Source organism: Porphyromonas levii, assembly GCF_018206105.1.
GTDB lineage: Bacteria > Bacteroidota > Bacteroidia > Bacteroidales > Porphyromonadaceae > Porphyromonas_A > Porphyromonas_A levii.
Genome location: NZ_JADRGN010000019.1, coordinates 1 through 42495, shown reverse-complemented (window position 1 = coordinate 42495; position 42495 = coordinate 1). Strand labels below are relative to the sequence as shown.

The 42495-nt window shown below is 44.3% G+C and carries 36 protein-coding genes, 2 tRNA genes and 1 pseudogene; 31 read left to right on the top strand and 8 right to left on the bottom strand.

What is annotated here, in order from left to right:
* Positions 1 to 28: 28 nt before the first annotated feature.
* A complete protein-coding gene (locus tag IX315_RS05490; protein ID WP_211638054.1) occupies positions 29 to 619 on the bottom strand; it encodes an integrase core domain-containing protein in 591 nt (196 codons plus the stop codon).
* 177 nt (positions 620 to 796) lie between these two features.
* On the opposite strand from IX315_RS05490, the gene IX315_RS05485 reads away from it, so the two are divergent.
* The 8 genes from IX315_RS05485 (at position 797) to IX315_RS05455 (ending at position 9853) form a co-directional block, all read left to right on the top strand.
* Complete coding sequence (locus IX315_RS05485; RefSeq protein WP_134849366.1) at positions 797 to 1216, top strand: hypothetical protein; 420 nt, start codon at positions 797 to 799, stop codon at positions 1214 to 1216.
* Positions 1217 to 1433: 217 nt separating this feature from the next.
* On the top strand, positions 1434 to 3410 hold the full coding sequence (gene gyrB, locus IX315_RS05480; protein ID WP_211635225.1) for a DNA topoisomerase (ATP-hydrolyzing) subunit B: 1977 nt from the start codon (positions 1434 to 1436) through the stop codon (positions 3408 to 3410).
* Between the two features lie 83 nt (positions 3411 to 3493).
* A complete protein-coding gene (locus IX315_RS05475; RefSeq protein WP_156808657.1) occupies positions 3494 to 5212 on the top strand; it encodes a membrane dipeptidase in 1719 nt (572 codons plus the stop codon).
* A gap of 54 nt (positions 5213 to 5266) precedes the next feature.
* Entirely contained in the window at positions 5267 to 6064 is a 798-nt protein-coding gene (locus tag IX315_RS09745) for a sulfide/dihydroorotate dehydrogenase-like FAD/NAD-binding protein (protein WP_018357894.1), read from the top strand.
* Between the two features lie 6 nt (positions 6065 to 6070).
* Positions 6071 to 7549, top strand: coding sequence for an NADPH-dependent glutamate synthase (gene gltA, locus IX315_RS09740; RefSeq protein ID WP_018357895.1), 1479 nt, complete (start codon positions 6071 to 6073; stop codon positions 7547 to 7549).
* Between the two features lie 171 nt (positions 7550 to 7720).
* A complete protein-coding gene (locus IX315_RS05465; RefSeq protein ID WP_018357896.1) occupies positions 7721 to 8554 on the top strand; it encodes an enoyl-ACP reductase FabI in 834 nt (277 codons plus the stop codon).
* 2 nt (positions 8555 to 8556) lie between these two features.
* Positions 8557 to 9210: a DedA family protein gene (locus IX315_RS05460; RefSeq protein WP_018357897.1), complete on the top strand. Its 654-nt coding sequence runs from the start codon at positions 8557 to 8559 to the stop codon at positions 9208 to 9210.
* Positions 9203 to 9853: a DsbA family oxidoreductase gene (locus IX315_RS05455; protein WP_018357898.1), complete on the top strand. Its 651-nt coding sequence runs from the start codon at positions 9203 to 9205 to the stop codon at positions 9851 to 9853. Before IX315_RS05460 ends, IX315_RS05455 begins: the two co-directional genes overlap by 8 nt.
* Here the strand turns inward: IX315_RS05455 and menA are convergent.
* Genes menA through IX315_RS05430 form a run of 5 tightly spaced genes read right to left on the bottom strand, consistent with a single transcriptional unit; the run spans position 9850 to position 16032 of the window.
* Positions 9850 to 10734, bottom strand: a complete 885-nt coding sequence (gene menA / locus IX315_RS05450; RefSeq protein WP_018357899.1) for a 1,4-dihydroxy-2-naphthoate octaprenyltransferase — start codon at positions 10732 to 10734, stop codon at positions 9850 to 9852. The genes IX315_RS05455 and menA overlap by 4 nt on opposite strands.
* A complete protein-coding gene (locus IX315_RS05445) occupies positions 10731 to 12080 on the bottom strand; it encodes an aspartate kinase (protein WP_018357900.1) in 1350 nt (449 codons plus the stop codon). The genes menA and IX315_RS05445 overlap by 4 nt, the downstream gene beginning before the upstream one ends.
* Before the next feature lie 8 nt (positions 12081 to 12088).
* Positions 12089 to 12778 (bottom strand): cell division ATP-binding protein FtsE, encoded by a 690-nt coding sequence (locus IX315_RS05440; RefSeq protein ID WP_211642545.1) that lies wholly within the window; start codon positions 12776 to 12778, stop codon positions 12089 to 12091.
* A gap of 53 nt (positions 12779 to 12831) precedes the next feature.
* Entirely contained in the window at positions 12832 to 14172 is a 1341-nt protein-coding gene (tilS, locus tag IX315_RS05435; protein ID WP_211837254.1) for a tRNA lysidine(34) synthetase TilS, read from the bottom strand.
* A gap of 3 nt (positions 14173 to 14175) precedes the next feature.
* On the bottom strand, positions 14176 to 16032 hold the full coding sequence (locus IX315_RS05430) for an SLC13 family permease (protein ID WP_244973100.1): 1857 nt from the start codon (positions 16030 to 16032) through the stop codon (positions 14176 to 14178).
* A gap of 362 nt (positions 16033 to 16394) precedes the next feature.
* On the opposite strand from IX315_RS05430, the gene cls reads away from it, so the two are divergent.
* From cls to IX315_RS05330, 20 genes are all read left to right on the top strand, one after another.
* Positions 16395 to 17834, top strand: coding sequence for a cardiolipin synthase (gene cls / locus IX315_RS05425; protein ID WP_244973099.1), 1440 nt, complete (start codon positions 16395 to 16397; stop codon positions 17832 to 17834).
* Positions 17835 to 17988: 154 nt separating this feature from the next.
* Positions 17989 to 19053, top strand: a complete 1065-nt coding sequence (gene pstS / locus IX315_RS05420; protein ID WP_342356943.1) for a phosphate ABC transporter substrate-binding protein PstS — start codon at positions 17989 to 17991, stop codon at positions 19051 to 19053.
* A gap of 100 nt (positions 19054 to 19153) precedes the next feature.
* The gene (gene pstC / locus IX315_RS05415; protein ID WP_026215584.1) at positions 19154 to 20005 is read left to right on the top strand and encodes a phosphate ABC transporter permease subunit PstC; all 852 of its coding nucleotides are present in this window, start codon (positions 19154 to 19156) and stop codon (positions 20003 to 20005) included.
* Between the two features lie 4 nt (positions 20006 to 20009).
* On the top strand, positions 20010 to 20906 hold the full coding sequence (gene pstA, locus IX315_RS05410; RefSeq protein WP_018357908.1) for a phosphate ABC transporter permease PstA: 897 nt from the start codon (positions 20010 to 20012) through the stop codon (positions 20904 to 20906).
* Positions 20907 to 20922: 16 nt separating this feature from the next.
* Complete coding sequence (pstB, locus tag IX315_RS05405) at positions 20923 to 21768, top strand: phosphate ABC transporter ATP-binding protein PstB (RefSeq protein WP_018357909.1); 846 nt, start codon at positions 20923 to 20925, stop codon at positions 21766 to 21768.
* A 26-nt stretch (positions 21769 to 21794) separates the two neighbouring features.
* Positions 21795 to 22514, top strand: a complete 720-nt coding sequence (locus IX315_RS05400; RefSeq protein ID WP_134849357.1) for a phosphate signaling complex PhoU family protein — start codon at positions 21795 to 21797, stop codon at positions 22512 to 22514.
* A complete protein-coding gene (locus tag IX315_RS05395; protein ID WP_018357911.1) occupies positions 22474 to 23181 on the top strand; it encodes a two-component system response regulator PhoB in 708 nt (235 codons plus the stop codon). Before IX315_RS05400 ends, IX315_RS05395 begins: the two co-directional genes overlap by 41 nt.
* Positions 23182 to 23197: 16 nt before the next feature.
* Positions 23198 to 24901 (top strand): sensor histidine kinase, encoded by a 1704-nt coding sequence (locus tag IX315_RS05390; protein ID WP_211837252.1) that lies wholly within the window; start codon positions 23198 to 23200, stop codon positions 24899 to 24901.
* Between the two features lie 157 nt (positions 24902 to 25058).
* The gene (locus tag IX315_RS05385) at positions 25059 to 25841 is read left to right on the top strand and encodes a patatin-like phospholipase family protein (protein ID WP_134849355.1); all 783 of its coding nucleotides are present in this window, start codon (positions 25059 to 25061) and stop codon (positions 25839 to 25841) included.
* A 287-nt stretch (positions 25842 to 26128) separates the two neighbouring features.
* Entirely contained in the window at positions 26129 to 26512 is a 384-nt protein-coding gene (gene rpsF / locus IX315_RS05380) for a 30S ribosomal protein S6 (protein ID WP_033408292.1), read from the top strand.
* Between the two features lie 21 nt (positions 26513 to 26533).
* Positions 26534 to 26818: a 30S ribosomal protein S18 gene (rpsR, locus tag IX315_RS05375; protein WP_018357915.1), complete on the top strand. Its 285-nt coding sequence runs from the start codon at positions 26534 to 26536 to the stop codon at positions 26816 to 26818.
* A gap of 24 nt (positions 26819 to 26842) precedes the next feature.
* A complete protein-coding gene (gene rplI, locus IX315_RS05370; RefSeq protein ID WP_018357916.1) occupies positions 26843 to 27376 on the top strand; it encodes a 50S ribosomal protein L9 in 534 nt (177 codons plus the stop codon).
* Positions 27377 to 27724: 348 nt separating this feature from the next.
* Positions 27725 to 28597: a sigma-70 family RNA polymerase sigma factor gene (locus IX315_RS05365; protein WP_026215587.1), complete on the top strand. Its 873-nt coding sequence runs from the start codon at positions 27725 to 27727 to the stop codon at positions 28595 to 28597.
* Positions 28598 to 28697: 100 nt separating this feature from the next.
* Entirely contained in the window at positions 28698 to 30299 is a 1602-nt protein-coding gene (nadB, locus tag IX315_RS05360) for an L-aspartate oxidase (protein WP_018357918.1), read from the top strand.
* A complete protein-coding gene (gene nadC, locus IX315_RS05355) occupies positions 30289 to 31140 on the top strand; it encodes a carboxylating nicotinate-nucleotide diphosphorylase (protein WP_018357919.1) in 852 nt (283 codons plus the stop codon). Before nadB ends, nadC begins: the two co-directional genes overlap by 11 nt.
* Positions 31137 to 32069, top strand: a complete 933-nt coding sequence (gene nadA, locus IX315_RS05350) for a quinolinate synthase NadA (protein ID WP_211635230.1) — start codon at positions 31137 to 31139, stop codon at positions 32067 to 32069. Before nadC ends, nadA begins: the two co-directional genes overlap by 4 nt.
* A 128-nt stretch (positions 32070 to 32197) precedes the next feature.
* A complete protein-coding gene (locus IX315_RS05345; protein WP_018357921.1) occupies positions 32198 to 34228 on the top strand; it encodes a glycogen debranching enzyme N-terminal domain-containing protein in 2031 nt (676 codons plus the stop codon).
* Between the two features lie 34 nt (positions 34229 to 34262).
* The gene (locus tag IX315_RS05340) at positions 34263 to 35528 is read left to right on the top strand and encodes a glycosyltransferase (protein WP_211642607.1); all 1266 of its coding nucleotides are present in this window, start codon (positions 34263 to 34265) and stop codon (positions 35526 to 35528) included.
* A 31-nt stretch (positions 35529 to 35559) separates the two neighbouring features.
* Positions 35560 to 36843, top strand: a complete 1284-nt coding sequence (locus IX315_RS05335) for a glycoside hydrolase family 57 protein (RefSeq protein WP_211642604.1) — start codon at positions 35560 to 35562, stop codon at positions 36841 to 36843.
* Positions 36844 to 36913: 70 nt separating this feature from the next.
* Entirely contained in the window at positions 36914 to 37933 is a 1020-nt protein-coding gene (locus tag IX315_RS05330; RefSeq protein WP_018357924.1) for a branched-chain amino acid aminotransferase, read from the top strand.
* Between the two features lie 189 nt (positions 37934 to 38122).
* Here IX315_RS05330 and purB read toward each other — a convergent pair whose 3' ends face one another.
* Together purB and IX315_RS05320 are read right to left on the bottom strand one after the other, a co-directional pair.
* Complete coding sequence (gene purB, locus IX315_RS05325) at positions 38123 to 39472, bottom strand: adenylosuccinate lyase (RefSeq protein WP_026215588.1); 1350 nt, start codon at positions 39470 to 39472, stop codon at positions 38123 to 38125.
* A gap of 16 nt (positions 39473 to 39488) precedes the next feature.
* Positions 39489 to 40664 carry a MalY/PatB family protein gene (locus IX315_RS05320; protein WP_134849349.1) on the bottom strand — a complete coding sequence of 392 codons (1176 nt, stop codon included), beginning with the start codon at positions 40662 to 40664 and terminating at the stop codon, positions 39489 to 39491.
* A gap of 261 nt (positions 40665 to 40925) precedes the next feature.
* On the opposite strand from IX315_RS05320, the gene IX315_RS05315 reads away from it, so the two are divergent.
* From IX315_RS05315 to IX315_RS05305, 3 genes and pseudogenes are all read left to right on the top strand, one after another.
* Positions 40926 to 40999: transfer RNA gene (locus tag IX315_RS05315), tRNA-Ile, on the top strand.
* 63 nt (positions 41000 to 41062) lie between these two features.
* Positions 41063 to 41147: transfer RNA gene (locus tag IX315_RS05310), tRNA-Ser, on the top strand.
* 311 nt (positions 41148 to 41458) lie between these two features.
* Positions 41459 to 42373, top strand: a pseudogene (locus IX315_RS05305) (phage integrase SAM-like domain-containing protein); the annotation flags it as partial.
* Between the last annotated feature and the right edge of the window lie 122 nt (positions 42374 to 42495).

Genomic DNA, 42495 nt, shown 5'->3' with positions numbered 1-42495 from the left:
GGGGCGGGCGAGCTCGTGCGTCATATAATCAAGCGATATTAGTCCGCTTCGTGAGCGGGTTTTGGTGCTGTGGTAGTAGCATCTGCATGGGTGGTATCATGCCGATGGCGCGGTGGGGGCGAGCTGTATTATAGAGTTTTATTGACTCAGATATCCTTTTCTGTGTCTCCTCAAAGCTTAGGCTCTCGTAGTTGTACAGCCAGTCGTTCTTTATGGTGCCGTTAAGTCGCTCTGCCATAGCGTTGTGGAGTGGGTCTCCTGTTTGGGTAACACTCGTAATCATCCCTAACTCTGCTTCATAATTGGTCATCATGCTTGATACATACTGGCTACCTCGGTCGCTGTGGAAGATAGCTCCTGAGAGATCTATCTTGTGTTGTCTACAGAAAGCTACTGTCTGATCTAAAGCTTCGAGGGGACCGTCTGTGAAGAGGCTGCGCTGTAGGCTAAAGCCAGTGATAATACGACTATAAGCATCCATAGTAAGGGATAGATAAAGAAAGCCTTCCTTCGTTTTGAGGTAAGTAATATCTGAGACAAAGAGCATACCATGTCCTGTTGGGATGTACTTAGGTGTGGTATTAAGGTGATCATAGAAGCCGTGATTAACTACTCCCATAGTAGTGCGGGGAGGGCGATAGGTCTTTTTGTTCTCAAGAGCATATCATTGGCTCCAATCTATAAAACAGTTGATGTAGAAGTATTTATTTTGTGGTATAATAAATAATCTATATCTTTGGAAATGAGAATTTTGTCTTGAGTACTAAGAGATGATTGTATAACTAATATCAAATGTATGATGATGAAAAAGAAGTTCGCATTTCTATTTGTAGCAATGGGGCTATTTATGTTTGCCTCATGTTCTTCAGAGGATAGCTCTAACACACAAGAGGCTACTCAGATAGAGACTGAGGCAGAAGTGCCCCCAATGAATTATGGAGATGAGGGTCCCGTTTATTGCAATGACTCAGGCGAGGCCGTGGTTCAAGTCCTTTCAATGGATGAGAAAGAATTGAGCATTCGTTTGCTTGATAGAGATATGATTCTCGAGCTCCAGCGTGTAGAAGGCGAGGGGATTGTCTATAAAGACATGAACCAGAATATGATAACCTTTGAAAGTGAGGAGTACCAGACCATGACAGTTCTGTATGCAGATGCTGCTGAGCAACCTATTGAGCTACAATTGCGTAATGGTAATGCTGTAGTAGCAGAATAACCTTCTGTCGTATTTTGGGAGGAGAAGTCGGTAGTTCCAATTGTCTGTCTGTGGCGTAAACGCAGGTAGAGTATTGCGATTCACTCTATAGGAGACCTTAGCCTCTGTAGAGTGAATCGAGTATTTTAGAAACGAGTGGGGGTGGGATATATGGGGGATTTTTGGTATCTTTGTGAAGATATGGGGGAAAGATATTGAGCGTAATAAGGAAGATAGTATGAGTGAAGATTTGAAGGATGTAGTAAATGGTGCTCCTGTGCAAAAGGAGCATTATGATTCGTCCAATATTCAAGTATTAGAGGGACTAGAGGCTGTGCGTAAGCGCCCAGCTATGTATATAGGCGATATTAGTAGTAAGGGTTTGCATCATCTTGTGAATGAGGTGGTGGACAACTCTATAGATGAGGCTATGGCTGGTCATGCTACTCATATCGAGGTGGAGATAAATGAGGATAACTCTATTTCGGTACATGATGATGGTCGTGGTATTCCCGTGGATATGCATAAGAAGCTCGGAAAGTCGGCGCTTGAAGTGGTGATGACGGTGCTACATGCTGGAGGTAAGTTCGATAAAGGGTCTTATAAGGTATCTGGTGGTCTCCATGGTGTGGGCGTTTCCTGTGTTAATGCGCTATCTACTAAGCTAGTCGCTGAGGTTTATCGTGATGGTAAGATTTATAAGCAAGAATACTCAAAGGGTATTCCTCAGACCGAAGTAGAGGTGATTGGGGAGACGGATAGGACCGGTACTTCTGTTACTTTTCTCCCAGATGACTCCATCTTTATGGTCACGGTATATGAGTATAATATCCTTGCCAATAGGCTTCGTGAACTGGCGTATCTCAATGCTGGAGTTAAGATTAGTCTAACCGATTTCCGTGATAGGGATGAGGAAGGCAATCCTCGGAGCCAGACTTTCTACTCTCAAGAGGGGCTAAAGGAGTTTGTTCATTATCTTGATAGTAGTAAGGAACATCTGATGGAGGAGGTGATACACATGGTCAATGACAAAGGCGATATGCCTGTGGAAGTGGCTATGACCTACAATACGACATTCAATGAGAATGTATACTCTTATGTCAATAATATCAATACAATAGAGGGTGGTACGCACCTCACTGGTTTCCGTCGTGCGCTTACCCGCACGCTTAAGAAGTATGCCGATGACTCGGGTATTCTGGAGAAAGAAAAGGTAGAGGTGCTTGGAGATGACTTCCGTGAGGGACTTACCGCAGTCGTTTCTATCAAGGTGGCTGAACCGCAGTTTGAGGGACAGACCAAGACTAAGCTCGGTAATAGTGAAGCTGTTGGAGCTGTAGATGCGGCGGTGTCAGAGGCTCTTACCGTCTTCCTAGAGGAGCATCCTAAGGAGGCTCGTCTTATTGTGGATAAAGTTGTACTTGCTGCTAAGGCTCGTATGGCAGCTAAACGCGCAAGGGAGATGGTACAGAGGAAGGGTCCGATGTTCTCGGGTGGGCTTCCTGGTAAGCTGGCTGACTGCCGTAGTCGTGACCCTGAAATATGCGAGCTATTCCTTGTGGAGGGTGACTCGGCAGGTGGTACAGCTAAGCAGGGTAGGGACTCGATGTTCCAAGCAATCCTTCCTCTTAGAGGTAAGATTCTGAATGTGGAAAAGGCAATGGTACACCGTGTCCTAGAGAATCAGGAAATTCAAGCGATGTACACTGCACTAGGTGTCTCAATTGGAACGGAAGAAGATCCTAAGGCACTCAATATAGATAAGCTGCGCTACCATAAGGTGATTATCATGACCGATGCCGATGTGGATGGTAGCCATATCGCTACACTATTGCTGACCTTCTTCTTTAGGCAGATGAGGGTGCTCATAGAACGTGGATACGTATATATAGCTACACCTCCACTGTACCAATGTAAGAAAGGCGATGTTATTCGCTATTGCTGGAACGATGAGGAGCGTCAGGCATTTATTGAGAAGTATGGTGATGGCGACGAGAATAAGATTATCACCCAGCGCTACAAGGGTCTTGGAGAGATGAATCACGACCAGCTATGGGATACTACTATGGATCCTGAGCAGAGGTATCTGAAGCAGGTATCTATGGAGAGTGCAGCTGAGGCAGATGTGGTATTCTCTACGCTGATGGGCGAGGATGTGGAACCACGTCGAGAGTTTATTGAGTCCAATGCTACCTACGCTAATGTGGACGCTTGATACAAAATAATCATGAGAGGAGGAGGGGATAGAAGAGCTTAGGAATGTTCTTGTATCCCCTCTTCGTTCGTTATCAATGAGCAATGGAAGGAATGAGTTTTTCGCTAAAGGAACTACAGTTGGAGATATCAAGATGTAGTAGGTTCCTTAAGGGGGACAAACCAGTGATAGGTATCTCTACTAACCACAATCATGTGGATGAAAATACGCTCACTGATACTTATTGTGATAGTATCAGGCATGCGGGGGGTATTCCTATGATTATCCCTAAGACGGATGATAAAGAGCTATTGCTGGAGACTCTAGGACGGTGTGATGCGCTGATTATCAGTGGGGGTGGAGATCCTCATGCTCTGTGGTGGGGCGAGATGCCACACCACAAGATAGGGAAAGTGGTGTATGAGAAAGATGTCTTCGACCTTGCACTCATACAGAGTGCATTTAGGCTCAATGTACCTATCTTAGGGATTTGCCGTGGTCTCCAGTTGCTCAATGTGGCACTAGGTGGATCGCTGATTCAGGATATTCCGAGTACCATTGAGGGTGCTTTTAACCATTCGCAGACGGCGACACGATATGAGGAGTGGCACTCAGTAGAGATACTACCAGGGGGTAGGCTTCAGACGATAGTGGGGGAAGAGATGCTGATGGTCAATTCCTTCCACCATCAGGCAGTTGGTACGATTGCAGATTGTGGCGTGGTGTGTGCTCGGTCTAGCGATGGGGTAGTAGAGGCAGTGGATTATTATCCAGAGTATAATGCCCTTGGGGTACAATGGCATCCCGAGGCACTTGCCTGTGGAGGGAAGTCGAGACACCTAGAGCTATTTAAGTGGTTAGTAGGCGAGGCGAGGTTGTTCCAAGAGGCTCGCCGTATTCATCAGCATGTTGTTACGCTTGATTCGCATGTAGATACACCATCATTATTGGTTGGGAACCCTTGTGGAGATAGCGATACGGCTCGGGTAGATTATCCTGGAATGGTGATTGGTGGGCTGGATGTGGTCTTTATGGCGGCTTATGTAGCGCAGGGGAGCGACGATGCCTATAATCATGTGATAGAGATGCTTGACGCTACTGATAGGTATGCCGAACAATCGGAGGGTAAGATAGTGGTATTGGGAGAGACCACTAAGGCTTGGGAGAATAAGGTAAGTCGTCGGAAGATGCTCTGCAAGGCGGTAGAGAATGGGTATGCCATAGGCGATGATCTTACGAAGCTAGAGGTGTTGGCTCATCGTGGTGTAAAGTATATGACCCTTTGTCACAACGGTGATAATCTCATCTGTGATTCTGGAGCAAGGAGTCTGCAAACACATGGTGGGTTAAGTGACTTTGGAAAGAAGGTCGTAAGAGAAATGAATCGGCTAGGTATTATAGTAGATGTATCGCATGCCTCTGATTCTACTGTGCGTGATGTATTGGCGGAGAGTGATCAACCGATTATTGCTAGTCATAGTTCTTGTAGAGCACTCTATGACCACTCGCGTAACCTACCCGATGAACTACTGAAGGCAATAGCCGAGAAGGGTGGAGTGGTTCAGCTCTGTATGTACTATGGATTCTTGGGGGGCAAGCATGCAACACTATTGGACTTTGTAGATCATATACTACACGCAATGGAGGTGATGGGAGAAAAGCACGTGGGTATTGGTACAGACTTTGATGGCGGGGGAGAAGTTATTGGTTGCCGAAATACCGCTGCTTTGCCACGCATTACGGTGGAACTTCTGCGCCGAGGAGTTGCAATAAAGCAACTAAAGGCGCTTTGGGGAGAGAATTTATTAAATGTGATTAAGTAATTGTTTATCTTTGTGGCTGATTGTCAGAATTAACCTACTACGTATATTAGTTGTATGAATAAGATTGTCTCCAAGGAGTTCCTCTCCGAAAGGGTAGTTAAGTTTGTAATCGAGGCTCCTCGTATTGCGAAGTCACGCAAGGCAGGGCATTTTGTGATTGTGCGTGTCGGTGCGATGGGCGAGCGTATTCCGCTTACTATTGCCGACTCAGATCCTGTAGAGGGTACCATTACAATGGTGGTACAGAATGTCGGTAGAAGCTCTCAGAAACTCTGTGCTCTGAATGAGGGTGAGTATGTCACCGATGTGGTGGGGCCTCTCGGTCAGGCTACTAAAATAAAGAAATATGGTACTGTAGTCTGTGCTGGAGGTGGCGTAGGTGTTGCTCCGCTTTTCCCTATAGTACAGGCGATGCATGAGGCTGGTAACCGTGTGATTGTGGTACTGGCAGCACGTAATAAAGATCTCATAATACTAGAAAAGGAGATGCGTGCTAATTCGGATGAAGTAGTCATCATGACCGACGACGGTTCGTCGGGAAAGCAAGGACTAGTGACCGCAGGTATCGAAGAGGTATTGCAGCGGGAGAAGGTAGATCTTTGTGTTACTATTGGTCCTGCTATCATGATGAAGTTTGTGGCAGAGCTTACTAAGAAGTATGAGGTACCTACCTATGCTAGTCTCAATACGATTATGGTGGATGGTACTGGTATGTGTGGCGCTTGTCGAATCACGGTGGATGGCCAGACTAAGTTTGTGTGTGTCGATGGTCCTGAGTTTGATGCACACAAGGTGGACTTCGATGAGATGCTTAAGAGGATGAACGCATTTAGAGATCAAGAGAAGGCATAATAAGACATGGATCTAATCAAAGAAAGACGTGCCCAAGAGTGGCGTGAAGAGCTCCGTAAGGCTACTAGCCCTAAGGAGCGTATGGCGATGACTAGGGTAGAGATGCCTGCCTTAGACGGTAAATACAGGGCTACGAACCATGAGGAGGTAAGCCAAGGTCTTACTGATGAGATGGCAAGAAGCGAGGCCAAGCGTTGTCTCGACTGTGTCAATCCATCATGTATGGAGGGTTGCCCTGTAAGTATTCATATACCTAGCTTTATCAAGAATGTAGAGGCGGGTAATATAATGGATGCAGCTAAAGTTATTCGCGAGACTAGCTCATTGCCTGGTGTGTGCGGTCGTGTTTGTCCTCAGGAGAAACAGTGTGAGAGCAAGTGTATCTACACCCAGAAGATGAATAAGCCAGCGGTGGCTATCGGTTTCCTAGAGCGTTATGTTTCGGACTATGAGCGTAAGGCTATCCTTAGTGGCGCAGTCAAGGAGGATACTGAAGAGATTGTCCCTAATGGAATTAAGGTGGCGATAGCAGGTGCTGGTCCAGCTGGTCTCTCTTGCGCTGGTGACTTGGCAAAGTGGGGCTATGATGTGACGGTATTTGATGCACTGCACGAATTGGGAGGCGTACTCAGGTATGGTATCCCAGAGTTTAGGTTGCCTAATGATATCGTAGACTTTGAGATTGATAGGCTAAAGGCGCTTGGTATTAAGTTCGAGACCAATGTAATTGTGGGTAAGACTATCTCCTATGAAGATCTACATGAGGAAGGCTTCAAGGCTATTTTTGTAGCAAGTGGTGCGGGACTTCCACGCTTCATGCATATCCCTGGTGAAAACCTAGTTGGTGTGATGTCTAGTAATGAGTACCTCACCCGTGTCAATCTGATGAAGGCTGGTCAGCCAGGTGCAGATACTCCTGTTTCTCATGGTAAGAATGTCGCCGTTATTGGTGGAGGCAATACAGCTATGGACTCTGTGCGTACCGCACTTCGCTTGGGAGCAAAGCGCGCTATCATTGTTTATCGTCGTAGCGAAGATGAGATGCCTGCTCGTTTGGAGGAGGTACACCATGCCAAGGAGGAGGGTGTTGAGTTTATGACGCTCCATAATCCTATTGAGTACGTGGATGATGGGACAGGCAAAGTACGTGCTATGCGTGTGCAAAAGATGGAGTTAGGCGAACCAGATGCATCAGGACGCCGTAGCCCAGTACCTGTAGAGGGTGCTATCGAGGAGATTGAGGTAGACCAGGTAGTAGTGAGTGTTGGTGTTTCTCCAAACCCTATTATTCCTACTAACTTCAAGGGGCTAAAGATTACTAAGAAAGGAACTATTGAAGTGAAAGCTGAGACCAATCAGAGTGATCTTGAGGATGTATTTGCTGGAGGCGATATTGTACGTGGTGGTGCTACTGTAATCCTCGCTATGGGCGATGGTCGTAAGGCTGCTGCTGGTATCCATGAGTATCTCCAGTCTAATAAGTAATATAAATCCTTTACTATAATCTACACACACTAGGGGTTGGCTATTCGGTAGCCGACCCCTTTTTACATAATGGACAGTGGAGGATCAGGTCTTATATTTGGCATAACGTAGCGGTATTTGTGCCAAAAATAAGTATCTTTGTCGCGGTAATAATTTTTGAAAGATAACGTTATGGCTTACGGTTTATTAAAGGGGAAGAGGGGAATAGTATTTGGTGCACTTAACGAGCAGTCTATTGCTTGGAAGGTAGCGGAGCGAGTAGTAGAGGAGGGAGCAACAATCACCTTGACCAATACTGCTATTGCGCTTCGTATGGGTACGCTCAATGACCTTGCGGCTAAGACAGGCGCCAAGGTTATTGCATGTGATGCTACTAGTATTGAGGATCTTGAGAATGTGTTTATCGAGAGCCAAAAGGAGCTTGGTGGTAAGATAGACTTTGTTCTACACTCTATAGGCATGAGTCCTAATGTGCGTAAAGGTATTCCTTATGATGATATCAACTACGCTAATATGACCAAGACACTGGATATCTCGGCAATCTCATTGCATAAGATGCTATCGGTGGCTAAGAAACTTGATGCTATCTCTGAGGGTGGTTCGGTAGTCGCACTCACCTATATTGCAGCACAGCGTAGCTTTGTGGGCTATAGTGATATGGCAGATGCCAAGTCACTTCTTGAGTCTATCACTCGTAATTTTGGCATGATCTATGGTAAGGAGAAGGGCGTTCGAATCAATACTGTGAGCCAGTCGCCTACTGTGACTACGGCGGGTAGTGGAGTAGAGGGTATGAATCTGCTTCGTCACTTTGCTGAGAAGGTAGCCCCTCTGGGCAATGCTGATGCAGATGATTGTGCAGACTACTGTGTAACTCTCTTTAGTGACCTTACTCGTAAGGTGACCATGCAAAACCTCTTCCATGATGGTGGTTTCTCTACCACAGGTATGAGCGCAGATGCTCTTGAGCAATACACTAAGGGTGGTCTTGATAATATAGACTAAGGATGGAGGATGTAGGATTTATCCAATGGGCGCTAGAGCACCTAAATTATTGGACAGTGACCTTATTGATGGCCATTGAGAGTTCTTTTATTCCATTTCCTAGCGAGATTGTTGTTCCACCTGCAGCATATATGGCTGCTTCAGGCGAGAGCGATATGACCTTCGTGGGTATTATCTTTTTCTCTACTCTAGGCGCAATGATAGGAGCTTTTATCAATTATTCATTAGCGCTTTGGTTGGGACGGCCGATAGTGCATCGCTTTGCAAGAAGTAGAATAGGGGGCTTTTTCCTACTTTCCGAAGAGGCTGTAGTGAAAGCAGAGCAGTACTTTAATGAGCATGGCAAGATATCGACGTTTATCGGGAGATTAGTTCCGGGTATTCGTCAGTTAATCTCAGTCCCTGCGGGGTTGGCTAATATGCGTATAGCTAAGTTTGCCCTTTTTACAGCATTAGGTGCGGGTGTGTGGAATATGCTACTCGCTACAATAGGGTGGTATCTACAGGATGTAGTGCCTTATGATCAGCTTCGTACTAGTGTGGAGCACTACAGTAAGCCTATTGGTTACGCGATCTTGGCCATTGTCCTCTTGGTACTCAGCTACATGCTCTTTAAGGCTTTATCAAGACCGAAGGTTAATATAACAAATGACTAAGAAGATAATTGTAGAGATTTGGGCTGATATTACTTGCCCCTTCTGTTATATCGGGGAGACCTTACTACAGCGAGAGCTTGAGCAATGGGTACATGCCGATATGGTGGATGTGAGGTGGAGGAGTTCGCTCCTTTCGCCACAACTTCCTCTTGAGAAGTCTTTTACTTGGACTGAGACTGTGGCTAGGATAAAGGCTCCAGAGCAACTAGCTCTTTTCCAAAAGAAGACTGAGGTATTGAAGCGCCTATCCGAGAAGTATGGCTTGGCATACAACCTAGAAACAGCTTACTCACACAATGCCCAGCGTGCAGCTAGGCTATTAAAGGCCGCAGGAGAGTTCGGGCTTACACTACGGCTTGCAAACCTATTTGGTCGGGGGTATTTTTCTGAAGGGAAGGACTATAGTAAGCCTGAAGAGCTAAGAAACACTGCACTTGAGGCTGGACTTCCTAAGGAGGTTATCGACAATGTGCTTCATGGAGATCTCTATCTAGCAGAGGTGGAGGCAGACCAAGTGCTGGCGGAAAAGTATACCCCTAACTACGTCCCAACGATCTACTTTAATGGCAGTGAGATGATAGAAGGTATCCTCAAACCGGAGCAGTTAAGGCGAAGTCTTGAGATGGCTTGGGAGAAGCTTTAAGAGAGTAGTGAACACATAACGACTACGCCGATTATCAGAGTCGTCATATTAGTATAGCGGAGGAGCTTGTTTAGGCTCCTCCCTTTTAGTCTACGAATGGCAAGATAACCATTGCCGAATAGTAATAACCCTACAATCCCAACAACGATGGCACCTACCCAGCTCCCTTCATTCCCCAATCCTATAATTAAGAATACGAGTGTCAATAGGGCGTTGATTAGGTAGAGCATCGGCCCCGACCTTCTACCCATTCTCACGATAAGCGTTCGCTTGCCGCTCTCCATATCTTCGGTGTAATCTCGGTAGTTGTTACACACAAGAATATTTGCCTCCCAAAGCCCAATCCCAAGGGCGAGGAGGATAAGATAGAACGGAGGCCTACAAGCTGCGATAGCATAATAGGCAGCCAGAATAGGCACCAGACCATAGAATAGCACTACAGCAAAATCTCCTAAGGCAGTCCTAGATAGAGAGTAGGGAGTCGCAGAGTAGGCAATCACACCGATAACCACTATTGCTCCAATCGCTATTAACCACCAATTGGTTAGAGCCACAAGAGAAATGCCTGCGATAGCGCACACAGAAAGTGAGAGACCAAGAGCCATCAACATCTGCTTTGGTGTTACTTCCCCAGTAGTCAGCAACCTCGAAAAGCCTATCCGCTGATCCGTATCTTCCCCACTCTTATAGCCGAAGTAGTCGTTAGCGAAGTTGCTAGAAATCTGAGCCGTAACGGCGACAATGAAAGCAAGTAGATACAATCCCCAATGCATATTATCTTCGGCAAGCAAAGCACCGAGCAGTATCAGCATTGGCGCAATGGAAGCACCTAGAGTGTGCGGACGGGTCGCATATATCCAAGTACGGATGCGGTCTTTCATACCCCCTCGTGAAAGAGGTGATAGCTCAGTAGGCGAAGAGATTCTATCTTATCCTCATTCCTAACGAGGATAGATACGCCATAGTTAGACCCTCCATAGGAAATCATTCGTACCGGTATATCTTGTAGCGCCTCTATTACTTTGCTCTCAAAGCCAACATTTTTCCAGTTGAGGTCACCCACCACACTAATGATAGACATATTCTCGTCTACTGATACATGTGCAATCTTATTCAGTTCAGATAGAATCTCCTCTAGTCTATTCGGATTGTCAATGGTTAGCGACACAGCTACTTCACTAGTTGTCACCATATCTACTGGAGTCTGATGACGTTCAAATATTTCAAATACCTTCCTCAGAAAACCTTGAGCCAGTAGCATGCGCGTACTCAGTATGCGGAGTACCGTAATACCGTCTTTAGCGGCTACAGCCTTAAGCTCACCTTCAATGATTCTATTAGAGATAAATGTGCCCTCTGCCGATGGCTCCATGGAGTTGAGCAAACGGACAGGGATATTAGCCATCTTAGCCGGATGAATACATGTTGGATGCAATATCTTCGCACCGAAGTAAGCAAGCTCAGCTGCCTCATCAAAGTGGAGATGACGCACCGCAGTTGTATGGCTTACCATACGAGGGTCATTATTGTGTAGCCCATCTATATCCGTCCAAATCTGAATTTCCTTAGCATCCACGGCAGCACCGACCAGCGATGCAGTATAGTCACTACCGCCACGCTTTAGATTGTCTACCTCGAGGTAAGCATTCCGGCAGATGTACCCTTCTGTAATAAATATTTGTTGCTGTGGGTAGTGGCTAAGGAGTTCAAGTAGTTGTTCCTTGATGAGCTTTTGATTGGGCTCACCCTGCTTATTGGTAATCATATAGTCCAGGGCAGAGATCTTGATAGCCTTCAAACCCTCTTCTACTAGGTGAAGGCGCATCATCTCCACCGATATTATCTCTCCTTGGGCTAGCACCTGACGCTCCTCAAAGTCGGTAAAATACTCCCCTTTGAAGCCGCGAAGGAAATCCATAATCTCAGCTACAAAAGCTCTGGAGGATGCTCTATTTTTCTCATCCTTATACAGGTCATGTATTACGGCATGGTACAAGCTTTCTAGCTCATTGATTTTATTGAGTGCTCCCTGAGCATTGTTGCTATAATAGAGTTGACTAATCTCTACCAGCCTATTGGTAACCCCCGACATGGCACTGAGGACAACTATCTTCCTCCCTTCGGTGCTGACTAATTGGGCTACATTTCTAATACGCTCAGCGTTACCTACAGAGGTGCCGCCGAACTTCATGACCACTAGATCTGAATAATTATTGCTTTGAATCATCGTGCCGATTAAATCTCTTCCCTTAATTGCATCTCTTTCAGTTTACCCTCTATCACTTGGACTATACGAGCTGGGTGCTTCTTCACAAGCGCATAGTTGTGCGTACTCATCAATACGGCTGTACCTGCATTGCTAATTTCTCTAAGTAGCGTAACAATCTGCTCTCCTGTGAGAGGGTCAAGATTTCCTGTCGGCTCGTCTGCAAGAATCATCTTAGGCTTGTTAAGTAGGGCACGCGAGATTACCACACGTTGCTGCTCACCACCCGAGAGTTCATGTGGCAACTTGTAACCTTTGCTTTCGAGACCTACCTGCTCCAATACCTCTGAGATACGGTTGCGTATAAGAGACTTATCCTTCCAACCGGTGGCTTTGAGGACAAACTCTAAGTTCTTTTCTACAGAGCGATCAGTGAGCAACTGAAAATCTTGGAAGATGATGCCGAGATGGCGGCGAAGATATGGGATTTGTTTCCTTTTAATCTTCCTAAGGTCATAGTCTGCAAACCGCCCCTCGCCCTGAGCAATAGGGAGGTCGGCATAGACCGACTTGATAAGTGTGGACTTGCCAGCACCTACACGTCCTATGAGGTAAACAAATTCTCCTGGAAATATGTCGAGCGAAGCACCATTGAGAATGATATTCTCATCGCGCTTCACAATTATATCTTTTAGCGTAAGTAATGCCCCTTCTGCCATCTCTATCATACTATAATATTATGGTGCAAATTTAGTCAATTCCCACCACTTCCCTAAATAACGCTCAATAAATTACCTAAAATACTTCCTAATTGTGTAGAAGATGTTTCGATGCCAATAACCAAAGCACTATCTACGTCGGTAGCTCTGGCCATCTCACTTATATCGAAGGGTAGTGCTGCAATTATCTCCCCATCGCACTCCAGTACAGGGCAAAATGGTCTGTAGAACTCAGGGACACCTTTCTCCCCTAGATACCTGAAGAGTGATTTTCGTCCTTGCTTCATGCCAAAGGGCCGGAACATATCTTCATGCTTTCCCATTCGCACCAATAGCTCCTTATCCCTATAACCATTGTCTATATACAGTATCTTCGTTCCCCTCTTTTCTCCTTTATGGATGGTTAATGAGTCGAGAACACATGAGTCCGTTAGTGGTATTGGCTCGAAGCCCTTGTACTCCGATTCATGTCCTATTATATACAACTTGCTCCGATATATCTGTGCCAGTGCATCTCTATTCCGAAAGGAAATACTCTTCTTGCTCTCTGAGCTCTCAAGCATATCCTCAGCTTGAGCATAATTAAACCCAAGGTAGTGTACCCACCTTTTGAAGAAGTATCTACTACTAGTACTGTGTATCGCTTCTCTTAGGTCGATACTATTTTCCTTTACATCAACATAACGGCTCTCAAATATCTCTTTCTGCTCATCCAGCACTAGTTGCTCTTCTTCGATGTGCGACATACTCTCCAGCATGCTAGACCTAAACGAAGGATTAAGCACTTCAAAAGCAGGTATCAATTTGTGCCTTATGTAGTTGCGCTTTATCTCAGTGTCACTATTTGTGCTATCCGTCACATACTCTAGTTGTTGTGTTTCGATATACTTAAGCACCTCTTTCCTCGTTGTGGTGAGGAATGGGCGGAAGATATTACCATTGACCACCCTCATGCCTGCTAGCCCATTTCCACCAGTGCCTCTTGCCAGATTGAGTAGAGCTGTCTCTACCTGATCATCGGCATGATGCGCCACAGTAATCCATTGGCATTGCTTCTCAGATGCCACAATACCAAATACTTCGTATCTAATCTCACGGGCAGCCATTTCTATAGATATTCCTTCTCCCTTAGCAACAGCTTCTGTCTGAGCCGATGATATGGCAAGAGTAATACCAGGGAAGTGCGTCTTACAAAACTCCTCTACAAATCTCTGATCTCTCTCGCTCTCCTCTCCCCTCAGATGGAAGTTGACATGAATTGGGAGTATCTGGTAACCCATACTATACAATAGGTGGGCGAGAGCAATTGAGTCTGCCCCTCCACTTAGCCCTACGAGCACTTTTTCGTCTGGCGCTATCGTATACCTAATCAGTCTCTTCGCTTCTTCTAGCATAACTTAGAATGGATAAATAAGGGGTAGCGCTACTACCATCACAATCAGAATCACCACCTGTAGTGGTAGCCCAACCTTGATGTAGTCCTTAAAACTATACTTACCAACACTCATCACCATGGCATTAGGGGGTGTGGAGAATGGGCTAGCAAAGCACATACTGGCAGCTATGGTAACCCCTATAAGGAAGGGCATGGGGTTTACCTCTAGCATCTGAGCCGCAGCTATAGCAATAGGAGCAAAGAGGATAGCTGTAGCAGTATTGCTGATAAACATTGTGAGTATGGAGGTGCCAAGAAGAATCCCCGCAAGTACGGCATAAGGACCCATTGACCCTAAAGAGTGTACAAGTCCATCCGAGATAAGGCTACTAAGCCCCGTATTCTCCATGGCAGTCGCTAGTGGCATCATGCAAGCAAATAGCACTACACTGTCCCAATTGATTGTATTATAAGCATCCTTAGCACTCCTGAAGCAGCCTCCGAGAATAACCAGCACAGTGGCAATCAATACCGATACCACAGGGGGCAACCAATTAAATACCATGGATAGAATCATGAGTAGGATAACAATAGAGGCAAAGGTGCCCTTATGGTCTAGCGTTATCTTGGAAGCCTCATCCTCTGGTTGCCCAATGACTACAATATCACTCTCCATTTGGCTCATTTTCGCAATATCTTCCCAGGTGCCTTGTACTAAGAGCATATCACCCGAGAGGAGCTTTGTATTGGAGATATCCTGTAGGAGATAATTGTCATTGCGTTGCACAGCTAGGATATTGACATTGTACATGTTCCTCAGGTGTGTATCCCGGACTAGTTTGTCGTTAAGGCGTGACCCTCTTAGGAGTACCACTTCCGCCAATCCAAACTGGTTGAACTTAAACTTGCCGCTAAACTTAGGTGGGGTGACCGCTAGTTCGGAAGTAGCATCAAAAAACTTCAGACGATTCTCCTCTGCAAATCGCTTTATATCATCAAACTCTCCCAAGACATACAGGAGGTCATTCAGCCCAATCTCAGTATCTCCTTCAGGTAAGTTGGCAACCACATTCCTACCAAATGCTGTATGGTGACGGGTACGGATCTCTGCTATCGTACAAGAATAGCGCTGAGTGATGGCGAGTTCCTTGAGGGTCTTCCCTATTAAGGGAGAGTCTTTTGCAATATCCAGTCTATAGAGATTATCTACAATCTTGTATTCATACGATAGTTGATGTTGGCTCTTGACTCTCGACTTGCCTCCATTGCTTTGCCCTTTCTCTCCTTTTTCTAATAGCTTGGACATTGGAATCAGCATCACCATACCCAATACTAGAATGATCAGACCTACAGGAAGGGTGGTAAAGAAGCCGAGCCCCTCATACCCTGCCTTCATCAACACACCGTGTACGATGAGAGTAGGGGGCGTACCGATAAGAGTCATCATACCGCTGATACTACACATGAAAGCCATGGGCATCAGTAGGCGGCTAGGATTGGTATTAGACTGGTTGGCTAGGCTTATCACAATTGGCATCAATATAGCAGCAGTACCTGTATTGCTCACAAATAATCCTACTACAACGGTCACGAGCATCACCATCATTGAGAGTTTATTGGGACTACCTCCAGCAAGAGCCAATGTCTTATTGCTAATCTTAGTAGCTATACCTGTCTGGGTTATGGCTCCGCCTATGATAAATAGCCCTGCAATCATGATGACTACCGAGTTGGAAAACCCTGCCAATCCCTCTTCGGGTGTGATTACCCCAGTGAGTACCAATGCCAGCATTGAGCAAATGGCAATGATATCGGAGCGAATCTTATCCCATACCAATAGTGCTGAAGTGAGCACTAATATTATAAGTGTCGCAATCATACTAAATTTCATTCCTATCGAGTATTTGCAAACTTAACTATTTTTTGAGACTATAGCACTTGCGGTATTGACCCTTTGTCTTTTGTCTCTTCCTCTTTCTGTAGGTACTATTTCCAGCCAGGCTCTAGGTATATCAGAGAAAGTCCCTCTAGGGAGAAACTGGAGTCCCTCTAGGGAGAAACTGGAGTCCCTCGCCGGAGAGACTTTTTCTACTCAGTAGTGCGCCATCTTATTTTCTATAGAGAGAGGAACTCTCTAGGCATGATCTTTTTTATCTATTTGGGTAATTATTAGTAAATTGCAGGTCGAATCACCTGATTTGCTATAGTATGGGCTGGAATATCTTGGGGAACATATTATTGATGATTATAGTTATTGGCATTATCTTTGTCATTATACTAGAAAACAGAAATCCACACAAGGCTATTGGTTGGCTAATCATATTAGTACTCCTGCCTGGCGTGGGGGTCTTGCTGTATGCCTTACTTGGGCAGGAAAAACTTTATCTGCGGAAGATCAATAGACATGCACCAGAGCACTTTGATCTCAATGAAACGCCCTCTTTTTCGGAGGATAATAAAGATCAAGTAGTCAATGATCAGCAAAAACAACTCTATGATATGGTGTATCATGCTACCCTAGGTAGCATGCTCAAAGCGGATGAGGTGGCTACGTTTACCAATGGTATTGATAAGTTGTATGCACTTCTGGAGGATATCAAGCGTGCCAAGCGTTTTATCCATATAGAGTATTATCGCTTTTTAGATGATAAGTCGGGGCAGCTTGTCTCGGAAGCTCTGAAGGAAAAAGCAGCACAGGGCGTGAAGGTACGATTGCTTTGTGACTATGTTGGAAGCTTCTCTACACGTAATTCTTTCTTTTCTGACCTCAGGAAGCATGGGATAGAGGTTCGGCAGTTCCTCAAAGTCGTGTTCCCATCTCTAAGGAGTGATATTAACTTCCGTGACCATCGCAAGATAGTGGTTATCGACAGCAATATTGGCTATATCGGGGGCATGAATATCGCTGATCACTACTCTTTTGGTAATATTAGGGGGACATGGAGGGACGCTCACTTTAGAATAACTGGTCTAGCTGTGAATGGTCTGCAAGCTGCCTTTATGTCGGACTGGTATGTAGCAAGCAAGATAGCTCTTTCTTACGACTATTTCTTAAATCCCATTGAGGGGCGACATGTACAGGCAGCACCTAATTTCTCGGATGGTTATGTAAGGGCACCTAAGGTAGGGGATGTGCAGATGCAGACTTTCACGAGTGGTCCTACAAGTCTGTATGATACTTTGCTACAAGTCTGGTGCCGAAGTATTTATGGGGCTAAGGAGCGTATCTATATAGAGACACCTTACTTTTTACCACCCGATGCCCTCCTAAAAGCACTCATTGGCGCAGCTCTAGGAGGTGTGGAGGTGTATATGGTTATCCCTGCAGCTAGTGACATCTGCCCCTTAAAGTTTGCTATCCAATCATACTATGAGGAGCTTCTGGAAGCAGGTGTTAAGCTCTACAGGTACGACGGTGAGTTTAACCACTCTAAGCTACTGACTATTGATGGAGAGGTATGCTTTATTGGTTCAGCTAATATGGACTTCAGGAGCCTTGAGCATAATTTTGAGATAACATCGGTGGTATATAACCAGCCTTTTGCTCGTCAGATAGAAGATATGATAAGGCAGGATATTGATAAGTACTGCACTGTTTACGACCTCGAGCGCTGGAAGAGGCGCAGCTTAGCCCTGAGATTTACACAGTCCTTTTGTAGACTATTCTCTCCTCTTATGTAACGCAAATGTAACAGCTCCGAAACACCATAGATACACCACCTTATTATCTTTGCGATAGAAAAAGGGAAGATGAGGATATAGGCAGTAGATAATCACAGTCTAGCATATTGCTAAACCTCATGAAGAGTATTCATAATGAAATGATAATAGGTGTATGAAATTAATGAAATGGTCAGTACTTGCTGTAATATCAGTGTCGCTACTCACAGCTTGTGGTAGTGGAGGGAGTAAGGTATCACTAAGTGGTGCAGGAGCTACGTTCCCTGCCCCATTTTACAATGATGCTACGAAACAGTACGGAGAGATTTCTGGCTTACGGGTGAGCTATGGCGCCACCGGTAGTGGCGCAGGTATCCGTAATCTTCAGGATCTTACTGTAGACTTTGGTGGTACTGATGTATTCCTTTCGGATGAGGAGATGAAGAGGATGTCTGGGGAAGTGCTGCATATCCCTACTTGTATCGGTGGAGTTGTGATGGGCTATAACCTTCCTGGGGTGACGGAGCTTAACCTTAGTCCTACTCTCGTAACCAAGATGTATATGGGTGAGATTAGTAATTGGAATGACCCACAAATTGCAGCAGTCAATCCAGGTGTCACATTCCCAGACCAAGCTATTACACCTGTATATCGGAGTGAGGGTAGTGGGACAACAGCTGTATTCTCGGGCTTTATGTCGGCAGTGGACTCAGTGTGGGCTGCTACTTTCGGTGCAGGGAAGTCGATTGACTTTACTAATGGCATCGCTGCAAAAGGCAATCCTGGTGTTGCTGGAGTAATCAATGAGACAGTAGGTTCGATTGGCTATTTGGGCTCTGAGTATACTTTGGCTCTAAATATCCCATCTGCTAAGATGCTCAATAGTGCCGGTAATTATGTGGATGCCAATATGGAGAGTATCTCTCTGAGTGGCGATGTCGCAGATATGCCAGATGATACCCGAAAGGTTATCTCTAATTCGGCTAATCCTAACGCTTATCCAATTAGTACATTTACTTGGCTGATTACCTACAAGGAGCAGTCCTATAATAATAGGAGTGTTGCACAAGCTAAGGCGTTGCAGAACTTCCTCCTTTATCTTGTGGGTGATGAAGGCGCAGAGAGTGCAAGTAAAACTCACTTCTCTCCACTTCCAGCAGCCGCAAGGGCAAAGGCTGAGGCTGCTATCAATAGTATGACCTATGGTGGTGCACTCCTCAAGGATCTCGGAATAGAGTAAGTCTTCATAGGGCTTTGGGTGGTGAGTGGTGGACAGTAGGTGCCAAAATATACTAGTTCATAGCTCACCACTTTTCTATTATTATTAAGCTATTGGTCGGATGAAAGACAAGTTGTTTAATCTGCTACTCACGTTCTCAGGGGTGCTGATTATTATGGTCGCGGGCGGTATCCTCTATGCGCTGATGAGCCAGAGTCTACCTGCTATCCAAGAATACGGACTATGGCACTTTATCACCTCTGCGCAGTGGTCAGATAGGGAGAATGTCTTTGGAGCACTCCCATTTATTATAGGGACCTTGATGACCTCGGTATTGGCACTTCTCTTCTGTATCCCTTTCTCACTCTCTGTAGCGCTGTTTACTGGTGAGTACTTTAGGGGCAAAAAGGTCGCTTTGGTTGTAGGTACGGTGGTAGATTTGCTTGCTGGTATTCCATCGATCGTATATGGTCTATGGGGCTTCTATACAGTTCGTCCACTTATGATAAGCATGGGGGTGAATGACCAAGGTATGGGAGTTTTGTTGGCTTCTATTGTGCTCGCTATTATGATTATCCCTTATGCGTCATCATTGAGTTCGGAATTTATTAGCATGGTTCCCAATGATCTTAAAGAAGGGGCGTATAGTTTGGGAGCAACTCGCTTGGAGGTGATAAAGAGCGTATCTATGCCAGCTGCAGGTAGCGGTATATTTGCTGCTTATATCTTGGCATTTGGTCGAGCACTCGGAGAGACAATGGCAGTGACTATGCTGATAGGTAATACCAAGAATATCCCGCTTAGTCTTAGAGATACAGGTGATACAATGGCGAGTGTGATTGCCAATCAGTTTGGTGAGGCTTCTGGTCTTAAGCTGAGTTCGCTCTTCGCTATTGGCTTCCTATTATTCCTCATAACTGCTCTAATCAATCTCTTCGCAAAGAGTGTGATTAAGCGTGTCAATAACCAATAATCCTATGAGTAAGATAAATATTGATACAATCTCTAAGCGCTCAGGCAACCTTAAGCGCAGAGGCGCTCTGAGTAAAGGAGTATTCTTTGCTGTTATCTTACTTAGTGTGCTAACAGCAGTCCCATTGCTCTTTATTCTCTTAGACCTCATCCTAAAGGGTTGGAAACAGTTTAACTTTAGTCTATTCACCGAGGTCGTGCCCACTTCTATGGAGGCGATGTTCGCGAGACAGACTGGTGATATTATCCCAGGTGGTATTCTCAATGGTATTACAGGTACTTTGGTGATGCTGGGTATTGCGATGGTGCTATCAATTCCTATCGGACTCTTTGGTGGCATATACTTATCGGAGAAAAAGGGAACTAAGATGGCAAATATCGTGCGCACCCTTACCGATATACTCCAAGGTATACCTAGTATTGTCTGGGGTATTGTGGTGTACATGCTGGTAGTGAAGGCTATGAATAGTTATAGTGCACTTTCGGGCGGTATCGCACTAGGGCTCATGATGATTCCAATGATTATCCGAAGTACCGAAGAGGGGTTATTGATGATACCATCGACCTATAAGGAGGCAGGTCTTGCACTTGGTGGTTCGTATACTTCCGTAATGTTCAAAGTGATTATTCCAAGCGCCTTCGGAAGTCTTTTCACGGGTATTCTGTTGGCTGTCTCCAGAGTGATGGGAGAGACGGCTCCCCTGATGGTCACAGCACTAGGGGCTACCTATGTGCACTGGGATATATCCCAGCCAATGAGTGCTATCAGTTTGCTGATATGGGAGTTTTATAACGACCCTAATCTAGCTGACTTAGTGTGGTCATCTTCTCTCCTTTTGCTGCTTCTTATTCTTAGCATGAATCTTCTAGCGAAGTCTATTGCCGCTAAGTGGAGAATATAAATACATACGATTGATAATGATTATGAACGATAATAAGACCCCCCTCGGAGGTATTCCAGTAGCGGATGGCCTACTCGCTACTCCATCAATATCTAAAGGTGAGCTAACACCCATCATTGAGGTGAAGAACCTATCTGTATCCTATAGTCCGGAAAAGAAAGCTATCAAGGATGTAGATGTTACAATCTATAAGAACCTAATTACCGCAGTAATGGGCCCTAGTGGATGTGGGAAGAGTACCCTACTGCGTGCTATAAATCGCATGCACGACCTCTATCCATCTATAAAGGTGGAGGGACAGATATTGATTGATGGCGAAGACATGTTGTCAATGGATCCCATGCTAGCACGTAGGAGAGCGGGGATGGTATTCCAACGCCCCAATCCCTTTCCTACCATGTCGATTGAGGAGAATGTATTGGCAGGTTATAAACTGAATGGTATCAAGCTCTCTAAAGATGAGCGAGAGGAAATCGTACAAACTAGTCTAGAGAGCGTTGCTCTATGGGATGAAGTGAAGGACTCTATGAAGAAGCGGGGCTCTTTCCTATCAGGAGGTCAGCAACAGAGACTCTGTATCGCTCGTGCCTTGGCACTTCGCCCTGAGGTGCTATTGATGGATGAGCCCACGTCTGCACTCGATCCTATCTCTACCAATAGGGTGGAGGAACTCATCTTCGAGCTTAAGCAGCGGTATACAATCGTGATTGTTACACACAACATGAGTCAAGCTGCAAGACTTTCGGATAAGTCCGTTTTTATGTATCTTGGGGAACTAATCGAGTATGGTGATACCGAGCAGATGTTTACCAAGCCTAAACACAAGCAGACGGAGGATTACTTGACTGGCGTATTTAGCTAATTACTAATGGATAAGAATTAAGGACTATGAATAATAACCCTTTTACTAATCATATCAAGGATCAGCAGTTGCAGATACTTCTCAATCAGTTCGAGATGATTTCTAGGAATACACTGATTCAGCTGTCCATATTGAAGCAGCTATTTGATGAACCTAAGAGTAAGGAGCTATACGAGGAGGCTCTTGGCAATGAGATTATCATCGACCGCTTAGAGGTAAAGATACGAGAGGAGGTTGCTTTCTCTATCTTTAAGTTTTCGCCAGTGGCGGAGGACCTAAGGCGCATTATTGCTTACCAAGACCTTACTACTAACTTAGAACGTATTGGGGATATGGTACTCAATGTAATTCGTTTCGTGAGAGAAACACCCCTCAATGACCCTAAGTTGTATGAAGTGCGCTTGGAGATAGTCAAGATGACTGAGCACGTGACGCAGATGATTCGTAATGCTATCATGTCTTTTACCAGCGGGTCATTAGAAACAGCATACGCAGTCATTAAGAGTGATGATGTGATGGATGATATGTATCATCAGTTGAAGGCTATACTCTGTAAGATATTCGCTCATGTCGAGCTTTCTCCAGAGGAGGTGAATTCCTTACTCGCCCTTGAAGGAGTAGGACATAATCTGGAGCGCTGTGGAGATAGCGCTACTAATATAGCAGAATCAACAATTTACCTTGTAAAAGGAAGGGACATCAGACATGTCAAAGAAGGAGACAACTCAGAAAATACTAGTCGTTGATGACGAAAGGGATATTACGGATATCCTACAGTTTAATCTCGAATACGAGGGGTTTGAAGTAACTGCTGCTGCTTCGGCTGAGGAGGCTATGGAACTACTCGACAATAGTTTTTCGCTATTAATTCTCGATGTAATGATGGGGGGAATGACTGGCTTCAAGATGGCAGACCAATTGCGCAAGAGTGGCAATGATATCCCTATTATTTTCCTAACCGCAAAAGACACCGAGAATGACATGCTTACCGGCTTTTCGATAGGCGGAGATGATTATATCAAAAAACCATTCTCTATCAAAGAGCTAGTAGCTCGGGTGCATAGCGTGCTCAATCGTGTTCATATTGCTTATCCCGTGGTAAAAGAGACCACTAACTTACTTGTCCGAGGGACTCTTACTATTGATCTTGAGACAATGAAGGTGTTTTCCTCAGAAGGATTAGTAGAAGTCACTAAGACGGAGTATGACATCCTGAAACTACTTGCAGCCAATGAAGGACGTGTATTCTCACGTACCGAGATATTGGATGCTGTATGGCCCGACAATAGTATTGTGCTTGAGCGAACGGTTGATGTACATATTGCAAGACTAAGGAAGAAGTTAGGGAATGCTGGTAATTGCATAGTTAATCGAGTAGGCTTTGGGTATACTTTTAGGTCTGAGCAACAATAATAATCCTGATGAAACTATGAGACTACAAACACAATTTGCTCGAAAGTTATTCGCTTGGACTCTCCTTGTCTTATCGCTCTTTGCGGTATTGATGGTGGTCGTACAGCAAAAGTATGAGCACGAATCTCGCTTCGAGGTAATGGCCTCAAGGCTCAATTCCTATAATGAGATTATTGAGAGCGCCTTTACTGGAGGAAGGTTAGATGCTTTGCTGGGTGACATCCCGAGCAACCTGCGCGTCACCATTATTAGCGCCGATGGGAAAGTGCTTGTGGATACTGAGGCAAAGAACGTAGATCAACTCGAAAGCCACGAGAGTCGCCCTGAGCTACAACAAGCTAGGTTCTACAAGCATGGCTCACAAATTCGTGAGTCGGCTACGGTTGGGCACGAGCTGCTTTACTATGCTACCTATTATAGTGACCATTATGTCCGAACGGCTCTTCCATTCGATACAGACTTAAAGGGTGCACTTAAGGCCAGTAACTACTACGTATACGTTGCGATATTTTTCTTCTTCATTATGGTGGTCTTGGTCTATCTCCTGATACAGAGATACGATAAGATGATGTCTAGACTTAGAGAGCTCACGAGAGAGATTGCCAATAATGACTCCAAGATTGACCTAAAGGTAACTTACAAGGAACTAGATGAAGTCTCTAACGAACTAATCAAAATACTCGAGCAAAAGGAAGAAAGTAGGATGAAAGTCGAGGAGGCAAAGGAGCGCCTTATCGAACATTTTAAGTCGTCTAATATTGGTATTGCGCTATTTGATAATGATTGTAGTACTCAGTTTGCCAATACTCACTTTATCCAATATGCCAATATGCTTGCGACAACTCCGATAGTCGACCCCAGAGAGACAATTAATATACCACTTCTGGAACCTGTTAAGCGCTTCCTGCAGGAGAAGACAGAGCAAAATAGCTTGGCGCTCACTATTAGTCATAGCAATAAGATTTATGAGATTAAGACTCTAAAAAGCAGTGCCGGAGGCTATGAAATAACGATTGAGGATATCACTAAACAAGAAAAAAATAGACTCCTCAAGCAGGAGATGACTAGCAATATCACCCATGAGATTCGCACTCCTCTCACCTCCATTCGAGGATATCTGGAGACCCTCAATTTTATGGAACTGTCGGGAGAGAAGCAGAGAGAATTTATCGAGAAAGCCTATAAGCAGGCACTCCGTCTTAGTGATATGATGACGGATATCTCCTTGCTAAGCAAGCTGGATGAGGAGAGCCGACCTTTTGAGTTCGCAACCGTTAATCTGCATCAGGTTACAGAAGAGGTGCGTATCGCATACCTTACCAAAATTGCTGAGGCTGGTAATACATTCAACAATTACCTCCCCGAAGACCTTGAGATTAGAGGCAATCAGTCGTTGCTCTACTCAATCATTCAGAATCTCGTCGAGAACTCACTCCGCTATGCTGGGTCTGAGGTCGAGATGTCTCTCTCTTGCTATCATCAAGATGATAATTACCTTTTTTTATCGTACTATGATACGGGTAGGGGCGTTCAAGTGAGTCAATTGAATAGACTATTCGAACGCTTTTATAGAGTAGATCAAGGGCGTACGCGTGAGACAGGAGGTACAGGACTAGGTCTGAGTGTCGTAAAGAATGCAATACTTGTACATGGTGGTCAAGTGCAAGCTCGTATTCATAAGTCCGGAGGATTAGAGATTTTATTTAATCTGCATAGGTAACTGCCTATTATAATGGGTATAGAGAGGGCGTGTCAGTGGCTTTGCATATCAAACCCACTGGCACACCCTCTCTCCCTTTTAGTTTTGGGATTGATGCCGTTTAGCTTTCGACTACAAAATTGTGGGTATCTTTGTCTATCATTTAAAGGATATAATTATGAGAAAGAAGTATAAGATAGGATATGCTCTGTGTGGTGGTGGCGCAAAAGGTTTCGCGCACCTAGGAGCGTTCAAAGTACTCGAAGAGCGAGGGGTTCATCCAGATATCATTGCAGGCACAAGTGCAGGAGCTCTTGCTGGCGTCTTTTATGCCGATGGCTTTGCCCCAGAGGAGATTGCAGATTTATTTAGAGGTCATAAGATGACTGACTTTGCAGGGATTAGTCTCTTCTCTGGCGGACTATTAAGACCTAGTGGAGTAGCCAAGATGTTGCGCAATAATCTTCAAGCTCGTAGGTTCGAGGAACTTAAGATTCCATTTAGAGCCGTTGCTACAAATTGGGAAACAGCTCAGATTAAAGTATTTAGCGAAGGAGATAATCTTGTCGATTCCGTCATTGCTTCATGTGCAGTGCCAATGGTGTTTGAGCCCACAGAGATAGATGGTGTGCAATATGTAGATGGTGGTGTGCTCAAAAACTTTCCCGTATCTGTTATAAGGGAGGAAACAGAGTGCGTGATTGGGGTCAATCTTATGAGGTTACAAGAGTTCACTCGATCCAAAAGTATTAAAGGGACAGCCTCTAGATACTACGATATAATCTCCAAGCTCAACGTAAAAGAAGATATTGAGCAAACAGATATCCTGATTGATATGGATGGGTTACGTAACTACTCGATGTTCGACCTGAAATCTATAGACTCCATCATGGATTTAGGGTATAAAAGCACTACTGAGGTATTAGACTCTAAAGATACGAAGGGTAAGCTAAAGAAGTGATTGATATATAGTAAGATATCGTATTATACTGAGCGCCAAAATTTTTCTCTAGGAATAAAAATATTTATTTGTACAGAAAAATTTCCCCTCTCAGTAGGGATAAATTGACCGCGCTACTGAGCGCATTAGCTTAGTAATGGGATTCGCTTATTTGAGAGCTGGTAGTAGCCCTGGTGCCATCCACTTTCAGGCGTGGAAAAGATAGTGGTATAAATGCTTGGTAGTTAGGTTGGATTTTATTACCTTTGCGGTCGCATTTGTGTTTTACTAACAATATATACAATATGATGAACAATTACGAAACCGTTTTCATTTTGACTCCCGATTTGTCTGCAGATCAGACAAAGGAAACGGTAGATAAGTTCGTTAGCATGATCACTGATAATGGTGGTGAGCTAGTGAATCGTGAGGAGTGGGGTATGCGTAAGCTTGCTTATCCTATCCAAGCTAAGTCTACTGGTTACTATGTATTTGTGGAGTTTAAGAGTGAGCCATCTTTTATCTCAACGCTAGAGGTAAACTACCGTCGTGACGATAAAGTGATGCGTTTTCTAACCTTCCGTCAGGATAAGTTTGCGCACGAGTATGCTGAGAAGCGTCGTCGTAATCGTAAGGAGACTAAGGCTGCTGATGAGGTAGCTAGCACTACCACTGAGGAGGAGAACAACTAAAGTAGACGAAGGGAAAGAATTATGGCAAAGAAAGGTAAGGGAAAGTCAGAAGTGCGTTATCTAACGCAGTTGTCTATGGACCGCAACCGTAAGAAGTATTGTCGCTTCAAGAAGGCAGGCATCACCTATGTGGACTACAAGGATCCAGAGTTCCTCAAGAAGTTCCTCAATGAGCAGGGTAAGATTTACCCACGTCGCCTTACTGGCAACTCGCTCAAGATGCAGCGTCGTGTGGCTCAAGCAGTAAAACGTGCACGTCACCTAGCACTGCTTCCATACGTAACCGATATGATGGGTGTTAATTAATAAATAATATAGAGGAGACAGAATATGAAGATTATTTTGAAAGAAGATATGCCAAATCTTGGCTTTAAGGGCGAGATCGTCGATGTAAAGCCAGGTTATGGTAGAAACTTTCTAATCCCACAAGGCAAGGCTATCATTGCGTCTGAGTCTGCAATAAAAATACTTCAGGAGAATCAGCGTCAGCAGGCTCGTAAGATGCAAGCTGAGCTAGATAAGGCTCGCAAGTATGCAGAGAAGATCGAAGGTACTAAGCTGACCTTTGAGGTGAAGACTAGTAATGCAGGTCGTATCTATGGTTCAGTAAATAGCTCAATGGTGGCTGATAAGCTTGAAGAGCTAGGCTTTGCTGAAATCAACCGGAAGATGCTCGTATTGCCTAATATCAAGGAGGTGGGCGAGTATGCAGCTAAAGTGCGTCTACACAAGGATGTTACCGTAGAGGTTCCTGTGACTGTTGTTTCTGATGAGCCTATTGTAAAGGCAGCTCCAGTGGAGCAGGTACCTGTAGCAGAAGAGACTTCTGTAGAGGAAGCAACAGAGGAGACTACTGAGGAGTAATCTCAACTGATTACATAGAAGGCTAGGAACTTAGGCTCCCTGAATATATCTTCAAGGGTGTGTCAAGTGTATTTTGCTTTGCAAGATCATTGACACACCCTTTGGGGTGTGTGATATACGAAATGCAATGGCTGCGAGTATTATCTGGATACTGTTGTGTGAAGCGCTGCACTGAATACAAAAGGCAACGAGGGTGTACCGACACTAAGAGTGTACTCCCTTTCGTGTATCAAACATTTTGCCTATCTAATATGTTTGACTAATAGATACGGGTAAATTTGGCTTGATAATCTCAGTGAAAATGAGTAAATTTGCCCACTTTTTGGTAAGAGTAATAGAGGAGATAGCATGAGACAATTAAAGATAGAAAAGTCGATTACCAGCAGGGACGACGCTGTAATGAATCGCTACATGAAGGAAGTAGCGAAAGAGGAGATGATTACTCCTGAGCAGGAGGCTGAGCTAGCTATGCAGATACAGAGGAATGATGAGAACTCTGCAGCTGCGGTAGATAAGTTGGTTCGTGCCAATCTTCGCTTCGTCATCAGTGTGGCAAAGCAGTATCAGGATCTCGGTCTTCCTCTTATTGACCTTATCAATGAAGGTAACCTAGGTATGATACGTGCAGCTCAGGGTTTCGATGGCTCTAGAGGATTTAAGTTCATCACCTATGCTGTTTGGTGGATTAGGCAGAGTATTCTAAAGGCTCTTGGAGACCAAGGTCGTATTGTTCGTCTACCGCAGAATCAGGTGGGAAATGTGACGAAGCTTAAAGCAGCTCGTGATCGTTTTGAGCAGATGAATCAGCGCCTTCCGTCACCTGAAGAGCTTGCTGATGATCTAGATATGGAGGTGGATAAGGTGATTGATATTATCCAGATTGATAAGGGAGAGGTCTCAGTGGATAAGACCTTTGATGATGGAGAGTCTAATACGCTGCTTGATGTGCTTCAGGATGAGGATGCACGAGATGTTGATGGTGGACTGATTGATGAGAGCTTGGTGAATGAGATTCGTGGGGCTATGCAGTGCCTATCGGAGCGAGAGCAGTTCGTACTTATTCATACTTATGGACTTGGTGGGGAGCAAGAGATGAGTCTTGATGAGATTGGTTCTGCTGTAGGACTTAGCCGAGAACGCGTACGTCAGATACGTGAAAAGGCGATTCGTCAGCTCCGTAAGAATGCCGATGAAACGCAGTTGCGAAGCTATCTTGGCTGATGATAAAAATGCCGTTTTGATATATAGGGAATAGTGCTTAATAGGGCTCTGTTCCCTTTATTTTTTGTAACTTGCAGCCAGTTTAGAAATTAATGCACTTATGAAGACATACGAATACGATTATGTTGTAGTTGGTGGAGGATTAGCAGGGATTAACACTGCCTATCATCTCTCCAGGCTCGGTAGAGTAGCCTTGTTGTCTTTGGCAACACTTGAGGATAGCAATTCTTACTTTGCACAGGGTGGAATGGCTGCTGTTACTGCCCCTAGCGATAGTCCATCTGAGCACTTGGAGGACACTCTGGTAGCTGGTGCTGGGTTGTGCGACCTAGAGGCCGTAAGGATACTTACCGAGAAAGCACCAAAGCGAGTTGACGACCTTATTGGCATGGGTATGCAGTTTGATACCAAGGATGGGGAATTGGAGCTTGGTCTTGAGGGCGGTCATCATCAGCATCGTATCCTACATGCAGGGGGTGATGCAACGGGGAGGCAGATAACTACCTTTATGATTAAGGAGCTTGCAACAAGAGAGAATGTCGATGTTTTTGAGGAGCATGCATTACTTGAGTTGATTGTAAGGGATAATCATTGCTATGGTATCTGGGTGGAGAATATAGTGAGGGGCGAGGAAGAGGCTTTTTATGCGAAGTCTGTAGTTATTGCCACTGGCGGAGCAGCAGCTCTCTATAGACCGACTACCAATCCTCACACAGCTCTTGGCGATGGGTTATCTATTGCTTATCAGGCAGGCGCTGTGGTTAGAGATATGGAGTTTATCCAATTTCATCCAACAGCATTGCATGTTAAGGGTGCTCCAGCTTTCTTGATTAGTGAAGCCGTAAGAGGGGAAGGTGCATACCTGCTTAATCCAGATGGTGAACGCTTTATGCTGGGGCGACACCCAATGGCAGAGTTGGCACCAAGAGATGTAGTTGCTCGAGAGATATACAGCGAGATGCAGAAGTTTGATGTGGAGTCTATGACTCTCTCTCTCAAACATCTTAATGCTGATGTGATTAGAAAACGCTTTCCAAGCATTACAGCCGAGCTTGCATCATTTGGACTTGATCTTACCCAAGAGATTCCTATTGCGCCAGCTGCCCACTATACGGTAGGAGGGCTATTGGTAGACCTAAATGGGTGTACTTCTATTGATGGCTTATATGCTGTGGGCGAGGTGGCTTCTACAGGTGTTATGGGAGCCAATAGGTTGGCTAGTAATTCGCTCGTAGAGTGTGTCGTATTTTCTAAGAATATTGCTGCGCATATTGAGAAGTGTGACTATCCTTTTCTGCCAACAGAGGAAATAGCGCTTATTCCTTGTAAAATGGAGAAGTCACTAACGTTTAGTGACCAGAAATGGATGGAGGAGCATGGCAATAAGCTGATGAAGCGATTGGGCAAGCTCCTAATGAAAAGAGCAGGTATTGTACGAAGTGCCAAGAAATTAAATAAAGCTCTGATAGAGATTACGGATACAATGCAGCAATTAGAGGAACTCGTTAATGCGAGTTTTGCTGTCCGACAGGTATATAACAGATACCTTGTAGGGAACTTGATTGTTCTCTCGGCTCACAGTCGTGAGGAGAGTAGGGGAGGGCACTTCCGCAAGGACTTTCCAGAAACATTGTCGGAGGATTTAGCATATCATACATTGATAAAAGATAATCGAATTAGTAAAGTAAAGCATGGAAAATAATATACTGAAGGAAGACTTACTCGATAGGCTCATTGAGATTGCAATAGAAGAGGATGTCGCATCTGGAGATTTAGCTACGGATGCTATCATAGGAAAAGAAGGTATTTCTCAGGCAATTATCACCGCAAAAGCCGATGGTATCATCTCCGGAATAGAGATAGCTCGTAAGGTGTTTGCTCGTATGGCACGGAGTGAGTATTCATTTGAGGCTTACATTAAAGATGGTGATGCGGTAAAAAGGGGGGATAAGATTTTGGAAATTAAGGCTAGATACAATGATCTTCTTACAGCAGAGAGATTGATGCTTAATTTCCTCCAAAGAATGTCTGGGATTGCTACTGCCACTCATCTACTCGTTTCACTTATCGAGGGAACTAAGGCGGTCGTTTTAGATACTCGCAAGACCGCTCCAGGACACCGAGTCACTGATAAGTTGGCAGTACGTCATGGTGGAGGATCTAATCACCGTATGGGGCTCTATGATATGGCGATGATAAAAGACAACCATATCAAAACTGCAGGAAGTATTAGCCGCGCAATTGAGCAGGTAAAGGCTGTTACTCCACTTTCTGTGAAGGTCGAAGTTGAGACTACTAACCTGAATGAGGTAGAGGAGGCTCTAGCAGGTGGGGCAGACATTATCATGCTAGACAATATGACTATAGAAACAATGAAAGAAGCTGTAGCACTTATTGCAGGTCGTGCAAAGACCGAAGCTTCTGGTAATATTACTTTGGAGCGTATCCGAGAGGTGGCAGAGACAGGAGTGGACTATATCAGTGTTGGGGCTTTGACGCATAGTGTAAAAGCATTGGATATGAGTATGAACTTTAAGATATGATACATCCTATGGAACAACTCATTGAGGAAATTAATAGACTCAAAAGGGAGAAGAATGCTATTGTACTTGGGCACTTTTATGTGCGGTCTGAGGTACAGGCTATTGCTGATTACTTGGGAGATTCCCTTGGGCTCTCGAGAGTGGCTGGAGAGACTAATGCCGATATAATTGTTTTCTGTGGCGTAGAGTTTATGGCAGAGACAGCCTCTATCATCTCTCCTGATAAGAAGGTATTGATTCCTGTAAAAGGAGCTGGATGTACGCTTGCTGAGTCTGTGACAATGGCTGGGATTAATACTTGGAAAGTAAAGCACCCTGATGGGATTGTTGTAAGCTATGTCAATACTACAGCAGAGGTTAAGGCTGTCACTGACTATTGTGTGACCTCTGCCAACGCTCTTAAGATAGTTCAGCAGTTGCCTAAGGATAGACCTATTCTATTTGGTCCTGATAGAAATTTAGGTAGGTACGTGAGCTTAGCTACAGGTAGGGAAATGGATCTATGGCAAGGGGATTGCTATGTGCATAGGTATATTACTCCTGAGGTCGTCATCCGATATCTGGAGCAATATCCAGAGGCGGAGTTGCTCTTGCATCCAGAGGCTGTGGCTTGTAGCTATCCTGAGGTGCTCGATCATGAAAGGGTTGTGGTTGGTTCTACGACAACTATTATGACACGTCCAGGAGAGAGTAATATCCGACAGTTCCTAATAGCTACCGAACCTGAGACGCTAGCAGAACTAACCCGAAGGTATCCAGACTTAGAGTTTATTCCAGTAATCCCAGAGCACACTTGTGAGTATATGAAGCTTACCACGCTTGAGGATGTTCGTGATGCTTTGCTCCTCGAGCGGTATGAAGTAAAAGTCCCAAGTGATATCCGAGATAAGGCGATTATAGCTATTGATAGGATGCTTGAGCTCTCATAATCTTTGGAGGTATCAAAAGAAAAGGGTAAATTTGGGCAGAGATAAAGTACTTCCTCTATGCTATAGCTATGAGGTGGTATTCCTAGGGATATGGATAGACACAGGTATATTAGAAGGAGTTTGACCCCATGACTTATCTTAAATTTGATAGAGCGAGTCTGACGAATCTTGATGAATCGCTTCAGAAAGAGATCCTACGAGCGAATAGCAAGGGAGGGTACTCTTGCTCGACGATATTAGGATGCAATACTAGGAAGTACCATGGTATGCTGGTCGTGCCTTCATCTATGCAATTGGCTGAGCGATGGGTGCTTTTGTCTTCTATGGATGAGACCGTTATTCAGCATGGTGCGGAGTTTAACTTGGCTGTCCATAAGTATTCGGACGGAACTTTTAGCCCCAATGGTCATAAGTATGTGCGTGAGTTCGATGTAGAGCGTGCGACTACTATTGTATATAGGGTAGGTGGTGTAGTGCTAGAGAAAAAACTGTTGCTTTCTAGTACGAGCAATAGCCTGATTATCCGATACAAGCTTTTGGATGCTCATTCTCGTACTATATTGCGATTCAAGCCACTTCTTGCTTTTAGAAAGACAAAAGAGTTGACCTACGAGAATAATCAGGTCGATTGGTCCTATAAGGAGGAGGGGAATGGTATTTCTATGTGTCTCTATGCTGGGGCGCCAAGGTTGTTTATGCAATTTTCAAAGCCTGTCACCTATACTCATGCCCCACACTGGAATAAAAACCTATATTATGATAAGGAGGCTGAAAGAGAGCATAATTGTATAGAGGATCTGCCTGTGCCAGGAGTATTTGAGTGCGAGATAAAGAGAGGGGAGGAAGTCTATTGCTCTGTTTCTGATACAGTGATATCACCCAGCGACATTCAGTTGCATTTTGAGGATGGTGAGTCTCGTATTATCCCAAGAGATAGTTTCGTTAATTGCCTTAAGGGGGCTGTTGGTCAATATTACTTTACTCCAGTGGAGGGCAAAAGCTATCTTCAAGCTGGCTTCCCATGGTTCAATATTCGCCATCGAGACCAAATGATTGGTCTTACGGCTGCAAGTTTTGGCATAGATAAGCCAGAGCGATACAAGGCTGTTATGGATACAGCATTGGCAGCTATATGGAGGTATTATGACGAAGGAGTAGAGGATGAAATTATTACAGGGTTAGACCAGCCAGATGCTCTGCTTTGGCTTATTAACTGTATCCAAGATTACTCTAGATGGGTTGGGATTGAGCGGACGCGGCAGGAGTATGGTGACACCATTAAGAAAGCAATCCATATTATTCGCTCAGGGAAAGTCGCTCAGATGCGTGTGATGGAGAATGGTTTGCTCTACGCTATCCCAGAACGAATGGATAAGCCCCTTACATGGATGGATGCTACGATTGACGGATATCCAGTAGTCGACAGGCAGGGATATATTGTGGAGTTCAATGCTTTGTGGTATAATGCTCTTTGCTTTAATAGAGATTTATTCGAGATAAAGGATTTACAAGAAAACGACTTTATTGAGAGGGTCTCAGAGAGCTTTATTAGGGTGTTTGTCAATGAACATGACTACCTCTTTGACTATGTAGCAGAGGGTAGAGAGAAAGATTGGAGTGTGCGACCAAATCAGATTTTGGCTGCCGGTCTTTCTTACTCTCCGCTATCGAGAAGGCTTCAGAGAAGTATCTTGGATATCGTGACCAAAGAGCTATTGACGCCTAAGGGTCTACGTTCGTTATCGCCAATTAGCGGGTTTTACAGAGGCTATTGTGGTGGCAGCAATAATGAAAGAGCCTATGCATATTTGCAAGGTGGAGTATGGAGTTGGTTAGTGTATTACTATATGAGTGCCTACCTTAAGCTTTTTAGGAGGGTAGGGGTCTCCTTTGTGGATAGAATTTTGATTCCTTTTGAGGACGAGATGAAACGCCATGGTATCAGTAATATTTCAGAGGTATACGATGGGACACCACCTTATGTAGGAAGAAGCGCTATCTCATTTATGCTGAGTGTAACTGCCTTGTTACGTATCAAAAATAGGCTAGATGAGTTTAAGGAATCAGAGTCAGATGATATTTTTGACCTGCGTTTGAGCCTTACATCGCACCATAAAAGTTCGCCTGATGCTGGTCTTGAGACATCGGGAAGAGAATAGGGAGGAATAATAGTAGGCAGATAGAGCAGAAGATATGAAGGCACTAATGTTTGGATGGGAGTTCCCTCCACATATCCTAGGAGGACTAGGTACAGCCAGTTACGGTCTTACTAAAGGTCTTTGTAAGCAAGAGGATATGGAGGTTACCTTTGTGATGCCGAAACCGTGGGGAGACGAAGACAAGTCTTTTACGCGGATTATAGGTATGTCACAGGTTCCTGTGGTGTATCGTAATGTAGAATATGAGCGTGTAAGAGAGATGATAGGGCATCTAATGGAGCCCGAAATGTACTTCCATTTGCGTAATCATATTTACGCCGATTTTAGTTATCTTCGCACAGACGAACTTGGATGTATCGAATTCTCTGGAAAGTATCCAGATAATCTTTACGAAGAAATTAATAACTACTCTATTGCCGCAGGGGTTATTGCGCGTGCTGAGCACTTTGATATTATACATGCCCATGATTGGTTAACCTACTCGGCTGGTATTCATGCGAAGCAGGTATCGGGTAGACCGCTTGTTGTACACGTGCATGCTACGGACTTTGACCGCAGTCGAGGGAATGTCAATCCTCAGGTGTATAGTATGGAGAAGAATGGTTTTGACCATGCCGATCATATCATGTGCGTAAGCGAAGCTACTCGGAGGATTGTGATAGAAAAGTATCATCAAGATCCAAGTAAGGTAACAGCTGTGCACAATGCTGTGACGCCATTGGAGCCATCTATTCTTGCTATCCCCGACAAACGGGGCGTGAAGGATAAGATAATCACATTCTTGGGTCGAATCACCATGCAAAAAGGTCCTGAGTTCTTTGTAGAAGCTGCATATAAAGTTTTGCAGAAGACAGATAATGTACGCTTTATCATGGCAGGAAGCGGTGATATGATGAATCAGATGATTCGTCTTGCTGCTGAGAGAGGAATTAGCGATCGATTCCACTTTACTGGGTTTATGAAGGGGAATCAAGTGTATGAGATCTACAAGTCTAGCGATGTGTATGTGATGCCTTCCGTATCAGAACCTTTTGGTATCTCTCCTTTAGAAGCAATGCAGTGTGGTGTACCTTGCATACTTTCGAAGCAATCTGGCTGTGCGGAAATTCTCGACTACGCTATCAAGGTGGATTATTGGGATGTAGATGCACTTGCCGATGCTATGTATGCGTTGGTGACTTACCCTGCTATGCATAGCTTCCTATCTGAGGAAGGTCTTAAGGAGGTTAGTAATATCAAGTGGGAGGATGTAGGTATCAAGATAAGAGGTATTTACAATCGACTAGTCTCTCGCATGTAACCAGAAAAGAAAACTGAAGAAGTTACAATATATGAAAAAGAGAGTTTGTTTTATCTTTCAGCTCCATCAACCCTTTAGGCTTAAGCGTTATCGATTCTTTGATATTGGTAATGATCACTACTATTTCGATGATTTCCAAAACGAGGAGATTTTTCGTAAGGGGACCACAGAGTCATATATCCCAGCACTGAAGCTCTTCCTCGAACAGATTCGGGAGACTAACGGTGATTTTAAAGTCGCACTTGCAATCTCAGGACTCGCAATGGAGCAGATTGAGATGTACTCACCTGAACTTATAGATTTGCTTGTGGAGCTTGTCGGGACGGGTAGGGTAGAGCTTCTCGGTGAGACATACGCCCATAGTATCGCTTCGCTCTATTGGGAAAAGTCTGAGTTTAAGGCACAGGTCAAGGAGCACTCTGATAAGCTCGAGAGTATGTTTGGAAGTCGTCCTAAAGTATTCCGCAATACTGATCTTATCTATGACGATAGTATTGCTGACGAACTTGTAAAAATGGGCTTTGAAGGTGTAATAACAGAGGGTGCAAAACATATCTTGGGGTGGAAGAGTCCTAATCATGTGTATGCTAGTGGGGCTAATCCTGAACTAAAGCTACAGCTTCGTAATGCTAGATTTACGGATGATATTGCTAAAAACTTTACGCGTTACGACTGGTCTGAATATCCTCTTACTGCCGATAAATATGCCAATTGGCTAGCTTCTACTCCTGAGGATGAAGAGGTGATTACTATTGATATGAGCCTTGATGTACTAGGAGTGGGGCAACCTAGCCAAAGTGGCATCTTCGACTTCTTCAGAGCACTCCCTAGGTTTATTCTTGGAGCAGGACTAGAGTTTGCTACTCCGAGCGAGGTTATGGGTCAAAATAAGCCGCAGGATAAGTTGGTGATAGCTGAGCCTATTTCCTGGAGCGAAGAAGAGAAAAACACTCTTAGCTGGTTGGGTAATGTCCTCCAACATGAGGCTTTTCATAAGCTGGAACAGTGGGCAGAACGTACACGAATGTCTCGTAATCGTAGGATTATTCAGGACTGGAGATGTCTGCAGAGCTCTGACCATTTTTTATATATGTCTACTCAAAATGGTGACGCTTGGCGATTTACCCCGTATGATAGTGCTTACAGTGCTTTTAGCAACTATATGAATGTTTTGAGTGACTTCCTTCTTCGGGTAGAAGAGGAGTATCCGAGCACAGTTGAAAATGAAGAGCTCAATGCACTCCTTACTACAATCCAAAACCAAGGGGATGAGATAGAAAAGCTGTACGAAGAGCTCGCTAGAGCGAAGAAATAATAATAAGTAATAGAAAAGGAAGTTGAGAAATTGATTTCCAAGTAATTAACCCTATATAAGTTTTACTAATATGAAGCAAATTGATTGGTCAAACCTCGGTTTCGGATATTTCCCAACCGACTACAATGTTCGTTGTTACTACCGTGACGGCAAGTGGGGTCAACTAGAGGTGTCCTCTGAGAAGACGATTAATATCCACATGGCTGCTACTTGTCTGCACTACGGACAGGAGGCATTTGAAGGGATGAAAGCGTTCCGTGGTAAAGATGGTCGTATCCGTCTATTCCGTGCTGATGAGAATGCAAAGCGTATGCGTCGTTCATGCGAGGGTATCATGATGGCACCAATGCCAGAGGAACTTTTCCTAGAGGCAATTGACCTTGTAGTGAAGAAGAATATTGATTTCGTTCCTCCTTATGAGAGTGGCGCTAGTCTGTATATTCGTCCTATCGTTATCGGTCTTGGCGAACAGGTAGGTGTTAAGCCAGCTTCTGAGTATCTATTCCTCGTATTTGTGACCCCAGTAGGTCCTTACTTTAAGGAAGGCTTCAAGCCTACTCCTATGGCTATTATGCGTGGTTATGACCGTGCAGCACCTCTCGGAACTGGTACTATCAAGGTCGGTGGTAACTATGCAGCCAGTCTAAAGAGCGGTGTAATCGCTCATGAAAAGGGCTATTCAGCCGTTCTTTACCTAGATGCTAAGGAGAAAAAGTATATCGATGAGTGCGGTCCTGCGAATTTCTTTGGCATCAAGGGAAATAGTTACATTACTCCAGAGAGTACTTCAATTCTGCCATCCATTACAAATATGAGTCTTATCCAGATTGCACAGGATCTTGGTATGACTGTTGAGCGTAGGCATGTACCTGTTGAAGAGCTTGCAGAGTTTGATGAGGCTGGTGCATGTGGTACTGCTGCTGTAATCTCTCCAATTGCTCATATCGATGACCTCGACAATGGGAAGGAGTATGTATATTCTAAAGATGGTCAGGCTGGTCCAAAGAGCACACAGCTATACAATACACTTCGTGGTATCCAGTATGGTGATCTTGAGGATAAGCATGGCTGGATTACTTTTGTAGAGTAATATTTGAGCTTTTTGATTATTATGAGAAGGTGCTACGTGGATGTGTTGTCCATATAGCACCTTTTCGTTGAATCATAGCCGCAATCAATGTTTGATAATCAAAACAACTGCAACCATAAGGCGTAGTGCTCATCGGTTGCAGTTGTTATACTAAGTAAATCTCCAAGTGGGTAGAGGGATAATGTAGCTTTATTTGGAATAAACCCCTGTATAGTTTCTTGGGGTAATCTGCTTCATCTCCACCTTTAGTTCGTTTGAAATATCAAGTCCATCGATGAAGGCATTGAGCTTTTCGCGAGTAAGAACCTCATTACTACGAGTAAGGCCCTTTAGTGCTTCATAAGGGTTGGGATACCCTTCGCGCCTGAGGATTGTTTGGAGTGCCTCCGCTACTACTGGAAGCGCCTTATCTAGATCCGAAAGGATACTTTCCTCGTGAAGGAGCAACTTGCCGAGACCTTTCTTCAAACTGTTAAGCGCTATCATCATGTGGGCTATAGGCATTCCCATATTTCTCAGCACAGTACTATCAGTGAGGTCGCGCTGTAGACGTGAGATAGGTAACTTATGCCCTAAGTGCTCTAAATATGCAATCGCAATCCCAAGATTTCCCTCTGCATTCTCAAAGTCAATAGGATTCACTTTGTGAGGCATGGCAGAAGACCCTACCTCTCCAGCCTTAATCTTCTGCTTGAAGTACTCAGAAGAAACATAACTCCAGATATCACGAGAAAAGTCTATCAGTATCACGGAAATACGCTTAATAGCATCGAAAAGGGCAGCGAGATTATCGTAGTTAGAAATCTGTGTGGTGTATAACTCTAGTTCAAGCCCTAGGTGTTCCTCTGCGAAGTTCTCTGCAAAGGTGCGCCAATCGATGTTTGGGTAAGCGATATGATGAGCATTCATATTGCCTGTAGCACCACCGAACTTGACACTCTGAGGAACCATCTTAAATAGCTTGACCTGCTCCTTAAGTCGATATACAAAGACATACAGCTCTTTGCCTAATGTAGTAGGAGAAGCTGGCTGCCCATGCGTGCGAGCCAACATCGGAATATCTCTCCATTCCTCTGCCTTCGCTTCTATTTCGTTTATTATTTCCTCTAGAGCAGGAAGCCAGACCTCCTCAAGTGCATCGTGGAGCATGAGTGGCTGGGCTGTATTGTTAATATCTTGTGAAGTTAATCCGAAATGCACAAACTCAAGGACTTTTGTATACTTGTCATGATCAAGACGCTCTTTGATAAAGTACTCAATTGCCTTGACATCATGATTTGTAACTCCTTCTATTTCCTTTACTCGCTGTCCGTCTTCCTCCGAAAAGTTCTCGTAAAGACCTTTGAGTTCGCGCTGTATTTCTTCATTTTGGAGCAGTGATAGACGATCAGGAAGTTCCTCAGACAGAGCCAATAGATATTCAACTTCTACCATAACACGGTACTTCATTAGTGCATACTCCGAAAAGTAGTTCTCTAGGGTTGTTATTTGTCTCCTGTATCGACCATCAATTGGGGAAATAGCTTTTAACGTATTCATTTATGTATATTTTCGTTTACAGATTATTTACAGCTTTTTCTAAGCGGCGCAATGCTTCCTCAATTACAGTACGAGGACTTCCTACATTTAGGCGCATAAAGTAATCCCCTCCAGTGCCAAACATTTTGCCGTTATTGAGAAAGAGACCTGCTTTACGAATAAAAAAGTCATTGAGTTTCTCTGTCGATTCAAAGCTAAGAGCACGGCAATCTAGGAAAATGAGAAATGAAGCCTCAGGATCAATCATTTTAATACTAGGGATATGCTCATGAAGATACTGACGCACATAGTCTATATTTCCTCGTACATACTCTAAACATTGTTCGCTCCACTCATCCCCCTCTTGATACGCTGCGGCAATTGCATCGAATGTATAACAGGAGGCAAGTGCGAGACCGTTAGCCCGCATGTAGTGAAAGATTTTTTCCCTTAGCTTAGTATTTTTGATATAAAAATGAGATCCAATAACTCCTGGCATATTGAATGCCTTGGATGGAGCCATTAGCGTAATTCCGACTTCAGCTGCTTCTGCAGAGGCACTAGGAAATGGTATATGGCGGAGGGGCTTGAAGGTGAGGTCAGCATGTATTTCATCACTGATTACCAAAGTGTCTGTTGCTTTTGCAATTTGGGCAATACGTTGGAGCTCTTCTTTGCGCCATACTCGCCCACCTGGGTTATGTGGGTGACTAATTAGGGATATCTTCGCCTCTTTCATCTTAATCTCCAATAACGCCCAGTCTATCTCCTGCCTGCCATCGATAAGAAGAAGAGGAGCCTCTAACAACCTTCGACCGCTTGTATTGATCACACTTGAGAAGGGATAATAGACAGGTGGGGTAATAAGAACGCTATCCCCTTTCTCCGTAAGACACTCTATTAACTTATAAATTCCTGAAACAACACCTGGAGTATGCTCTAGCTCTTCCCTGAGCGGACGGAAACCATAATGCCTCTCAAACCATCCTTGTATAGCCTCATAGTATGAGCTAGGAGCTACTGTATAGCCCAACACAGGATGTTCCAAACGTTTACGGATAGCTTCCAATACGAAAGGAGGTGTGGCAAAATCCATGTCTGCTACCCATAGAGGTAATATTTCCTCGTAATCACTGTCGAAAGAACCATACCCATCGTACTTTGTACAATCGGTATGTTTTCGATCTAGTATTTCATTAAAATCGTATTTCATCGATATGTAAATTAGCAAATTATAGACAATTCAAAATTTCTTCTCAAAGCTACTAATTATTTATCTTATACCCCTAAATTCTTCTCTATAGATTTCTTGTATCTACACCTGTATGGAGAGGTCATATTCTACTATAAAGAGAAATTGTGGATGTTTATCGAGAAGAATAGTTCTTTTGATTGAGAAACACTTGCGCGGATATATTTTTTTTGTTACCTTTGCAAACACAAAAGTTAGACGATAGATCTAGTTTTTGATACTGGTCCTGTAGCTCAGTTGGTTAGAGCACCTGACTCATAATCAGGGAGTCCCTGGTTCAAGCCCAGGCCGGACCACTAGAATTTGGCGGTGTGGATATTTTTTGTACCTTTGCACCGAGAAAGAGAGAAGCAAAGCAAGGAGAGATGGCAGAGTGGTCGATTGCGGCGGTCTTGAAAACCGTTGAAGTGAGAGCTTCCGGGGGTTCGAATCCCTCTCTCTCCGCAGGAAGGTTTCAGAAGGTCTTCACAAGGGTCTTCAATTTAGCCTTCAAAAAGCAGATAATCGTTGTAAAATCAAGGTTTTACAACGATTTTTCTTTGTATATAGCCCTATTGTCTGATGGCATAAATCCACTTTTGACAATCATCTTTCGGTCATATTCTGCTACACATAGTGCTACAGAAAAATTGTAGCAATAAAAAATGTAGCAGTGACGAGGTTCTGAATACTAATTTGACGGCATCAATTCTCTTTCTTTCAATGGTTTAGATAGTAACTTTGTAGCCGAGTGCTACACTAAAGAATGATGCATTATGAGAATGAATTTCAAGGTATCCTTCTACCTACGCTCAAACTATGAGAATAAAGAAGGGAAGTCGCCTGTTATGCTCCGTGTATTTCTGAATGGAGAGATGGCAAATTTCGGTTCCACGAAAATCTTCGTGGACAAAACATTGTGGAATAACACAGGTAGTCGTCTTAAAGGTCGCACCACCGAAGCCTTGTCGGTCAATGCCGCATTGGACTCCATTTCCACTACACTGAATAGTATTTTCCACAAGTTTGAGAATGATGAAACCCTGTCGTTGGAAAAGATTCGTTCGTACTTTGTCGGAAAAGACAGAGAATACATTACTTTCCTTCCTGTGTTCGACAAGTTCAATGATGACATCAGGCAGCGTGTTGGTCATACCATTAGTCAAGACAGCTTGCAAAAGTACAGTGTCCTTAGAAGACACTTTGGGGAGTTTCTATCCTATAAGTACGCTTGCAAGGACATCAATCTGACAGAACTCACACCTGCCGTGGTTCAAGACTTTGAGTTATATTTGAGTACCGTTGCCGGATGTTCTTATAACACCTCGGTCAAGAAGATGAAGACGCTTAAAACCAAAACTGTCTATGCACAGAAGCGTGGGTATCTGTTGCATGACCCATTCCTCAATCACCGCTTCCACTTGGAGCCGGTAAACCGAGGTTTCCTCACAGATGAGGAAATACTGAAGATTGCCAACAAGGAACTGGGTATCCAACGGTTGGAACAGGTACGGGATATGTTCATCTTCTCCTGCTTCACGGGACTGGCATATATCGACGTGTCCAATCTCACGCCTGACAACATCGTTACGCTCGATGACAAGCAATGGATTATGACCAAACGGCAGAAGACGAGCGTGGAGACGAATGTCCTTCTACTGGATATTCCCAAGAGCATCATTGCCAAATATTATAGTACTCCCCATTTTTCGACAACGGGCTAGTGTTTTTTTCTTTCACTGTCACAAACGTACTCATTTTCTTTCTCTTTACACAGTTATTGGTTATTGTTATGCAGCTACTACTATTCCAT

Excerpts from the sequence above, each read along its gene's own strand:
- IX315_RS05490 (WP_211638054.1), bottom strand. The coding sequence starts at position 619 with ATGGGAGTAGTTAATCACGGCTTCTATGATCACCTTAATACCACACCT.
- IX315_RS05485 (WP_134849366.1), top strand. The coding sequence starts at position 797 with ATGATGATGAAAAAGAAGTTCGCATTTCTATTTGTAGCAATGGGGCTA.
- gyrB (WP_211635225.1), top strand. The coding sequence starts at position 1,434 with ATGAGTGAAGATTTGAAGGATGTAGTAAATGGTGCTCCTGTGCAAAAG.
- IX315_RS05475 (WP_156808657.1), top strand. The coding sequence starts at position 3,494 with ATGGAAGGAATGAGTTTTTCGCTAAAGGAACTACAGTTGGAGATATCA.
- IX315_RS09745 (WP_018357894.1), top strand. The coding sequence starts at position 5,267 with ATGAATAAGATTGTCTCCAAGGAGTTCCTCTCCGAAAGGGTAGTTAAG.
- gltA (WP_018357895.1), top strand. The coding sequence starts at position 6,071 with ATGGATCTAATCAAAGAAAGACGTGCCCAAGAGTGGCGTGAAGAGCTC.
- IX315_RS05465 (WP_018357896.1), top strand. The coding sequence starts at position 7,721 with ATGGCTTACGGTTTATTAAAGGGGAAGAGGGGAATAGTATTTGGTGCA.
- IX315_RS05460 (WP_018357897.1), top strand. The coding sequence starts at position 8,557 with ATGGAGGATGTAGGATTTATCCAATGGGCGCTAGAGCACCTAAATTAT.
- IX315_RS05455 (WP_018357898.1), top strand. The coding sequence starts at position 9,203 with ATGACTAAGAAGATAATTGTAGAGATTTGGGCTGATATTACTTGCCCC.
- menA (WP_018357899.1), bottom strand. The coding sequence starts at position 10,734 with ATGAAAGACCGCATCCGTACTTGGATATATGCGACCCGTCCGCACACT.
- IX315_RS05445 (WP_018357900.1), bottom strand. The coding sequence starts at position 12,080 with ATGATTCAAAGCAATAATTATTCAGATCTAGTGGTCATGAAGTTCGGC.
- IX315_RS05440 (WP_211642545.1), bottom strand. The coding sequence starts at position 12,778 with ATGGCAGAAGGGGCATTACTTACGCTAAAAGATATAATTGTGAAGCGC.
- tilS (WP_211837254.1), bottom strand. The coding sequence starts at position 14,172 with ATGCTAGAAGAAGCGAAGAGACTGATTAGGTATACGATAGCGCCAGAC.
- IX315_RS05430 (WP_244973100.1), bottom strand. The coding sequence starts at position 16,032 with ATGATTGCGACACTTATAATATTAGTGCTCACTTCAGCACTATTGGTA.
- cls (WP_244973099.1), top strand. The coding sequence starts at position 16,395 with ATGATTATAGTTATTGGCATTATCTTTGTCATTATACTAGAAAACAGA.
- pstS (WP_342356943.1), top strand. The coding sequence starts at position 17,989 with ATGAAATTAATGAAATGGTCAGTACTTGCTGTAATATCAGTGTCGCTA.
- pstC (WP_026215584.1), top strand. The coding sequence starts at position 19,154 with ATGAAAGACAAGTTGTTTAATCTGCTACTCACGTTCTCAGGGGTGCTG.
- pstA (WP_018357908.1), top strand. The coding sequence starts at position 20,010 with ATGAGTAAGATAAATATTGATACAATCTCTAAGCGCTCAGGCAACCTT.
- pstB (WP_018357909.1), top strand. The coding sequence starts at position 20,923 with ATGATTATGAACGATAATAAGACCCCCCTCGGAGGTATTCCAGTAGCG.
- IX315_RS05400 (WP_134849357.1), top strand. The coding sequence starts at position 21,795 with ATGAATAATAACCCTTTTACTAATCATATCAAGGATCAGCAGTTGCAG.
- IX315_RS05395 (WP_018357911.1), top strand. The coding sequence starts at position 22,474 with ATGTCAAAGAAGGAGACAACTCAGAAAATACTAGTCGTTGATGACGAA.
- IX315_RS05390 (WP_211837252.1), top strand. The coding sequence starts at position 23,198 with ATGAGACTACAAACACAATTTGCTCGAAAGTTATTCGCTTGGACTCTC.
- IX315_RS05385 (WP_134849355.1), top strand. The coding sequence starts at position 25,059 with ATGAGAAAGAAGTATAAGATAGGATATGCTCTGTGTGGTGGTGGCGCA.
- rpsF (WP_033408292.1), top strand. The coding sequence starts at position 26,129 with ATGAACAATTACGAAACCGTTTTCATTTTGACTCCCGATTTGTCTGCA.
- rpsR (WP_018357915.1), top strand. The coding sequence starts at position 26,534 with ATGGCAAAGAAAGGTAAGGGAAAGTCAGAAGTGCGTTATCTAACGCAG.
- rplI (WP_018357916.1), top strand. The coding sequence starts at position 26,843 with ATGAAGATTATTTTGAAAGAAGATATGCCAAATCTTGGCTTTAAGGGC.
- IX315_RS05365 (WP_026215587.1), top strand. The coding sequence starts at position 27,725 with ATGAGACAATTAAAGATAGAAAAGTCGATTACCAGCAGGGACGACGCT.
- nadB (WP_018357918.1), top strand. The coding sequence starts at position 28,698 with ATGAAGACATACGAATACGATTATGTTGTAGTTGGTGGAGGATTAGCA.
- nadC (WP_018357919.1), top strand. The coding sequence starts at position 30,289 with ATGGAAAATAATATACTGAAGGAAGACTTACTCGATAGGCTCATTGAG.
- nadA (WP_211635230.1), top strand. The coding sequence starts at position 31,137 with ATGATACATCCTATGGAACAACTCATTGAGGAAATTAATAGACTCAAA.
- IX315_RS05345 (WP_018357921.1), top strand. The coding sequence starts at position 32,198 with ATGACTTATCTTAAATTTGATAGAGCGAGTCTGACGAATCTTGATGAA.
- IX315_RS05340 (WP_211642607.1), top strand. The coding sequence starts at position 34,263 with ATGAAGGCACTAATGTTTGGATGGGAGTTCCCTCCACATATCCTAGGA.
- IX315_RS05335 (WP_211642604.1), top strand. The coding sequence starts at position 35,560 with ATGAAAAAGAGAGTTTGTTTTATCTTTCAGCTCCATCAACCCTTTAGG.
- IX315_RS05330 (WP_018357924.1), top strand. The coding sequence starts at position 36,914 with ATGAAGCAAATTGATTGGTCAAACCTCGGTTTCGGATATTTCCCAACC.
- purB (WP_026215588.1), bottom strand. The coding sequence starts at position 39,472 with ATGAATACGTTAAAAGCTATTTCCCCAATTGATGGTCGATACAGGAGA.
- IX315_RS05320 (WP_134849349.1), bottom strand. The coding sequence starts at position 40,664 with ATGAAATACGATTTTAATGAAATACTAGATCGAAAACATACCGATTGT.